Below are 54120 nucleotides of genomic sequence, written 5' to 3' on the forward strand. Positions count from 1 at the left end.
CAGGAAGCGGCCGCCGAAGATGCGCCGCTGCTCGGGCCCGGACTCCTCCTTGAAGGCCGCCCGGCGGTGGGCGGAACGACCCGGCGTCGGGCCTGCCGTCAGAACTGGACGTCCGAGCAGGCGTAGAAGGCGTTCGCCGTGTCGGCGACCGTCCAGACGGCCAGCACCAGGTGCTTGCCGCTCTTGCCGCTCGGGATGGTCCCCTGGTGCGACAGCGTGGCCGGCGGCTGCTGGCTGTTGTACGGAACGGTGAGGAACGGCTGCGGGTCGAGCGCGGCCCTGGTCAGCGGCTTGGTGCGGTCCCAGCCGTTCTTGGTGATGTAGTACTTGAAGTCGGTGGTGCGGTGGCGGGCGGTGAACTGCCAGCGGAAGGTGTAGCTCTGGCCGCCGCTGACCTGAGTGGCCGGCCAGTTGCCGCCGCGCGGGTCGTCCAGCTGGGCGAACGGGCCGTTGCCGCCCGAGCAGATCTTGCCGTCGGCGGGGCCGGCGCCCGGGAAGCCCTTGAGCCCCTCGACCGACTGGGGCTCCCACTGGATGTTGCCGCAGCCGGTCACCGTGCCGTTGGCACAGAGCTTCTGACGGCTGATCGGGGAGTCGGTGTACCCGTGGCTGCTGGCGCTGCCGGTGGCCATCAGGGAGGCCCCGGCCACACCGAGGGCGACCAGGGCGGTGCCTATCTTCTGTCGCATGCTGTCGCTCCAGACGAAACGTGGGGGAGGTTCCGGGAGTTCCGAAGGGCTCGGGAACTCAGGGAGTGCGATGAGCCGTGCTGCACGCGTGCGGAGGTGCGGTCAGACCGGTGGGGATAACGGCGCCGTCGCGCCGTTGCGGTCTAGACCAAGTCCCAATGTATGGATGCCGATTCAACATGTCCATACCAATCACGGGCCTTCCGGCAGACCACCGCGACCCGTGTAGAAGGCCACCGTCAGGTCCTTGACCAGCGACTTGCGGTCGTAGTCGTCCAGCTCGACCAGACCACGCGTGGTCAGCCGGTGGACCATGTCGTCCACGGCGTCCACCACGGAGGTGAGCACGGTGTCCCGGTGCCGGGCGTCGATGGACGCGATCCTGGCCCGCTGCATCGCGGCCGCGATCTCCGGCGCGTACTCGATGCGGGTCGGCTGCGCCGAGAAGACGTCGATGCCGACCGGAGCGCACTCGGCGAGCAGCAGCCGGGTCAGCGCCTCCCCCACCAGTTCCGCGTCCCGGAGCGTCGGCGCGTCCTCGTGGAAGGCGTCGGCCGGGAGTTGGGACAGCACCCGGGCCATGGCCGCCTCCACCTGCTCGCGCAGATAGCGCTCATGGTCGGCGACGCCCAGCGCGGCGCGTACGGTGTCGCGGACCCGCCACACCACCAGCACCACGACCCGTAGCGCGGTGCCGTTGGCGTCCACCGCGGGCAGCGGCTCACTGCACCAGTGCCGCAGCCGGACGTCCACCCGGCGGCGCAGCAGCAGCGGGCTCACCCACATCAGCCCGGTCCGCCGCACCGTGCCGCGGTAGTCGCCGAACAGGGTGAGCACCCAGGCGTAGCCGACCCGGCCGCGGGCCAGCCCGCCGAACGCGAACAGCACCACCAGCACGCCCAGCGCCAGCACGGCCCAGACGCCGAGCGGAATGCCGTGGAAGGGGTACGGGGCGAGGCCCAGCATCCGGGCCAGCTCGTCCGGGATGGCACCGATCCGCCAGAGCACGGCCGCGCAGCCGGTGGCCGCGACCACACCGACCGAGGCGCCCGCCCAGCCGGGGAGCACCGGGCCGGGCCGCTCGGCCAGGCCCCGGTCGGCGGTCGGCACGGGACGGCGCGGCGCGCCCTTGGCCGGGGGCCTCGCGGTCGCCGAGGCCCGGGCGGAGGGGCCGGCCGCGGGGCGCCGGGCGGCGCTCGCCGGGTCGGTGGACCGGTGACCGGCCCGGCTCCCCCGGGTGCTCCGGGCCGCCCGGGCGGTGAGGGCGGCGAAGGGGCCGCCGGCGGGGCGGACCGGTGTCCCCACCCGTACCGCGCCCTCGGTCCGGCGGACCGGACCGGAAGCCTCGGCGGCATCCGCCCCGTCCGGGCCGCCCCCGTCCGGGTCGTCGTCGCGGAACAGCAGGTGTACGGGGATGGGGCCGGTGGTGTCGCCCCCGATCACCGGCACCCGGCGCGGGCCGAGCACGGGGCGGGCCATGGGCCCGGTGGTGAGGGTGGGCACGCCGTTCGTGGTCGGGCTGTGCGCGCCCGCCCCGGTCGTCGTCGGCCTGTTCGTAGCCGAGCCGGTCGCGGTCGAGCCGGTCGCGGTCGGCTTGCTCGTGGCCGAGCCGGTCTCGGTGGGCCCGGTCGCGGTCGGCCTGTTCGTGGCCGGGCCGGTCGCAGTCGCGGTCGGTTCGCCGGTGGTCGAGCCGGTCGCGGTCGGCCTGTTCGTAGCCGACCCGGTTGCGGTCGGCCTGTTCGTGGCCGAGCCCGGCGCGGTCGGGGGTTCCGGCGGAGGGGTCAGCCCGGCCCGTACCGGCTCTTGGGTGGTGGCGGGCGGCCCGCCCAGCCCCGTCCGTGCCGGCCGGCCGGGATCGGGGATCGCCCCGGGCGGCGCCGCGAGCGCGGTCGGCAGCTCAGGGGTGGCCTTCGCCCCGGCGGAGGCGGGGTCACCGGCCGTCGCCTCATCGGACGCCGGGGCCTCGGTTGCGCTCTCGGACGCCGGAGCATGGGCGGGCGCGGCGCCGGGTGCCAGGGCCTCTGCCGTCGTGGCGCTGGGCGCCGGAACTCCGGCCGTCGCGGTGCCGGACGCGGGAGCCGCAACCGTCCCGGCCCCGCGCGCAGGAGCCCCGGTCGTCGTCGTGCCACCGGGTGCCTCGTCGGTCGTTCGGTCGCCTGCCGACGTGGTCCCACCGGTCACCACCGACGGTGTCCCGCCCCGCACCGCAGCCGTGGCCGCACCCGGCGGCGGCATGGACGCGGGCCCGGCCGGCACGGGCACCGACGCACCCGCCCCGCCGTCCGGCCCCCGACCCGCCATCCGAGGCACCGCGCCACCACCCTCCGCGCCCTCCCCGCCTGCCGACACCGTGGCGGGGGGCCCGGCCGGGACGGGCACCGTCACACCCGCCCCGCCATCCGGCCCCCGACCCGCCACCCAGGGCGCCGCGCTTCGGTCCTGGCCGGGCGTTTCTCCGGCGGCCACCGTCCGGTCGGCCGCCCTGTCCCCGGGGGTCGGCTCCGGGGTCGTCGTTCCCCCGGCCCGCGTGGTTTCCTCGACGCCCGACGTCCCCTCGGGTGTCGTCCCTTCGTATGCCGTCGTGCCGTGCACCGGCCGATCGCTCTCCGACATCGCCGTACTCAACCCGGCTCCTCCTCCTCTTCCTGGATGTGCTGCCTGGATGTGCTGCTTCTGGGCTGCTGAATAGGTCTGGGGTGGGTCAGGCGAACAGGCGGCGCCAGGTCTCCGGGCCCGGGTAGCCGTTCGCGGCGGCGCCGCGCCAGCCCTGGGCGCGCTGGAAGGCCTCGACGTTGCGGCGGTCGGCCTCGGTCCAGCGGGGGCCCGGGCCGGACTGGTAATGACGGCCGAAACCCCGCTTGACCAACTGGCGGCCCAACTTCTCCACGTACGCGTTCGACTGGCCGGGGCGGAAGTGGGCGCGGCCCGGGAAGGGGGACGCGGAGGCCCCGGGTGTGCCGGTGGCGGCGATGTCGCGGCCCTTGCCGGTGACCAGCAGCCGCCAGGTGTGCGGGCCGGGCAGTCCGTCGGCCTCCTGGCCCTTCCAGCCCTGGGCGCGCTGGAAGGCCCGGGTGGCCTGGCGGTCCGCGTCGCTCCAGCGGGGGCCGGGCCCGGAGCGGTAGTAGCGCCGGCCGCCGCGCTCGGTCAGCAGCCGCCCCAGCCGGGTGACATGCGCGTTGTTCGCGCCCGGGCCGAAGGCGGCCGCGCCGGGCCAGCGGGCCGAGACGCCCGTGCTGCCGCCGGTGGTGGTGGTCAGGCCCTTGTAGCGGTAGGCGACATAGGCGGCGGAGTTGTTCCAGTACGCCATGGGCGTCGCCTGCTTGCGGGTCTGCGGCCTGGCCTGCTCGTACGCGGTGTACGTGGTGCGCTCCGCGTCCACCCAGCCGCCGAAGACGGTCACATGGGAGCCCGCGTTGGGGTCGGCCGCGTTGTGGAAGAGCAGGATGTCGCCCGGCTGGAGCTCCGAGCGCTCGATGCGGGTGCCGAAGTTCGCCAGGCTTCCGGTCCACTCGTTTCCGGCCAGGTTCCAGGCCATGGAGACGTATCCGGAGCAGTCCTGCCGGTAGCCGTCGCTCCAGTACTTCTCCATGGAGTACGGGACCTTGGCGACCACCCAGCGCTCGGCCCGCTCCATGATCTGGGCCCGGGTGGTGGGGCGCAGCACGGGATCGGCCATGGGGCGGCCGTGCAGAGGGCCGGCGTTGCCCTGGGGGGCGGACCCGTCGGATCCGTCGGGGTCGTCGCCGTCCGAGAGAGCGCGGTGGTCCGGACGGGCGGCGGTGTGTACGGCGGGGGCCGCGGCGAGCGCGGTCGGGGCGCCGCCGGCGCCCAGGGCCACACCGGCGGCGGTGACCAGGACCACCGCGCCGCGGGCGCAGGGCGCGGCCGGGTGGCCGCCCTCCCGCCGACCGGGGGCGAGGGCGCGTTCGCGCCGGCGGCGGGCGCAGCCGGGGCAGGGGCAGTCGGCGGCGGGTTCGTACTCCTCGAAGACCGGTGCGGCCATGTGGTTTCCCTCCAGGGTCTTCCGGTGCTGCGGACGTCAGCGGATGGCGGGCGGCGGGGTCTCAGCCGGTGTGACCGCACACACAACCGATCTGACATAAGGCATTTTGACTGCCTAAATGGGATAAACAGGGAGTCGACAGGCCGGGAGTGCTTCGGGAGTCGGGTAGAGTTACGCAGGTCAGCAGGCGCCGCTAGCTCAGTTGGTTAGAGCAGCTGACTCTTAATCAGCGGGTCCGGGGTTCGAGTCCCTGGCGGCGCACGCATCGCAGCGAGGCCCCTCACCATCGGTGAGGGGCCTCGCTCGTATCGCAGGTGTGCACCTCAGCACATCCGAGCGGCCCGCGGGGCGGTTTCGGCTATGCGGACCGATCAGCTCCGCGGTGGCCCCTATTCTGTTCCCCATGCCTTCGAGGGGCGACCGTCATCGCTGGTGGCGGTGGTCCTCGGGGGCGGCCCGGCGGCGGACGGGATGCGGAGGGGAGACGGACACACGCGGGAGTACCCCGCGCGGCGACCGTGCTCCCACCGTGATCTGTGTCATGCAACCGGGCAGCCGCCTTTCCTGTCTCACAGGACTGGGGGGAAGGTGGCCCCGGCCACCGAAGCACCGGACGCGACCCACGCGGACGCGCGCCTCGGACCGTATGACTCGACCGATCACGCACCACGCGGCAGCACGCGTGCGGGGGGATGACATGACCTCGACGCCGTCCGGCGCCCGGCGGGACCTCGACCCGTCCCAGACCACCCAGCTCCGAATACCCCCGCAGCTGAAGTCGGGGCGGCGCCCGCGCCCGGCCGACAAGCCGCTGCCGCGCTACGACTACGAGCACTACAGCCGGCTCGCCGGCCCGCTCACCCAGCCGCCGCCCGGCAAGCCGTACACCGTGCAGTACCGCTCGCTGATATCCCAGGAGCCGCACCGGATCCGGGCCGCGCTGCTGCTGGGGGCCGCGCCGCTGGTGTCGCTGGGCCTGTTCGCCTGGCTGATGCAGCCTCAGCACTGGACCCAGCGCGACCCGAACCTCGACAACGACCTGCTGCTGGTCCTCGACATCGTGATGCTGGTGTCGATCGGTCTGATCGAGCTGTTCCGCACCATGAACGTGCTCTCCAACGCGCACGCCACCCTGGTCGCCCGCGACCCGGTGCCCGTGGTCCCCGAGTCCGGCACCAAGGTCGCCTTCCTCACCTCCTTCGTCCCGGGCAAGGAGCCCCTGGAGATGGTGACGAAGACGCTGGAGGCGGCCGTGAAGATCCGCCACCGGGGCCTCATGCACGTCTGGCTGCTGGACGAGGGCGACGACCCCGAGGTCAAGAAGGTGTGCGAGCGCCTGGGCGTGCACCACTTCTCCCGCAAGGGCGTGGCCAAGTGGAACCAGCCCAAGGGCGCGCACCGGGCCAAGACCAAGCACGGCAACTACAACGCCTGGCTGGAGGCGCACGGCGGCGACTACGACTTCTTCGCCTCCGTGGACACCGACCACATCCCGCTGCCCAACTACCTGGAGCGGATGCTCGGCTACTTCCGCGACCCGGACGTCGGCTTCGTCATCGGCCCGCAGGTCTACGGCAACTACGACACCTTCGTCACCAAGGCCGCCGAGTCCCAGCAGTTCCTGTTCCACGCGCTGATCCAGCGGGCCGGCAACCGCTACGGGGCGCCGATGTTCGTCGGCACCTCCAACGCGGTGCGGATCTCCGCGCTGAAGCAGATCGGCGGGCTGTACGACTCGATCACCGAGGACATGGCGACCGGGTTCGAGATGCACCGGCACCGCAACCCGGGCACCGGCAACAAGTGGCGCTCGGTCTACACCCCGGACGTGCTGGCCGTCGGCGAGGGCCCGACCGCCTGGACCGACTTCTTCACCCAGCAGCTGCGCTGGTCGCGGGGCACCTACGAGACGATCCTCACGCAGTACTGGAAGGGCTGGGGCTCACTGCCGCCCGGCAAGCTCTTCAACTACACGATGATGATCATCTTCTATCCGATGTCGGCGCTGAACTGGATCCTGGCCGCGCTCAGCTGCGCCCTCTTCCTGGGCATGGGCGCCTCCGGTGTCCAGATCGACCCGCTGATCTGGATGATGCTGTACGGCAACGCCTCCGCCCTCCAGATCGGCCTGTACATCTGGAACCGCCGGCACAACGTCTCCCCGCACGAGCCGGAGGGCTCCGGCGGTCTGGCCGGCATGGTGATGTCGGCGCTCTCCGCGCCGATCTACGCCCGCTCGCTGATGGACGCGGTGCTGCGCCGCAAGAGCAGCTTCGTGGTGACCCCGAAGGGCGACTCGTCCAGCCCGGACACCCTCTTCGGCACCTTCCGCATCCACCTCTTCTTCATCCTGGTCTTCGGCGGCTCGCTGGTCTCCTCGTTCTTCCTCGGCCATGACCACCCGGCGATGATCACCTGGGCCACGCTGGCCCTGCTGATCACCGCGGCGCCGATCTTCGCCTGGCGCTACTCGATGCGGGAGTCGAAGCGCGAGGCGATGCGGGAATCGAAGCAGGAATCGAAGCAGGAGGAGCGGCGCGGTGGCCACCGGGCCAAGGGCCGCCATGGCACGGGGCAGCCGGCCGCGACCGCCCCGCTGCCGACGGCGGCGCCCGCCCCGGCCCGTACCGCGGACGAGGAGCCGGCGGCTGACGCCGCCGCCGAGGCCGCGGCGAACACCGGGCCGAGCTGGGCCGAGCAGAACGACACCATGCAGATCGTCCTTGGGGGACACCAGAAATGAGCGCCCAGCCCGCACGGCCGCGGCCGAACCACCGCCGCAACCGCGCCCGCCGCATCCTGATAGGCACGGCGGTGGTCGCGGTGGTCGCCGGGTTCAACGGGCCTGCCCTGTACCGGTACGGCTCGGCGAAGTACCACGACTACACGATCAACAAGCCCGAGTACAAAGCCGCCAACGGCCACTGGGACTTCCTCGACGTACCGGCCGAGTTCCGGATCAACGCCATCCACGCGGCGCTGCTGCACACCGGCAAGGTGCTGCTGATCGCGGGCTCCGGCAACAACCAGAAGAACTTCGACGCGCAGAAGTTCGAGTCGGTGCTGTGGGACCCCAAGACCAACGCGTTCAAGAAGATCCCCACCCCCAAGGACATGTTCTGCGCCGGGCACACCCAGCTGCCCGACGGCAAGCTGCTGGTGGCCGGCGGCACAAAGCGGTACGAGAAGCTCCAGGGCGATGTCACCAAGGCCGGCGGCCTGATGATCGTGCACAACGAGAACCCGGACAAGCCGATGACGCTGCCGGCCGGCACCCGCTTCACCGGCAAGGCCAACGGCAAGACCTTCGTCTCCAAGGACCCGGTGGTGGTGGAGCGCGCCAAGAAGGTGCATGACAAGGCCACCGGCGCCTTTCTCCGTACCGAGCCGGGTCTCGGCCGGATCTACGTCGAGGCCGAGGAGTCCGGCAAGGAGTTCGAGACCGGCACCGAGGACAACTACAAGGTGGCGGGGCTGAAGGGCGCCGACGCCCGCAACGTCTACGGGATGGCGCAGAAGCTCGCCCTGGACAAGAAGGACTTCCAGGGCATCAGGGACGCCTTCGAGTTCGACCCGGTGGCCGAGAAGTACATCAAGGTCGACCCGATGAACGAGGCCCGCTGGTATCCCACGCTCACCACGCTCAAGGACGGCAAGGTCCTCTCCCTCTCCGGCCTGGACGAGATCGGGCAGATCGTCCCCGGCAAGGACGAGGTCTACGACCCCAAGACCAAGAAGTGGGAGTACACCGGGTTCGAGCGGCGCTTCCCCACCTACCCGGCGATCTTCCTGCTGGACGACGGCAAGCTGTTCTACTCCGGCTCCAACGCCGGTTACGGGCCCGCCGACGTGGGCCGCGACCCGGGTGTGTGGGACCTGGAGACGAACACGTTCGACAAGATCCCGGGGCTGGGCGACGCGGACCGGATGGAGACCTCGGCCACGGTGATGCTGCCGCCCGCCCAGGACCAGAAGTTCATGGTGATCGGCGGCGGCGGGGTCGGCGAGTCCACCGACTCCAGCGAGAAGTCCCGGCTGGTCGACCTCAACGCGCCCAAGCCGCGCTTCAAGGACGGCGCCACCCTGGACAAGGGCACCCGCTACCCCAGCGCCTCACTGCTCCCGGACGACAGTCTGCTGGTCACCGGCGGCTCCGAGGACTACCGGGGGCGCAGCGGCTCCAACGTCCTGGAGGCGCGGACCTACGACCCGAAGACCGGCGCCTACACCCGGGTGGCCGACCCGCAGGTGGGCCGGAACTACCACTCCGGCTCGGTGCTGCTGCCCGACGGCCGGGTGATGATCTTCGGATCCGACTCGCTCTACTCCGACGCGGCCAACACCCGGCCCGGCGTCTTCGAGCAGCGCATCGAGATCTACACCCCGCCCTACCGCTACCGGGACGACCGCCCGCAGGTCACCGGCGGCCCGAAGAAGATCAAGCGCGGCGGCAGCGGGACCTTCACCGTCCCCGGCGCCGCCAAGGTCAAGACGGCCAAGCTGATGCGGCCCAGCGCCGTCACCCATGTCACCGACGTGGACCAGCGTTCCATCGCGCTGGACATGGAGAAGACGGCCGACGGGATCAAGGTCACCGTGCCGAAGAACCGCGCCCTGGTGCCCTCCGGCTGGTACATGCTCTTCGTCACCGACGACAAGGGCACCCCGAGCGAGGCGGTCTGGGTCGAGGTGCCGTGAGGTCGGGTTGACCTGAGGTCGGGGTGCCTGGAGGCCGGGCTCGGCCTTGAAAGGCGCGGGCCCCAGAGCTGGGCCCGGCCTGGAAAGGTGCGGGCCCCGGAGCCGGGCCCGCCGGGGCCTTGGCGGCTAGGCCGAGTTGCGGGCCAGCTCCAGGGCGTAGTCCGGGTACCACTCGCCCGCGCGGGGGCCGCCCTTGCAGTCGCCGTCGGACTCGCCGGGGCGCTTGATCCACAGATACGCGTCGACCTTCGGGTCGCCCGTCTCGGCGGTGGGCGTCTCGCCGAGCGCGCGGCCGGGCGGGTTGCACCAGCTCTGCGCCGGGTCGCCCTCGGTGTAGGGGCCGTTGCCGTTGCGGCTGGTGTCGATGACGAAGGGCTTCCCGCCGACCTTCTCCGACACCTTCTTGCCGTACTCGGTGCTGGCGGCGGTGGTCTGGAAGTTGGAGACGTTCACCGCGAAGCCGTCGGCGTCCCCGACCCCGGCCCACTGGAGCGGTTCGAAGATCTGGTCCGGCTTGCCCCAGCCGGCGTTGCCCGCGTCCAGGTAGACCCGGGTGTTCGGCAGCTGCTTGAGCCGCTTGACGGCGCCCTTCAGCAGGTCGTACCGCTCCTCGTGGTACTGCTCCTGGGTGCAGCCGTCCACCATGTGCATCACCGCGTCCGGCTCCACCACCACGGTGGCCCGGCGGTCGCCGATACCGGCGGCCACCTTGTCCAGCCAGGCGCGGTAGGAGTCGCCGTCGGCGGCACCGCCCGCGGAGTGCTGGCCGCAGTCGCGGTGCGGGATGTTGTAGAGGACCAGCACCGCGTCCCGGTCGGCCTTGGCGGCCGCCTCGGTGTAGCCGCGGGCGTCCTCCTCGGGCGTCTCCACGCCGATCCACTCGCCGACCGGCTGGGCGGCGATCCGGCGCACCAGTTCGGCGTTGTCCTTCTCGCCCTTGCGCTGGTAGTTCTCCAGCGCGGCGGCGGCCTTGCTCTTCGGGTTCACCCAGAACGGGTCGGCGCCCTTGGGCTGCTGCCCCACACCGGGCGCCGCCTCGGGCCCCTCGGGTGCCGGGGCGTCCGGGGACGAGCACCCGGCCAGCAGCAGCAGTGCCGCCGCCCCGGCCGCGGCCACCCCGGCGCGGGCACGCCCGGTGAAACTGCCGTACATCGACTCCCCCTTGGGTGTGCCTTCCGCGGGCCCGCCCCCCAGGCGCCCCGCCCCGGTCAAGGCCGGTCCGGCCAATCCTGACACACCCGTACCAGGGGCGCCGGAGGCGGCCACCGGCGCGGGCAGGCCCCGAGACACCGGCGCGGTCACTCGGGACGGGAGCGGGACTCGCGGCGGCGGCGCGAGGTGCGCAGTGCGACCGCGACCGCGGCGACCCCGGCGAGCACCAGCCCGATCACCGTGTGCGGGGTGCCCGGGCCCTGCTCGTCGGCGGCCACCAGGTCGATCGGCGCCTGGGCGGCGGACAGGCTCAGCGGCTCGTCGGCGGAGACGGGGGCGGCCGTACCGTTCGCGCCGCCGCCCCGGGCGTGGGAGACCGGCGCCTGGTGGGCCACCTGGACCGTACCGGCGTTCCGGTGGGTACGTCCGCCGCAGACCACGTCCATCGGGTGGCCGCCCGCGCGGGCGTGCGAGGCGACGGTGGTCGACCCGTAGAGCGGGCGGCCCGCCCCGTCGCGCCCGGACAGCTCGGCGACCGAGAAGAACGCCGGGGAGCGGACCTCGCCGCGCCCTCCCGGGCAGCCGAGCACCTCCACCTCCAGACCCGCGCCCGGGACGGCGGTGGCGGGGGCGACGAAGGCCCGCACCGGGACCCGGTCGGCGCCGTCCCCGGCGTGGGCGGCCCCGGCCGCCGGGGAGAGCACCAGGGCGCCCGCCGCACCCGCCACGGCGAGCGGCGCACGGAGAGCAAGCAGAGCTGAACGCATCGTGAACCTCCTGGAAGGAAGGTTCACCCCGTTCGGCTCCGTTCGCATCCCGAGGAGCGCCCGGCGGACCGGCCCCGCGCCGGGATCAGACGCGTTCGACCAGGTCGGCGATGGAGTCCACGACCGTGGAGGGCCGGAACGGGTAGCGCTCGACGTCCGCCGGAGTGGTGGAGCCGGTGAGCACCAGGAAGGTCTCCATCCCGGCCTCCAGACCGGCGAGGACATCGGTGTCCATCCGGTCGCCGATCATGGCGCTGGTCTCGGAGTGCGCGCCGATGGCGTTCAGTCCGGTGCGCATCATCAGCGGGTTCGGCTTGCCCGCGAAGTACGGCTCACGGCCGGTGGCCTTGGTGATCAGCGCGGCCACCGAGCCGGTGGCGGGCAGCGGGCCCTCGGTGGAGGGGCCGGTGCTGTCCGGGTTGGTGCAGATGAACCGGGCGCCGGCGTTGATCAGCCGGATCGCCTTGGTCAGCGCCTCGAAACTGTAGGTGCGGGTCTCGCCGAGCACCACGTAGTCCGGGTCGTGGTCGGTGAGGACGTAGCCGATGTCGTGCAGGGCGGTGGTCAGCCCGGCCTCGCCGATGACGTACGCGGTGCCGCCGGGGCGCTGGTCGTCCAGGAACTGCGCGGTGGCCAGCGCCGAGGTCCAGATGTTGCGGACCGGCACGTCCAGGCCCATCCGGGCGAGGCGGGCGTGCAGGTCGCGGGCGGTGTAGATGGAGTTGTTGGTCAGCACCAGGAAGGGCCGCTCCTTCTCCCGCAGCCTCTTCAGGAAGGAGTCGGCGCCGGGGATGGGCACGCCCTCGTGGATGAGGACGCCGTCCATGTCGGTCAGCCAGGACTCGATCGGCTTGCGCTCTGCCATGGTGCGGGACTCCTGCCGTACGGATGCACCCGGGTGAGGGATGCTGCTGCCTGCTGGGGACGCCGCGACAGCGCTGTGGCGACGCCCCCAGCCTAATCAGCCAGGAGTCGGCCGACGACGGGATCAGACGGCGGTGATCACCACGTCGTCGATCACCCAGTACCAGTTGTTGGCGCCGGTGTAGCGGAAGCGGAAGCTCACGGTGGCGGCGCCGGCCGGGACGGGCACGGTGAGCGTCTGGCGCTGGGCGACGGTGTCCGCGGTGTACGCCTTGACCAGGGTCGGGGTGCCGCCGTTGAAGGAGGCCAGCACCTCGGCGCGCTGGGCGCCCTCCTGGCGGTAGTGGGTGGTGAGGGCGAGGCTGACCCGGCTCTTTCCGGTGACCGGGTGGGCGGGGGTGACCAGGGTGGAGTCGTACGGTCCGGAGGACGGCTTGTCGTCCCACTCGTCGGAGTCGGCGACGGCGAACACCCCGCGCGAGCGGACGTTGAGCTCGCGCCACTGCCCGGGCTGGCTGCGGGTCCAGAACTCGTCGGTGGTGAAGGACCAGCCGCGCCACTCGGTGACCCCGCCGGTGCCCATGGCGCTGTCGATGACCGACCAGCCGCTGGGCGGGGTGTGGGTGAAGCCGCGCACGGTGGCCGGGATGCCGGTCTCGTCCACCCGGCCGCCGAGCTGGGGCAGCAGAGTGTCGAACGGGTCGGTGGAGCGCTGCTGGATGGGCTTGCCGTCCAGGCCCCAGGCGGGATCGGGGGCGATGCCGAGCTGGTGGAAGACGGTGGCGGCCACGTCCACCAGCCGGGTGTCGGCGGGCCGGGCACCGGCGGCGATCCCGGGCCCGGTGGCCAGCACGAAAGTGCGCCGCTCCTCGATGGCGGTGCCGCCGTGGCCGCCGGCGTCCAGATGGCCGTGGTCGGTGGCGACGATCACGGTCCAGCGCTCGGAGGCGTACGAGGGCCTGGCCCGGATCGCGGCCAGCAGCCGGCCGAGCTGGGTGTCCTGGACGGCGATGGCGTCCAGGTACTTCTGCCCGGTGCCGCCGGCGTGCGCGACGACATCGGTGTTGCCGAGGTAGACGAAGAGCACGTCCGGGTTCTGCTGCCGCAGGATCGACTCGGTCTGCGCGGTGATGGTGGCGTCATGGGCCGGATAGCCGTCGGCGTCCCCGTCCAGCACCAGCTTGGCGTCGGCGCCGGGGGTGACGGTGCCCTGGGTGTCCAGCGGCTTCCAGTCCACGGCCGCCCAGGTGGAGAGGTTCGGCCGGACCTGGGCGAGCCGGGCGAGGAAGCCGGGGTAGGCCCCGTACTGCTTCCCGGCGAAGCTGTTGTCCTTGACGCCGTGCTTGTCGGGCCAGACGCCGGTGGAGATGGTGGACCAGCCGGGGCCGGAGGAGGTGGCGGCCATCGGCGGGGTGTAGAGCAGCGACAGCCCGTAGGTGCCGTCGCGCATCATGCCCTTGAGGACGGGGGCGTTCGCGGCGTCGATCCGGTCGTGCCGCAGCCCGTCCATGCCGACGACCAGCACCTTGTCCTTGCTGGTGCCGTCGGGGAGGGTCGGCGCGGCGGCGTCCGCCGCCCGGGCGGGGCCGGTGGCGGCGGCGGTGGCCGCGACCGCCGCGGTGGCGGCGCCGGCGGCGAGGACGGTGCGGCGCGGTATGCCGGAAGTCGGCATGGGGACTCCTTCGGGGGAGGGAGAGGGGTCGTGCCGGACGGATGGTTCGCATGGCCGGATGGCCGGATGGTGGCGGGGTGAGGCGTACCCGGGGCGGGCGGGGGGTCAACTGCCGGTGGCAGCCTTCCAGTCGTCCACGTACGCCGTGAGGTTCTTCTCGATGTCGGCCCAGTCGGGGGTGAAGATCTCGACACCGCGCATCAGCTTCGCCAGCGCCTCGGCTTCCGGGCCGGTGGGGACGGTGTCCTCGCGGGCGGGGAAGCCGCCGCCGATCTCGGTGGTCTGGCGCTGGGCCTGCTCGGTGAGCATGAAGTCCAGCAGCTTCTTGCCGTTGGCGGTGTGCGGGGCGTCCTTGACCAGGGCGGCGGCGTAGGGCAGGGCGAAGGTGGTGGGGCGGCCGCCCTCGCGGGCCGGGAACCAGATGTCGAGGTTGGGCATGGAGCGGGCCTGGGCGTGGTTCATCTGGACGTCGCCGTTGGCGACGAGCAGTTCGCCCTTGTCGACCTTGGGGGCGAGCTTGGAGGTGGAGGAGGACGGGCCGACGTTGTTGGCCTGGAGCTTCTTCAGATACGCCATGGCCTGCTCGCGTCCGCCGAAGTCGTGCAGGGCCTTGACGACCACCGCGGTGCCGTCGCCCGCGACCCCGGGGGTGGAGTACTGCAACCGGTCCTTGAACTTCGGGTCGAGCAGGTCCTCCCAGGTGGTGGGCGGCTCCGGCAGCTCCTTGCCGTTCCGGACGAAGCCGAAGTAGTTCTTCACCACCGCCGTCCAGCTGCCGTCCGGTGCCTTGTCGGCCGCGGCGACCTTCTCGGCGCCCTGGGGCTCGTAGGGCTGGAGCAGGCCCTTGGAGCCGGCCTGCTGGATGAAGGGCGGCAGGGTGACCAGCACGTCGGCCTGGGTGTTGCGGCGTTCGCGGACGGCGCGCTGCACCATCTCGCCGGAGCCCCCCTCGACGTACTCGACCTTGATACCGGTCTTCTTCTCGAAGTCGGCGAAGACCCGGTCGTACCAGCCGTCGCCCTTCTCGCCCTTGAGCCCGTCAGCGCTGTAGACGGTGACGGTCCTGGGGTCGTCGGCGGCGGAGGCGGTGCAGCCGGTGAGTCCAGCGGTGAGCAGGGCGAGGGCGGTCAGGGCGGTCAGGGTGGTGGGCAGGGCACGGGGCATGGCGGTTTCACTCTCCCCATCGGAGGGTTTCAGCGGTGGGTGGCGCGGGTGCGCAGCCGGGAGACGGCGAGCAGGACCAGCAGGGTGGCGGTCATCAGCACGACGGCGAGGGCGGAGCCGGTGAACAGCGAGCCCCGGTCGGTGGCGGTGAAGACCAGCACGGGCAGCGGCAGCCAGTCCGGCGGGTAGAGCATCATGGTGGCGCTCAACTCGCCCATGGAAAGGGCGAAGCAGAGCCCGGCGGCCGCGTTGAGGGAGGGCAGCAGCAGGGGCAGCTTCACCCTCCACAGGACGTAGGAGGGCCGGGCGCCGAGCGCGGCGGCGGCCTGCTCGTACGCCGGGTCCAGCCGGCGCAGCGCGGCTCCGACGGACTGGTAGGCGAAGGCGGTGACCAGCACGGTGTGGGCGAGGATCACGATCCAGCGGGTGCCGTTGAGCAGGAACGGCGGCTGGGAGTAGGCGACCAGCACGGCCAGTCCGACGACCACCGAGGGCACCGCGACCGGCAGCACGAACAGGGCGTCCAGCAGCCGCCGTCCGCGCCGGCCCAGCGCGTCGGCGGCGAGCGCCGCCCAGCCGCCGAGGACCAGCGCCAGCAGGCTCGCGGCGACGGCGGTGACCAGGCTGGTGGTGAGCGCCTGGAGCGGTTCGCCGCGCACGGCGGTGGCGTAGTGGGCGGTGGTGGGGCCGGAGGGCAGGGCGCCGGACCAGTGGGTGGCGAAGGAGGCGGCGAGGACCACCAGCAGCGGCAGCGCGAAGAGCGGGAGGAAGAGGAGGGCGAAGAGGACCCAGGCGGCCCGGCGGCCCCTAGCGGTGTGCACCAGCACGGCGGCTCACCCCCCGGTAGAGGGCGTAGAGCGCGGTGGAGAGCAGCACGTTGACGACGGCGACCACACAGGCGGCCGGGTAGTCGGCCTCCAGGATCGCCTTGCCGTAGACCAGGGTCGGCAGGGTGGTGACGCCCTTGGCCCCGGTGAACAGCACGATGCCGAACTCGTTGAGGGAGAGGACGAGGACCAGTCCGCCGCCGGCGGCGAGCGCGGGCAGCGCCTCGGGGAGGATCACCTGCCGCACCACCCGGGCGGGGCGGGCGCCCAGTGAGGAGGCGGCCTCCAGCTGGGCCGGGTCGAGCTGCGAGAAGGCGGCCAGCAGCGGGCGGACGACGAAGGGGGTGAAGTAGGTGATCTCGGCGAGCAGTACGCCCCAGGGGGTGGTGAGGAAGCGGAACGGCCCGTTCGGGTCACCCGTGGCGCCGGTCCACAAACCGTTGGCGATGCCCACGGTGCCGTAGACGAACAGCAGGGCGAGGGTGATCAGAAAGGACGGGAAGGAGAGGAAGACATCGATGAACCGGGCCACCGCGCGGGAGCCGGGGAACGGTACGAAGGCCAGGATCAGCGCCAGCACGAAGCCGAGCACCAGGCAGCCGATGGTCGCCCCGACGGCCAGCCAGACGGTGGTGGTCAGCGCCTCCCGGAAGGCGTACGAGCCCAGGACGTCGGCGTACGCGCCGGGGGCGAGCGACTCGCGGACGACGAGCGCCAGCGGGTAGAGGAAGGCCAGCGCCAGCGCGGCGATGGGCGGGAGCGCCCAGAGCCAACCGGCTGCGGTACGGCTACGGGGATGGGGAGCGCTCTTGGCGAGGTCAGCCGTGGTCGTGGCCATGGCCCGCCTCCAGAACGGTCGCCGGGTCGGCCTCCGGGCCGGTCCCCGGCCCCAGCGCGCTGATCAGCACCGCGTCGTCCGGGGCGAAGTGCAGCTCCACCTCCGCGCCCAGCGCCGGGGGTTCGGGCAGCTCGCGCAGGTCGGCCAGCACTCGGTGGCCGTCGACGTCCACCGTCAGCCGGTGGGTGGCGCCCCGCCACTGGACCTCGGCCAGGGTGCCGCGCAGGGCGTTGGGCCCCGGGCCGAGGCCGACCAGATGCGGCCGGACGCAGAGGGTGGCGGTGGCCCCGGGGGCGGCGGTCCCGGTGGGGACCTTCAACGGCCGCCCCGCCAGGGACACCCCGTCGCCGGTCACGGTCACCGGGAGCAGATTGGCGTTGCCGACGAAGGAGGCGGTGAACTCGGTGCGCGGGCGGCGGTAGAGCTGCTGCGGGGTGCCGCAGTCGCGCAGCCGGGCGCGGTCCATGACGGCGATCCGGTCGGCCAGGGTCAGCGCCTCGACCTGGTCATGGGTCACGTACAGCATCGACATCTCGGGCAGTTCGCGGTGCAGCCGGGCCAGTTCGGCGAGCATCCCGGAGCGCAGCGCCGCGTCCAGCGCGGACAGCGGCTCGTCCAGGAGGAGTACGTCGGGGCGGATGGCGAGCGCGCGGGCGATGGCGACGCGCTGCTGCTGGCCGCCGGAGAGCTCGCGCGGGTAGCGGCGGGCGTAGTCGCCCATCCCGGTCAGCTCCAGCGCCTCGGCGGTACGGGCGGCGGTCTCCGCCTTGGGGGTGCGGCGGGCGCGCAGCCCGAAGGCCACGTTGTCGGCGACCCGCAGATGCGGGAAGAGCGCGTAGCTCTGCACCACCATCCCGATGCCGCGCCGGTGCGGCGGCAGCTCGGTGACGTCCCGCCCGCTGACGTGCACCCGTCCGGCGGCGGGCCGGACGAACCCGGCGACGGCGCGCAGCGCGGTGGTCTTGCCGGAGCCGGAGGGGCCGAGCAGCGCCATCACCTCGCCGGGTTCGACGGTGAGGTCGAGCGCGTCGAGCACGGTGTGCCCGTCGTAGGCGACGGTGATCCCGTCGAAGCGGATCCCGCTGCCGCTCATGTGACCACCCCCGTGGCGGCGACGACGACTTCGGGCAGCTCGGCGACCGAGGGCAGGACATGGGTGGCGCCGTGCGCGGTGAGCCGGTCGCGGTCATGGGCGCCGGTGAGGACGCCGGCGACGATCCCAGCGCCCGCGCGGACGCCGCTGAGCATGTCGTACGAGGTGTCCCCGGCGACCGCGACCTGCCGGACGTGGTCGGCGGCCCCGGTGCGCAGCAGCGCGGTGAGGACCAGGTCGGGGTACGGGCGGCCGCGCCCGCCCGCGTCGGCCGGGCAGAGGGTGAGGTCGGCCAGGTCCTGCCAGCCGAGGGCGTCCAGGATGGCGTCCTGGGTGGTGCGGGCGAAGCCGGTGGCCAGGACGACGGTGCGGCCCCGCTCGCGCAGGGTGCGGACGGCCTCGGCGGCCCCGGGCAGCGGGGCGATGCGGCCGGCGGCGACCAGCTCCCCGTACGCCTCCTCGAAGGCCGCGTTGGCGCGGCGGGCGCGCTGCTCGTCGCCGAGGAGGTGGCGGAAGACGGAGATCTTGGACTCGCCCATGGTGGCCCGGACATGGCCGAGCATCGGGGCGGGGTCCTCGCCCAGGGCGCGGGCCGCGGCGGCGAAGGCCTCCTCGACCAGACCGCCGTCGGCGACGGTGGTGCCGGCCATGTCGAGCACGACGAGTCGGATGTCGGACGGCTTGGTGATGTCGTTCATGGCGCTCCTACCAGCCCAGTCGGTCGGCGGTGGTCTCGGCGATGGCGGGTGAGCAGGTCATACCGCGCCCGCCGGGCCCGGTGACCAGCCAGGCGGCCTCGGCGACCTGCTGGCGGTGGACCACCCGGCGGGTGTCGGTGCACTGCGCGTACACCCCGGCCCAGCGGCGGCGGATCGGCGGCAGCGGCCGGCCGAGCAGCGACTCCACGACCCCCGCCAGGTGCTCATAGGGGTCTTCGAGGGTGTCGAAGGCGAAGGGGTGCTCGTACTCATGGGTGTCGCCGATGGTCAGCCCGCCGTCGAGCCGCTGCACCATGAGCAGTTGCATCCGGTGGGCGGCGGCGACCGGCGCCTGCGGCTGTGCGGCGTCCAGGGCGGTGGCGTCGTACGCGGGGTAGTAGCGGAAGGAGTCGGCGTCGGCGATGGAGGTGGTGAGCGGTTCACCGAGCGGGGCGGTCTGCATCATCTGGAGGCGCACCCGGCGGACCGGCAGCTCTCCGGCGAGCTCGCGGACCAGCCCGCCGAGCCAGGCGCCGGTGCACAGCACCACGGCGTCCGCCCGGTGGAGCTCGCCGTGGTCGTCCCGTACCGCCGAGCCGCCCACCAGCTCCCGTACCTCACGACCGGGCAGGAAGGTGTGGCGGCCGGAGGCGGCCAGCGCCTCGCGCAGGGCCCGCTGGGCGGTGCGGGGTTCGACGGCGGCGTCCCGTTCGCACCGGAGCGCGGCCAGGAACTCCCCGCGCAGCGCCGGGTTGAGGGCGCGCGCCTCGGCGGCGGTCAGCAGCGTGAAGCCGCGCGCCTCGGCGTCCGGCCCGGCGGCTGCCGCCTCGGCCACGGCCAGCTCCGCCTCGGTACGGACCGGGGTGAGCGAGCCGTTGGCCCGGAAGCCCAGGGCGGGGACGCGGGCGCCGATGGCCTCCCACAGCTCGCGGGCGCGCAGCGCGGTCTCCAGCTCCGCGCCGGCGGCTCGGCCGCTCACCCAGATCTGCCCGAAGTTGCGGAGCGAGGCGCCCCGGGCGTCGGCCTCCCGCTCGATCTGTACGACCTCATGGCCGCGTTCCACTGCCTGCCAGGCGTGCATGGTGCCCACCACGCCGGCTCCTACGACGATGACTCTCACGCCGGAAACGGTGGGCGCGGCGGGTGGCCTGGCGGGGTCCGGTCGGCGACGGACCGGTGAACGAGCCATCAATCTTGGCCTAGACCCGTTATCTTCTCGTGACTTTACGAGGGGGGGGTGGGGCGGGGCGTGCGTCACCCCAACCGGGTGGTGAAGCTGAACCGGTCGCCGCGGTAGAGGGTGCGCACCCGCTCCAGCGGCCGCCCGCCGTCGTCCCGCGAGACCCGGTGCAGCAGCAGCATCGGCAGGGCGGGCGGGGTGCCGATGAGCAGCGCCTCGCGGGGGGTGGCGAGCACGGTCTCGATCCGCTCGTCGGCGTCCCCGAAGACCGCGCCGACCCGGTCGCGGAGGTACGCGTAGAAGGACGAGTCCGGGTCGAAGTCGGCGTCCAGCCGGGGCGCCCGGGCCACCGCCACATAGGTGCTCTCCAGCCCGACCCGCTCGTCGTCGGCGAGCAGCACCCGCTCCAGGTGCCAGACCGGGTCGCCGGGCGCGGCGCCCACGTCCGGGGCGAGCGCCTCCGGGCAGGCGAAGCGCTCCAGCCCGACCAGGGTCCGCCCGGGGCGGCGCCCCTGCCGGCGTACCCCCTCGGTGTAGCTGGCCAGCGACAGCGGCTGCTCCAGCTTGGGCCCGGCCACCACGGTGCCCCGGCCCTGGCGGCGCAACCGCCCCTCCAGCAGCAGGTCCCGCAGGGCCTGGCGCACGGTCTCCCGGGCGACCCCGTACCGCTCGGCCAGGTCCCGCTCGGTGGGCAGCACCCCGCCCTCGCCCAACTCCTCGACCAGGGCGGCGACTTCCGTCTTCACCGCGTAGTACTTCGGCACCCGGCCGTGCTCGGGGATCCCCGAGCGCACGGGTGCGCCGGGTACCTGGGGTGGGGATGAGTGGTCCACCCGGCGATGCTCTCAGACGGGTGGGGGGCGGCCGGGGGTGGGCCCGGGAGTGGGGCGGTCGACTGCGGGGCGGGGCTCCCGGCTTCCTACCCCGGCCCGGGCATCCGACCCCGGGCGCTCGGCTCCGGGGCGCTCGGCTCCGGGCCGGGCGGCTCCGGGCCGGGCGGCTCCGGGCCGGGCGGCGGAGGGCTCAGCTACGGCCCTGGGGCCCCGAGTGGGGGGCTCAGCTACGGCGGCCGGTCCCCGGCCGGGAGGGCTCGACTACAGCGGCCGGGCTCCCCGGCGGGGAGGACTCGACTACAGCGGCCGGGCTCCCCGGCGGGGAGGACTCGACTCTCCGGCCCTTGGGCTCCGGGCGGGGAGGGCTCGACTACAGCGGCGGGGCTCCCCCGGCGGAGAGGGCTCAACTCCGGCGGCGGGGCTCCCCGGCCGGGAGGTCTCAGCTCTCCGGCCCTGGGGCTCCGGGCGGGGAGGGCTCAGCTCCGGCGGTGGCGGAGGCGGGCGGCGAGGGCGACTATCCCGGCGCCGAGGGTGAAGGCGCCGGCGGCGGCGCCCGCCAGGATCAGCACGTTCCGGCCGGTACGGGGCAGCTCCTCGGCCCGCTCACCGGTCCGGCCGCCGTCGCGGAGCGTGAACCGGTAGTCGGGCGACTCGCCGACCCAGTCCCCGTCGTCACCTCGGCGCTGCACGATCGCCGCGTTGACCGTGATGGTGTCGGGCCCGGTGTCGGAGGTGAAGGCGAGCCGGACGGGCACGCTGACCGTCCGGCCGGGCGGGACCGTGTAGCCGGGGAAGCCGTCGGCGCTGTCGTCCAGGACGCCGACCAGCTCATGCCGGTCGGTGGTCTCCACGGTCGCCGGATAGTGCCGTCCGCCGCCGTCCTCCTCGGCGAACTCCAGCTGGACCTGGGCCGGGCGCAGGGTGCGGGAGCGGTCGGTGAAGACGATGACCGGGTGGATGTTGCCGCAGGCCTGGGCGGTGGTGTTGGTCAGCTCCACGCTCCAGCGGTGGAAGCCGCCGCCGGGCTGGTACGCGGCCGGGCCGCCGAGGACGCGGGTGCGGATCGGGAACTCCCGGGCGGCCGGGTCACCGCAGGTCGGCTGCCGGCTCGGCAGTTCCGCCTCGAACGCGCCGCGGTCCGGCCCGGGCCCCCGGTCGGGCTCCATCCGCGCCGGGTGCGCCCCGGCCCCGGTCCGGCCGATCCCCGTATGGCCGATCCCCGTACGGCCGGTTTCGCCGTGGCCGACGGCCTGCCCCGGTGCGGCGGCGGCACCGGCCGCGCCCAGGGCGAGCACGGCGGCGGTGACTCCGACGGCGGGAGCGGTACGCAGTCGCATGGCGGGCCTCCGCGGGGACCTGGCCCCCGCCGGGACAGCGCCGTCCCGAGGGACCGGGGCCTGGCCGTCAGGGCGGGGCGGGCGTGGGCAGTCGTGCCCCGAGAACCTCCCACGCCGCGCCTCCCGCGTACCGCGCGGACCGGGCCATTCCGCCGTACGGCCGTACGCATGGGCCCCACTGGGAGGCTGTCCGGCGTCAGCGCCCCAAGAGGGGTGCGAGCACCAGTTGGGCGGCGCCCTCGGCGATCAGATGCCCGGAGGCGGCGCGGTCGGAGGCGGCGTCGGTGCCGGGGTTCTTGTCGTCATCGGGGTAGGGGCTCTTGCCGTCATCGGCGTCGGCCGGGTCCTCGGCGAGGGCGACCGGGACGGCGGGTTCGCCGCTGCGCCGGGCGCGCTCCGCCAGCACCGCGGCCACGCCTGCGAGGAAGGCCGCGGGGGCGGCGGTGACCACCCGGCCGCCGAGCAGCACCCGGTCGATGTCCAGCAGCCCCACCAGGTTGGCCGCGCCCGCGCCGAGCACCCGGGCCGCCCCCGCCGTGTCGCCCCGGGCCACGGCGGCCAGGCAGAGCGCCTCCAGGCAGCCGCGCCCGCCGCAGCCGCAGGGCGGCCCGTCCAACTGGACCGTCTGGTGGCCGAACTCCCCCGCGGCGGTGCGCGGGCCCCGGTAGACGGCCCCGTCGAGGACGAGCCCGGCGCCCAGCCCCGTACCCACATGGAGGTATGCGAAGGAGCCCGGGTGCGGTGCCGGCCCCTCCTCGTCCCGGCCGCGCAGGGCGAGAGCCAGCGCGGCGGTGTTGGTGTCCTTGTCCAGCACGACGGGCAGGCCCAGCCGGTCGGCGAGGGCGTCGCGGAGCGGGAAGCCGTTCCACTCGGGAAAGCCGGTCACCCGGTGCGGGACGCCGGCCAGGTGGTCCAGCGGCCCGGGCATCGCCACCCCGACCCCGAGCACCGGCCGCCGCCCGGAGGACTCCCCCGTACGCTGCCGCCCCCCGCGGGCACCCCGGACGCCCCGGCCTCCGCCGTGACCGTCCCCTCCGCCCTTCCCGTCCGTGCCGCCCCGGGTGCCGTCTTCCCGGGTGCCGTCTCTCCGCGCGCCGCTTCCCCGGGCGCCGGTCAGGGCCGCGACCTCGCCCTCGGCGACCTCCATCACCACCTCCGCGCCCGCGCCCAGGTCCAGCGCCACGGTGTTCGCCTCCACCACGGTGCCCGCGAGGTCGACCAGGACCGCGGTCAGCTCGTCCCGGTCCAGATGCAGGCCCACCGCGTGCGCGGCGCCGGGGACCAGCCGCAGCACGGTGCGCGGTTTGCCGCCGGTGGAGGCGCGGCGGCCCCCGTCCTCGGCGAGGCCGTCCGACCGCAGCCGCGCGGTGATCTTGCTGACCGCCTGCGGGGTGAGGGCGGTCAGCTCGGCCAGCTCCAGCCGGCTGACCCCCTCCTCGCCGGCTGCCCGCAGCAGCCCCAGCACCAGTGCGGTGTTGTGGTTGCGCAGTGCCGGCAGATTCGCACCCAGACCCATGTTCACGGCTCCATTGTGGGGGTTGCTTGCAGTTTGGCAACAGCGTTGCTTAAGTGGGGGGCATGACTGCCACCACTCCGCATACCCCACCCCCGGACACCCCCTCCCCGGCGCCGCTGCGGGTCGGGCTGATCGGCTACGGCCTGGCCGGCTCGGTGTTCCACGCCCCGCTGATCGCCGCCACCGAGGGCCTGGTCCTGGACACGGTCGTCACCGCGAACCCCGAGCGGCGCGAGCAGGCCCGGGCCGAGTTCCCGGAGGTCTCCTTCGCCGACTCGGCGGAGGAGCTGTGGGCGCGGGCCGGTGGCGGACCGGACGGGCTGGACCTGGCCGTCATCGCCTCCCCCAACAAGACCCATGTCTCCCTCGCCACCGCCGCCCTGCGGGCCGGGCTGCCGGTCGTGGTGGACAAGCCGGTGGCCGGCACCGCGGCCGAGGCGCGGGCGCTGGCCTCGCTCGCCGAGGAGCGCGGGCTGCTGCTCTCGGTCTTCCAGAACCGCCGCTGGGACAACGACTTCCTCACTCTGCGCGCCCTGCTGGACGGCGGCGAGCTGGGGGACGTCCAGCGCTTTGAATCCCGCTTCGAACGCTGGCGGCCCAAGCCCAAGGGCGGCTGGCGGGAGTCCGGGGCGCCGGAGGAGATCGGCGGGCTGCTGTACGACCTGGGCAGCCATGTGGTCGACCAGGCGCTGACGCTGTTCGGCCCGGCGGTACGGGTGTACGCGGAGTCGGACGTCCGCCGCCCCGGCGCGGAGGCCGACGACGACACCTTCATCGCCGTCACCCACGCCGGCGGCGTCCGCTCCCATCTCTGGGTGAGCGCGACCGCGGCCCGGCTGGGCCCGCGCTTCCGGGTGCTGGGCTCGCGCGCCGGCTATGTGACGTACGGGCTGGACCCGCAGGAGGCGGCACTCCGGGCGGGCACCCGTCCCGGGGCGCCCGGGCCGGAGGGCTGGGGTGTGGAGCCCGAGTCGCAGTGGGGCACGGTCGGCGCGGGGGACGAGGTGCGCCCGGCGCCCTCGCTGCCCGGCGACTACCCGGCGTACTACGCGGGCATCGCCGCCGCGCTGCGCGACGGTACGCCCCCGCCGGTCACCGCCGCCGAGGCGGCGCACGCCCTGGACGTACTGGAGGCGGCCCGCCGGTCCGCCCGCGAGGGCGTGGCGGTGACCCTGTGAGCGCCCTTCCCGCCGACCCGGCCGCCGTCGAGGAACTGACCGCCCAGCAGGAGGCGCTGGCCCTGGACCGCCTCACCCATGAGGACGCCTGGGCGCTGGGCACCCTGCTGGTGGAGCTGGCGCGTGAGCGCGCCCTGCCGGTGGCGATCGACATCCGGCGCGGCCCGCAGCAGCTCTTCCACGCCGCGCTGCCCGGCTCCAGCGCCGACAACGACGACTGGATCGACCGCAAGCGCCGGGTGGTGGAGCGGTACGGCGACAGCTCGCTGCTGGTCGGCACCCGCTTCCGCGCCCGGGGCAAGTCCTTCGACACCGACTCCCGGCTGGACCCGGACCGCTACGCCGCGCACGGCGGCTCGTTCCCCCTGACCGTGCGGGGCGCGGGCGCGGTCGGCACGGTGACGGTGTCGGGCCTGCCGCAACTGGACGACCACGCCCTGGTGGTGGAGGCCCTGACCCGGTTCACGGAGCGGGGCTAGGGCCCGTCGTTCGGATCATCTGGTAATTGGCCAAGGCTGCTGCCTGGAGAGTCGATCGTGGTGCCGATGTGGCGTGCTCGTGGCGTCTCGGTGTACTTGGGTGCCAGGCTTGCTTACGGGACCAGCTCGATAGGGGGGTGGGACGGGTCTACCGGGCAGGCGTGGAGCTGGACGTTGTAGCCGCCGACGATGTCGATCGAGGTGAAGTTGCCGCCCCGGGGAGGTGGGGCCGGGTTCGCCGGTTCCTCCTCGGCGATCCAGGTCCCGCTGCCGCTGTCCCATTCCAAGGAGGCGATGGTGAGGAGCGGGACCTCCTCGGTGCCGCACTCGGGGCAGGGGCGGGGCTTGGGGTCGGTGCGGCTCCAGCGGGTCCAGCCGCCGGTCTTCCAGCCGGGGGCGGTGGAGAGGTTGTTCAGGTAGAGCTCGCCCGGGTCGTCCGCATACGTGTGGTAGCGCGCGGGGTCGATCGACTCCCAGCGGCTCATGTCGTCCAGCTGGTCCTGAAGTTCCTCGTCCAGCTCCGAGGGGTGGGGGTACTCGGTGACCTGCTCCGGTGAGAACAGGCACGGCTCTGGGAGGTAGCAGTCGCGCTGGACGATGGGCGGCTCGGGTGGTACCTCGAGGACATCGGTGACGGTTGCCGAGAGGCGCCAGAACAGTGCGGTCTTGGGGCTGGCGTGTTCCGCGTGGTCGAAGGGGCACCACAGGACCTGGAGGAGGTCCGCGTCGGGCGGGCACGGGAAGGGGACGTCACGGGCGTAGAGCTGGGCGACGGGCAGGAGGGGGATCGGGCCGTCGAACCACGGGCGGTCCGCGAGCCGCTCCCAGGTCGCCCGTTCCTCGGGAGTCCACTGGGGTGCCTCGGGGTCGAGGCGCCGCCGCTCGGCCGCTGCGGCACGGTCCTGGCGGAGGATCCGGACGTCGTCCGGTGAATGGACCACCGGCGACGCGCCGCTGTCGTGCGGCTCGTCGCAGTACGGCCACGGCTCGTCGGCGGGCCACAGCAGCGGCCCGCCGACGGAGCTGTCGTGCACGGTCGGCACCCCCGGCCGCGGGTGCAGCCGGGTCGCCGTGCGCGCCAGCGGGGCCAGCTGAGGGAAGAGCGCGGTGATGCCGAACGGCCGCAGCGGGGTGGCGAATATGGCGTTCATGGCGGTGATGCTGCCAGCAGCGTCTGACAATGGGTGTACCGATCGATCCCACGCCTTGTCGGCCAGGACTACGTCCCGCCTGGTTCGGGGCCGTCCGCGGCGACGCGGTACACACAGGCCGGGCCATCGGCTCCGTGAACACCCGCTCCCCGATGCCATCGACGGCCCACATCCGCAGCCGGTTGTGGATGCCTCGCCCATTGCCGTACTTCTCCGGCAGGTGGATCCACTGCGTTCCGGACTGGAACGTGAAGGCGATCGCGTCGATCACCTCACGACGGTCCCGCCACCGGCCACCCCGCTTCGGAGTCCGGTCCGGGCCTCCGGGGCGGGCGTCCCCGGACCCGGGCCGCCCGCCCCCTCCCCGTACCCCTACGCGTCCTTCAGCTCCTGCCGCTGGCGGCCGAGTCCGTCGACCTCCAGCTCCACCACGTCCCCGGCCCGGAGGTACGGCTTGGGCTCGGGCTGGCCCATCGCGACCCCCGCCGGGGTGCCGGTGTTGACGATGTCCCCGGGGTACAGGGTCATGAAGTGGCTGAGGTAGCGCACCACTTCGCCGACCGGGAAGATCTGGTCCGCGGTGGAGCCGTTCTGCCGCAGTTCGCCGTTGACCCGCAGCCGCAGGCCGAGCGCCTGCGGGTCGGGCACCTCGTCGGCGGTGACCAGCCAGGGGCCCAGCGGATTGAACGTCTCGCAGTTCTTGCCCTTGTCCCAGGTGCCGCCGCGCTCGATCTGGAACTCCCGCTCGGAGACATCGTGCGAGACCGCGTACCCGGCGACATGGGCCAAGCCCTCCTCGGCCGACTCCAGATAGCGGGCGGTGCGGCCGATGACGACCGCGAGCTCCACCTCCCAGTCCGTCTTGGCGCTGCCGCGCGGCACCAGGACGGTGTCGTCCGGGCCGACGACGGTGTCCGGCGCCTTCAGGAAGACCACCGGTTCCGCCGGGGTCGCGGCGCCGGTCTCGGCCGCGTGGTCGTGGTAGTTCAGCCCGATGCAGACCACCTTGCCGATCCGGGCGACCGGGGGGCCGATCCGCAGCCCCGTACCGTCCAGCGGGGGCAGCACACCGGCCCCGGCGGCGGCCCTGATCCGGTCGAGCAGGGCGGCATCGGAGAGCAGGTTGCCGTCGATGTCCGCGACGATCGCCGACAGGTCCCGCAGAGTGCCGTCCCGGTCCAGCAACGCCGGCCGCTCGGCGCCGGCCGTCCCGACGCGCAGCAGCTTCATGGTCTTCTCCCTGTGGTCGAGGTGAGCCCCGGCCGATGGGGTGCGGCCATCGTCAGGATTGGTCGATCCTCCAAGAGCCCGATCCGTCCCGCAAGACCCTGTTCATTCCCTGGACCCTGTTCACACCAGGGGCCAGGGCCCTCCCCCCGTCAGGCCGTGACGGGTGCGGCGGCCCCGCCCCGGTACAGGTAGGCGCGCTCGGCGGCGGTCCAGGCGGTGGAGGTGACCACGTACAGCGCGGCGGCGAGCGGCACCACGGCGACGGTGATCAGGGTGGCGTAGCCGAGCAGCGGCATGACCTTGGTCAGCCCGCCGACCGCGGCACCGCCGGGGCCCTCCACCGCCGTCGCCGGCATCGCGGCCAGGTCCCGCCGACCGCGCCGGTAGGTGTACGTGCCGACGGCGGCGACGATCGCGAACAGCGCCAGGTACACCAGCCCGGCCGGGCCGAAGAGCCCGCCGTGGGCCAGCGCGTCGGTCCACCGGCCGCCCAGCGGGGCGGCGAGCAGGGTGTGGTCGCCCAGCCGCCCGCCGGAGAACAGGTGGAACATCAGCAGGAACGCCGGTGCCTGGGCCAGGCTCGGCAGGCAGCCGGCCAGCGGCGACACCTTCTCCTCGGTGTGCAGCTCCAGCACGGCGCGCTGCATCCGCTCGGGGTCCCTGGCGTGCCGCTTGCGTAGCTCGGCGATGCGCGGGGCGAGCCGCACCCGGGCCTGCTGCCCCCGGGCCGCCGCCCGGGCCAGCGGATGGACGGCGAGCCGCACCAGCATGGTGAGCAGCACGATCGCGGCGGCCGTCGCCGAACCGTGGAAGACGGGCTGGAGCAAGCCGGCCAGCTCCTCGACGAGCGAGGCGGCGGCGGACATGGGGGAAGCGAGGGCGGACAGGGGGGAGGCAAGGGCGGACATGGGAAGCGAACCCTCCGGGGGTCTCGTCATACCGAGGAAAGGGCATGACAGCGCCGGCCGCGAGACCGGCGGTGTCGGTGTCGGGATTCTCGGAAGGACGGACCACGGGGACGCATGGCCCGGCGGCGGTGCACCCAGCCATGCGTGCACCGGCGGTGCGGGCGCACCGAAGGCGCCGGCGCACCGAAGTGCGGAGGGGCCCGGGTACGGGTGGGTGCTGCCGAGGCGATGGTGTCCGGTCGCTCGCGCGCCGGGCGCCCCTACGCGGCCGTCGTGACCGGACGACCGGGCGCCCTCGGGCGTATTCGCCCCGAGGCGTCGGGATCGCGCTGCGGCAGGAAGGAGGTGCGCCGCTCACGGTCCCGCAGAGCGGTCCGCACCCTGCCCGGCGGCACTACGGGGACCAGGCGGGGAGCGAGGGCGGCGCAGGCCGAGAAGGCGGCGCCGACGGCGGTCAGGGCCACGGCGGCGGAGAACGCCCCACCGTCCGCGTACAGCACGGACAGCAGGCCCAGGGAGACCAGGAGGACGAACAGCGGCCCGGCCCGCCACGGCAGCGGCCGAGCGCCCACGCGCCCGCCGGCCTCGGCCCCGGTCCTGATCCCGGCCTTCATGCCGGTCCCTGCCGTCATCCCGATGCGGTCCATCCCTGTCACCCCCTCCCGCGACACTGTAACGCCCCGCCCCGAACAGGAGTTCCCGGATCCCGCCACCCTCCCCCACCGTCCGTGAGAACCCTCCGCGAGAGCCCTCCACGAGACGTCCTCCCGCACCCTTCGGCCCCTCTTCCCGACCTCCCCGCTGCTCCCCCGCGCACAGCAGTACGGTGTCACCCATGCGCCCCGACACGCCTGCCGACCACATCACCGAAGCCGAGCGCCTGCTCCGCACCGCGGCGCAGTACCCCGAGGACCGCGAGCCGTTGCTGCTGCGCGCCGCCGCCCATCTGGAGGTGGCCGGCGACCCGGCCAGGGCCACCCCGCTCTACGACGAGCTGCTGGCCGCCGACGCCCCGGAGAACCCCCAGCTCATCAGGGCCCTGAAGGCGGCGAACCTGTGGGAGTACGGCCATGAGGCCGAGGCCCGCGCCATTATCGCCGGGGTCCGGGCGACGCCCCCGGCCGACGCCGCCGCCTGGGAGGTGCTGGCGGAGACGCTGGAGGCCCACGATGAACTGGAGGAGTCGGAGGCGACGTTCACCACCGCGGCCGAGGCGCTGGTGGCCGACGGCGACGAGGAGGTGCCGTATCCGGCGCAGTCGCTGCTGACCGGACGGCACCGGGTGCGCCGGCTGCTGGCGCTGGACCACGACGGCTGGGACCGGCTGGCCGACCGGCTGCACACCGCCCCGGTATCCCTGGACGAGCTCCACGACCCCAAGCGGCTGTGGGCGCTCGGCTCCTCCGACCCGGCCGAGCTCCAGGCGGAGATCGCACGGCTCCGCTCCGAGCTGGGCTCCTACCGCGTGGCGCTCTCCCGCCCGTTCCCGGTGGCGGTGCTGCTGTGGTCCAAGGACGAGCTGGACGAACTCCTCGCCGCCTACCCGGAGCTGGAGTCCGAGTACCCGACGCACCGGGCGCACCTCACCGATCTGGAGGCCTCGCTGCGCGAACTGGCCGCCGCGGGCACCCCGAACCTGGGCGTCGTACGCGGCACGGTCCCGTCCTACGAGGCGTTCGCCGCCTCCGAGGCGACCGCGCCGTCCAACGCCGCGCTGCTCCCCCAGTACGCCACCACCCTGGCCGCCCGCGGCCACGCCACCCCCTGGCCGCCGCTGCGCACGGCGCCCTGCTGGTGCGGCTCGGAGCTCCCGTACGCGGACTGCCACGGCACCCAGCGCTTCTGACCGCCCACCGCCAACCGGCACCGGCACCGGCACCGGCACGGACGACCGCCCGGCACCGAACATACATTCGGGCGGTCGTCCATCTTTCCTTCACACTTCAACCACTGTACGTTCATCCCTCATCACGGGGAACGACTGGTGCACCAGGCCCCACGTCAGCCCAGGTCAGAGGGAGACGCCGCCATGACGAACCCGTACCAGCCGCACCCCCAGGGCCCGTTCGTCCCGCCGCCGCCCGCCCCGCTCCCGCCCGCCGCCCGTCCACCGCACCGGATGAAGCGGGTCTGGGCCGGCGGTCTGGTCCTCCTGCTGGTCGGCGCCGGCTGCGGTGCCGCGACCTCCTCCGACGGGGCCTCGGGCACCTCCGCAAAGGCGGCCGCGCCCGCCTCCACCGTCACGGCGACGGCCACCGTCACGGCCACCCCGGCCGCGACCCCGGCCGCCGCCAAGCCCGCCCCCACCGTCACCGCCACCAGGACGGTCACCGCCACCGCGACCACCAAGGTCACCGTCACCGCGACCGCCACGGTGACCCGCGAGACCCCCGCCCCGGCCGCCGCGGACGACAGCGGCAGCAACGAGGACACCTCCGGCACCGAGGACGTCTACTACGCCAACTGCGCCGCCGCCCGGGCCGCCGGCGCCGCCCCCGTCCACCGGGGCGAACCCGGCTACGCCCGCCATCTGGACCGCGACAACGACGGCGTCGGCTGCGACAACGGCTGAGCCACCCGCCCCGGCGTACCGCCGTATCGGTGCCGTACTAGCCTCGGTCGCGGAGCGCGACCCCCGGTCGCGACGGGCGTGGCAAGGGAGTCGCGCGATGGGCGTGGCAACGGACAGGAGGACGGACATGGCCAGGATTCCGGCGACGGTGGTGGCGGCGAGCGGGCTGGTCGGCGGGTACGCCGTGGCACGGTGGACCAAGAAGCGGCCGCTGGGCGGGGTGGCTCTGGCGGCGGCCGGCACCGTGGCGGCGCGGGAGTGGACGCGCGACAGCGGCGGCAAGGCCGCGGCCGCGCTGACCGCCGCGTATGTGGCCGCGTTCGCCGGATCGCACCCGCTGGCCAAGAAGGTCGGCGCCTGGCCCGCGGTGTTCTCGGTCGCCGGGGCGATGGCCGCCGCCTCCTGGGCCGTCGGCCGCAACGTACGCGCCTGAGGCCGACCGGTTCCCACGGGTACTGAACGCCGGCGCCTCCCCCTCCGTACTACCGGGTGCCTCCCCAGGGTGGCTGGACGGGTGACCGGTCGGGCAGGGGCCGGTCACCCGCCCGGCACCACCCTCGAGGATGTCCGGAGGCGGCTCAGCCGCCGAACGCGTGCGAGAGGGTGTAGATCAGCAGACCGGCCAGCGCGCCGACGACCGTGCCGTTGATCCGGATGAACTGCAGGTCGCGGCCGATATGGGCCTCGATCTTCCGGGAGGTCTGGTCCGCGTCCCAGCTCGCCACGGTGTCGCTGATCAGCGAGGTGATCTCGGTGCGGTAGGTGGTCACCACATAGACCGCCGCGTCCTCGATCCAGCCCTCCGCCTTGGTCTGGAGCCGGCTGTCGCCGGCCAGCCGGTTGCCCAGAGAGATCAGCGAGGCCCGGGCCCGCAGCCGCAGCTCGCTGCGCTCGTCCTCGGCCGCCGAGAGGATCATGGCCCGTACCGAGGACCAGGCGGAGGCGATGATGTCCTGCACCTCCGGGCGGGCCACCAGGTCGGACTTGAGCCGCTCCACCCGGGCCCGGGTGTCGGTGTCCCCCTGAAGATCGGCCGCGAAGTCGGCGAGGAACCGGTCGAGTGCGCCGCGCGCCGGGTGGCCGGGCATGTCCCGCATCTCGGTGACGAACCGCAGCAGCTCCTTGTAGACACGGTCGCCGACCTTGCGGTCCACGAACCGGGGCGTCCAGCCCGGCGCGCCGCCCTGCACCGCGTCCATCACCGAGTCGGCGTGCAGCACCAGCCAGTCATGGGCGCGGGCGCACACCAGGTCCACGGCGCGGCGGTGGGCGCCGTCAGCGACGATCTTCTCCAGGGTCTTCCCGGCGCCCGGGGCGATCTCCACCGCCTCCGCCCGCCGGGTGATGGCCTCGCCCACCACGGCCTGCACATCGGCGTCCCGCAGCACGGTCAGCGCACCGCGCAGCGCGGTGGCCAGCTCGGCGGTGACCCGGTCGGCGTGCGCGGGCTCGGCGAGCCAGCCGCCGACCCGGCCCACGATGCCGAGCGCCCGCAGCCGCCCGCGTACCACGTCGCCGGACAGGAAGTTCTCGCCCACGAAGGAGCCCAGCGAGGCGCCGAGCTGGTCCTTCTTGGTCGGGATGATCGCGGTGTGCGGGATCGGCAGCCCCAGCGGGCGCTTGAACAGGGCGGTGACCGCGAACCAGTCCGCCAGCGCGCCGACCATGCCCGCCTCGGCGGCGGCCGCCACATAGCCGGGCCAGCCGGTGACACCGGACCGCCCGGCCCAGGTGGCCAGCACGTACACCACCGCCACGAGCAGCAGCAGCCCGGTGGCGGTGAGCTTCATCCGGCGCACCCCGCGGCGCTTCTCCTCGTCCGCGGCCGTGTACGCGAAGCCCGCCGCCGAGAAACCCGCCGCCGGGCCCTTCGTCTGGTTCATCCACTCCACCCGTCGTACGCCTGCGTGTCGGGGACCGGTCGGGCTGACTCCCCCGGCCCCGGCCCGTACGTCCTCGTCCCTACCTGAGGTACTCCCGAGCCGCACGTCGAGTTCCCGCCCACCGGCACGGTGATGCCCGGCGCGGGCCGACTACCCCTCCAGCTCCCCGGCCCGCCGTTCCTTCTCCAGCCGCTTCTTCTCGCCCTTGCGCCGCTTGCGCTCCACGCCGACGCCGCCCATCAGGGCGAAGCCGGTGATCCGGACGCGGGGCGAGCCGGGGGTGCCCTCACCCGCGCCCCGGTCGTCGAAGCCGCCCATGAAACCGAAGCCGGTGACCTCCACATGCAGCTCCGGCGGCACGGTCACCGCGATCCCGCCCATCAGGGTGAAGCAGCGGATGACGATCTCGCGGTCCTCGAAGTCCGCTTCCCGCAGATCGATCTCGCCGCCGGCCTGGATGGCGACGCCGGTGAACGCCCGGCCGACCGTCCACTTGCCGCGCCGCGCGAAGCCGCCCCAGAACGCGAACCCTCCCCGGGAGGTGGCGGGCTTGCCCACCCGGCCCACCCAGCTGTGACCCGGGCCCTCCAGCCCTTCGGGCAGGGCCCCAGACCCGGCCACCGGCAGGTCCCGGACCAGCGGAACCAGCTCACCCCGGGTACGAGCGGTGTACGCGGCGTCCAGCCGCTCCTGGAACTCCGCCATGTCCAGCCGCCCCTCGGCCATCGCCTCCCGCAGGCGTTCCGCGGTCTGCTCTCGCTCGGCGTCCGAGGCCCGCATCGCGGGCAGTTCGTCGGTCATACGATCAGCCTAAGGCGCACCAAGCCCACCCGGCAGGCCTGACCGAGCAAGCGGCCCGTGCCCGGGTCCGGGCGGCTATACGCGCTGCCCGTCCGGCTCCACCCCGGCCCCCTCCCCTTCTTCCTCCGTTGGCCTCCCCGACCGCTCGGCGTACATCTTGGCGATCACCGCCTCGATGTCCGGCTCCCGCACCGACAGGTCCATCAGCGGGTACCGGTCCGCGATCCGGGCCACCAGCGGCGCGGCCGAGCGGGCGGCGGGGAACGCGAGCCACTGGCGCGGACCCTCCACCCGTACCACCCGGGCGCCCTCCTCCTCGATCGGCGGAAGCTCCCGCTCCAGGTCCACCACCAGGGTCCGCTCGCTCTCCCCCACCTCGTGCAGCCCGGCCAGCGCCCCGTCGTACATCAGCCGGCCGTGGTCGATCACCATCACCCGGGAGCAGAGCTGCTCGATATCGGTGAGATCATGGGTGGTGAGCAGCACCGTGGTGCCCCGCTCGGCGTTGAGGTCCCGGAGGAAGGCCCGCACCTTCGCCTTGGAGACCACGTCCAGCCCGATGGTCGGCTCGTCCAGATACAGCACCTCCGGGTCGTGCAGCAGCGCCGCCGCGATATCGCCGCGCATCCGCTGGCCCAGCGACAGCTGGCGGACCGGCACATCCATCAGCTCACCCAGGTCCAGCTGCTCCACACACCGCTCCAGATTGGCGTGGTAGCGGTCGTCCGGCACCCGGTACATCCGGTGCACCAGACGGTACGAGTCCCGCAGCGGCAGGTCCCACCACAGCGTCGTCCGCTGACCGAACACCACGCCGATCCGCCGCGCCAGCCGGGTCCGCTCCCGGCTGCCCGCCCCCGTACCCCACCCGCCCCGCGAGCCCGGCGACGGGTCGATCCCGGCCACCCGCAACCGCCCGCCGCTCGGCGTCAGAATGCCCGTCAGCATCTTGATGGTGGTCGACTTGCCCGCGCCGTTCGGCCCGATATACCCGACCATCTCCCCCCGGCCCACCCGGAAGCTGATCCCGTCCACCGCCCGCACCTGCCGCCGCTCCCGCCGCAGCAGCCCGGTCTTCCGCCGTACGTCGAAGACCTTGCTCACCTCGTCGAGCACGATCACATCGTCACTCGCCACCACCGCCATACACGCTCCCCGGTCAGCCCTGTTCCCACCCGAACCGGACAGTCTTCCAGGGCAGACGCCCCCTCGGCACGCCATTTCCCGGCCGGGAGACGGCCCCCTCACCGGTGCCACTCGTTATCGGGGGTATCCACCCACAGCCGCTGCCCTCCCCCATCCACGGTGAGCCCGGCCCGGTCCCGCGAGGGGGCCCCGAGGTCCTGCCACTCCCCGTAAGCGCCCTCGGCCTCGGTCCACAGCCGCCGCGCCCCGAACTGCTCCACCTCGTACTCTTCACCCCGCCTGGGTACGTACCCGACGGTCGCCCAGGAGCGGCGGTCGTCCGCCAGCAGCCACAAGGTGGCCTCCCCGCTGCCGTCCGCCGCCTCGGCGAGCAGATACCAGGCGTCGGGGAGCGCCAGCCCGACGAAGAACAGCCCGTCGGCGTCCCCCGCGAACGCACGCGGATCGATCCCCGTACGCCCGCGCTCCCCCTGCTCACCCCGCCGGTAGAAGTCGCCCAGAAACCCCCGGTGCGGGCGGGCCACCCGACTCCCCATGAACGCGGGCCACCCGGCAAACCGGCCCACCGCCCGCCCCTCCTCCACCTCCAGCACGGCATAAGAATGAGCGAAGAAACTGCCACCCCAAGGAGCGACGATCCGTCCACCCGGCGTCTGCTCGACCCAGGCGTACGGGATCTCCGGCACGGTGTAGGTCGCGATCAGCCGGTCATACGGCGCCCCCTCCGCCCACCCGGCGGCCGCGTCCCCCACCCCCAGCCGAGGCGCGAACCCGCTGGCCGCCAGCGCCTCCCCGGCCGCCTCCACCAAACCCCCGTCGATGTCCACCGACGTGGCGTTCCGTTCCCCCAACCGGTGGCACAGCCAGGCCGCGTGATAACCGGTACCGGTGCCCGCCTCCAGCACCCGCTGCCCGGGCCGTACGTCGAGCAGCCCCAGCATCTCCAGCATGACCGAGGGCATCGAGCTGGACGAGGTCGGCAACCGGTACGCGCCCTCGGGTGTGGGGCGGCCGTCATTGACCTGCGTGGTCACCGGCACGTCGTCATACACGGCCGCCAACCACCGCCCCGGCTCCACCCGCCGGTCGATGCGCTGCTCCCCGACCTCGATCTCGTCGGGCAGAAACGCGGCCCGGGCCACCGCCCGGACCGCCGTTGCCCACTCGTCTGGCAACGCCCCCTTGGCAGCGAGGGCGTCGGCCAGGACATCGGGTGTGGTCACTTCTTCGGTTTCTTCGGCGGATTCGTCACCGGCTTCGTCCACTGACTGTCCGACTCCCGCGGGGACTGCTGCTGGTCCCCTTCCGCGCCGCCCTTGCCGTCGCCGTGCTTTCCTCGCATACCGCTCCTTCCAGCGAAGGGTGTAACTACCCGCATTCTGACGCCTCCACAGAGTGACCAACAGCCCCTATCCGGACACTTCAGGTAGCCGTCGCCTGCAGTTCGGCCCAGACGACCTTGCCGCCCGGCCCCACGTCGGACCCCCAGCGCGCGGCCAGGGCACCGACGAGCGCCAACCCGCGCCCACCCTCGTCCTCCTCGGCCGCGTCGGTGAGGACGGGCCGCTCCGGCGACACGTCCCACACCTCGACGGTCAGACCACCGTCGGCGTCGAGCAGCCGCACGGTGACGACATTGGCCCGGCCTCCGGGCCGCCCTCCCCAACGGCCATGTCGCCACCCGCGACACCAAAGCCCACGGCCACGGCCCCGCCCTGGTCTTCACCGTCCACCAGGGGCGGGCCTTCCAGGCCGGTGTGCGGGACGGCGCGCTCGACCAGCCGTAACCCGTAAAGCAGCCACGCCCCCGGGCGCCCGACCGGCACACGCACCACACGTCGGGCGCCCCACCTGCTGACGCCGAGCCTGCGAGGCCCCTCAGCTCCCCGTGCTCCGGTACGACCGCAGCCCCACCCGCCAGGCCAGGCCCGCCGGGATCCAGCAGAGCGCGGCGACCAGGGGCGGGCAGAAGGCGGCCCAGGAGGGGAGGTCGGCGGGGAGGTCGCGGTCCAGGACGTACAGGGCGGGCACCCAGTTGACGAAGGCCAGCGGCACCCCGTAGACCACACCCCGCACCAGGTCCTGGGCGAAGACCGAGGGCGGGTACTGGAGCAGGGTGTTGCCGCCGTAGGTGAACGCGTTCACCACCTCGGCGCCGTCCTGCGCCCAGAACTGGAAGGCCGCGCCGGCCACCATCACCGCGCCGAAGATCAGCGCCCCGGTCAGCACCATCAGGGGGAGGAGAAGGAGCTTGGCCGGGGTCCAGGCGATGTCCAGGAGCGTCAGGGACCAGATGAGGACGATCAGGCCCTGGGTGGTGCGGCCGATGCGGCGCAGCGCGAACTTGTCGGCGGCGACCTGGGCCAGCACCGGCGCGGGGCGCAGCAGGAGCAGGTCGACGGTGCCGTCCCGTACGCGGCGGCCCAGCCGGCTGACCTGGCCCAGCGCCAGGTCGGCCAGGCCGAAGGCGGCGCAGGAGGTCCCGTAGAGGAAGGCGACCTCGGCGAAGGAGAAGCCGCCGAGCCCCCGGACATGGCTGAACATCAGCAGGATGACGACGAAGTCGAACGCGGTGGTGGCGAAGTTGGCGAACAGGGACATCGCGAAGGAGAAGCGGTACGCCATCGTGGAGCGGATCCACATCGCGACGATGAGGCCGTAGGCGCGTAGGCCCTCGCGCAGCGGGCCCGGTTCCTTCCCGGCCGTCTCGATCGTCTCAGCCACCCTGCACCACCACCCGGCGCGCGGCCATGGACTGGAGCAGCCGGCCGGCGGCCAGCAGGACGACCGCCCAGCCGGCCTGGAAGGCGTACGCCTCCAGCAGCCCCCAGCCGGTCCGCTTCTCCAGGAAGACGTCGGCCGGCACCTGGAGCAGCGCCGACCAGGGCAGCGCGCGGGCCAGATCGCCGAGCGCGCCCGGGAAGAGGTTCAGCGGCAGCAGCATCCCGGAGAAGAACAGCCCGGAGAGCCAGGCCACCTGGCCCACCCCGGCCCCGTCCATCAGCCAGAAGGCGCTCAGCGCGACCAGGAACCAGATGGCGAAGCTCACCACCGCGCCCAGCAGCACGGAGAGGACGAAGGCCGGCCAGGTGAGGGGGTGTTGGGGCAGTGCCAGGTCGAAGGCGAGCGCCCCGACGGCCATCGGGGCCACCCCGCGCCCCAGCAGCTGGAAGGCGGCCCGGCCCAGTGACACCGAGAGCCACCACAGCTGGAGGTCGGCCGGGCGGTGCAGGTCCAGGGCGATGTCCCCGGTCCGGATCCGCTCGATGATCTCCTCCTCGACACCGCCGGCCATCAGCCCGCAGGCCGCCAGCAGCGCCTGGCCGATCCAGACGTACGCCAGCGCCTCCGGCAGGTCGTAGCCGCCGAGGCCCGGGCGCTCCTCCCAGAGGGCCACATAGGTGTAGGCCAGCACAAAGCCGAAGACGGTGTTGGTGAAGACCCCGGCGGCGGTGGCCACCCGGTAGGTCGCGAACCGCCGGAAGCCGCCGGCCGCCACGACCGCGTACAGCCGCATGCCTCCCCGCCCTCCTCGCTTCGCTGCCGAAGGATCCTCGCCGAAGCGGTGGAGCCTAACGGCCCGCCAGGTGGGCCCGCGAATGTTTTTCCGGCCGCCGTTGCCGGGGATGGGCGGTTCGGCCGTGCACTATGAGGAGGCCGTACTCGTACAGATCACCTGATGAGTCGGATAGGGACTGTAAGGCGCATAGGGCGGATATCGCAGACAAGCGGCATACGGCGGACGGAGCGGGCGGAGACATGAGCGACATGCCACTGAGCGACGTGCCATCGATGCCGGGGTGGCAGCCCCGCGATCCGAGCCTCGGCGGACCGGGCGGGGGCGGGCGGGCATTCCGTACCGGTCCGCGCGGCCAGGGGCGGCGGGCCGCACGCGCCGAGCGCCGGCGGCGCCGCAGACGCAGTGGCTGGCGGCGGCTGCTGCCCACCTGGCGGATGCTGCTGGGCGCCCTGCTCCTCGGCGCCGCGCTCCTGGTCGGCGGCTTCTTCCTCGGCTACCACCTGGTCGCCATCCCGCCCGCCAACGCCGCCGCCACCGCCCAGTCGAACGTCTACCTCTACAGCGACGGCACCCAGATCACCCAGGCGGGTGACGTCAACCGGGAGAGCGTGCCGCTGGCCCGCGTCCCGCGCTCCGTCCAGCACGCCGTGCTCGCCGCCGAGGACCGCGACTTCTACACCAAGCCCGCCGTGGACCCCGAGGCGATGGCCCGCGCGGCCTGGAACACCGTCACCGGCAAGGGCACCCAGGGCGGTTCCACCATCACCCAGCAGTACGTCAAGAACTACTACCTGGGCCAGGAACGCACCCTGCTGCGGAAGGTGAAGGAGTTCTTCATCTCCATCAAGCTGGACCGCGAGAAGTCCAAGGACGAGATCTTCGAGGGCTACCTCAACACCAGCTTCTACGGGCGCAACGCCTACGGCATCCAGGCCGCCGCCCGCGCCTACTACGGCAAGGACGTCCAGCAACTCGACCCCGCCGAGGGCGGCTACCTCGCCACCCTGCTCAACGCCCCCAGCGCCTACGACGTGACCGCGCACCCCGCCAACCTGGACAAGGCGATGCGGCGCTGGTCCTACGTCATGGACGCCATGGTCGGCGAACGCTGGCTCAGCCGCGCCGACCGGGCCGACGCCACCTTCCCCACCCCCTACGAGTCCGAGGCCACCACCGGGGTGTCCGGACAGCGCGGCTACCTCGTCCAGGCCGTCGGCCAGTACCTCACCGAACGCGGCATCGTGGACCGGGAGACCCTGCGGCAGGGCGGCTTCCGCATCACCACCACCATCCAGCGGGCCAAGCAGGAGGCGCTGGTCCAGGCCGTCGACAACCAGGTGATGTCCCGGCTCGACGGCTCCAACGAGACCGACCGCTACCTACGGGTCGGCGGCGCCTCGGTCGACCCCGCCACCGGCCGGGTCCTCGCCATGTACGGGGGCTTCGACTACACCCGGCAGTACGTCAACAACGCCACCCGCCGCGACTACCAGGTGGGCTCCACCTTCAAGCCGTTCGTCTTCGCCGCCGCCGTGCACAGCGGCGCCCGCACCCAGGACGGCGAGCGCATCACCCCCGAGACCATGTACGACGGCGCCAACAAGCGCCCGGTGCAGGGCTGGCGGGGCAAGGCCTACGCCCCGGGCAACGAGGACGACGTCGACCACGGCCCGATCAGTGTGCGCACCGCCACCGACCGGTCCGTCAACGCCGTCTACGCCCAGCTCGCCGTGGACGTCGGCCCGGCCAAGGTCGAGCAGACCGCCATCGGGCTCGGGCTGCCCGCCGACACCCCCGACCTCAACCCCTCCCCCTCCATCGCGCTCGGCCCCGCCACCGCCAGCGTCCTCGACATGGCCGAGGCCTACGCCACCCTCGCCAACCACGGCCGGCACGGCGAGTACACCCTGGTGCGGAAGGTCGAGCGGCTCGGTGGCGGGCGGGGCGGCCACCCGGCCGGCGAGGAGGTGAAGCTGCCCAGGTCGCGCACCCGGCAGGCGGTCAGCCGGGAGGCCGCCGACACCACCACCGCGATGCTGCGCAGCGTCGTCCAGGACGGCACCGGCTCCGCCGCCCAGGCGGCCGGCCGCCCCGCCGCCGGCAAGACCGGCACCGCCGAGCACGATCGGGCGGCCTGGTTCGCCGGCTACACCCCGGACCTGGCGACCGTGGTCACGGTCATGGGCCAGGACCCGGAGACCGGGGCGCAGAAGTCGCTGTACGGGGCGCTGGGCGAGGACCGGATGAACGGCGGCGGGACCCCCGCGCAGATCTGGGGCGACTACACCCGGATGGCGCTCAGCGGCACCCCGCCCCGGGGGTTCGACCTCCAGGTGGCGGAGGGCATGGAGGTACGCGGCGAGGACCCGCGCGAGGACCGGGACCCCCGCGCCACCGGCGAGGAAGCGGAAGCGGAAGCCGGTGAGCCGCGCGGCGCCTACCGCCCCGACGGCCCGTCCGCGAACCCGAGCGCGGGTACCGGGCGGGACCCGGGCGGGCGCACCGGAGGAGGCGCGCCCTCGGGCCCGCCCGGCGGCGCCTCACCGGACACCGGCGACGGCCGCCCGCGCGGCGGTACGGGGGCCGGTGGCGGTACGGGGACCTGGGGCGGTACCGGTGGGGGCGGGCCGCACCAAAACGCCGGGCCCGGCCCGGACCCTGTCACGGGCCATGGGCCGGACGGCGGGCCCGAGGCGGGCGGCGGCGGCCCGCTGACCGGGATCCCCGCCTCGGCCGCGTACCGCCCGCCGGCGCCCGTCCCGGACGGCGGCGCCGAAAGCCCGGGCGGACCGCCCCCGGCCCCGTAGGCGGTAGGCGGTAAGCGCGGGCGGAACCGCCCAGTGCACCGGTGACCGTCGGCGCGGGGCCGCTCAGTGCCCCGAGGTCGCCTTCAGGCCCACCACGGCGACCAGCAGCAGGCAGACGAAGAAGATCCGCGCGGCGGTCACCGGCTCGTTCAGCACCAGCATCCCGACCACGGCGGCGCCCGCCGCGCCGATGCCGACCCACACCCCGTACGCCGTGCCGATGGGCAGCGTCTTCGCCGCCTGCGCCAGCAGCACCATGCTGGCGACGATCCCCAGCCCGGTCAGCACACTCGGCCACAGCCGGGTGAACCCATCGGTGAACTTCATCCCGATCGACCAGGCGACTTCCAGCACACCGGCGACGATCAGCAGGACCCAGGCCATGACGGCACCTCCGAGAGACGACAGAGACGACAGAGACGACACACACGAACGGCGGTTGTGCGTCGTCTTGTCCTGACCCGGTACGGCGCGTCTCGTCGGGGTCCCTCCACCGTAGCAACAGCCGGCAGCGGAGGAGGGCGGCGGGACCGGTGGCCTCCGCCACCCTCCCTGCCGCCCTCCTGGGACCCGGGTCCTACAGATACAGCCCGGTCGAGTCCTCCGTGCCCTCGAAGCGGTCCGCCGCCACCGCGTGCAGATCGCGCTCCCGCATCAGTACGTACGCCGTGCCGCGCACCTCGACCTCGGCGCGGTCCTCGGGGTCGTACAGCACCCGGTCGCCCGGCTCCACGGTGCGGACGTTCTGCCCGACCGCGACCACGTCCGCCCAGGCCAGCCGGCGGCCGACGGCGGCGGTCGCCGGGATCAGGATGCCGCCGCCCGAACGCCTCTCGCCCTCGGGGGTGTCGTTCCGGACCAGCACGCGGTCGTGCAGCATCCGGATGGGCAGCTTGTCGTGGGTGTTCTCGCTCACCGTACGAACCTACCTGCTGCCTCGCGGCGCCGTGCTCAGTCCTTGCGGCGGCGGGAGGAGAGGGCCAGCAGGCCGACCAGGCCGACGGCGAGCAGCGCCACCGGCACCACCCGCTCCAGCCGCGGGGCGCCGTCCTCCGTGGTGAACCGGGCCTTCACATCGGTCACCACCCGGTTGACGGCGACGAAGGCGCGGCCCGCGGTCTCGTCCACCGCCGAGGCGACCTTGGCCTTGGCGTCGCCCATGATGGTGCTGGGGTGCATCCGCACCCCGATCTCGTCGAGCGTGACGGCGAGCTGCTCGCGCCGGCGGACGATGTCCGCCTCGATCTGCGCAGGGGTCCTGGCGTCCGACACCGCGCTGCCTCCGTGTGGTCGTGAGTCCCGGGGACTGACTAGTTGGACTGGTGAAGTGCTGCACAGTCTGGCAGCTCGGCCGCCCGGTGACGGTCGGCGACCCCCGTTAGGCTCTCCAGCGCGTACCCGAGAAGCGATGGAGAAGCCCCATGAGCGAGCGACTGCAGCCCGGCGACACCGCCCCCGCCTTCACCCTGCCCGACGCCGACGGCAACGAGGTCTCGCTCGCGGACCACCGCGGCCGCAAGGTGATCGTCTACTTCTACCCGGCCGCGCTCACCCCCGGCTGCACCAAGCAGGCCTGCGACTTCACCGACAACCTGGAGCTGCTGGCCGGGGCTGGGTACGACGTCATCGGGGTGTCCCCGGACAAGCCGGAGAAGCTGGCGAAGTTCCGGGAGCAGGAGGACCTGAAGGTCACCCTGGTCGCCGACCCGTCGAAGGAGACGCTGGAGGCGTACGGGGCCTTCGGCGAGAAGAAGCTGTACGGCAAGACGGTGACCGGGGTCATCCGCTCCACGGTGGTCGTGGACGAGGAGGGCAAGGTCGAGCGGGCGCTGTACAACGTGAAGGCCACCGGCCATGTCGCGAAGATCATCAAGGACCTCGGCGTCTGAGCCGCCGCGTCCTTCGCTCGCTGTGACCGAAGTCCCACTCCCGGGGGACTTCGGTTTGCGGATGCCACGACCGAGCAGATGTTCCCTTCGGACTGATCGGCGGACTGCGCGCGACAGTCCGCGCGCCGGGCTGACTCCCAGCCCGGGCGAGTCCAGGGAAAGGAACCCGCTCCATGGCGGCCACCGGCCCGGAGCAGCAGCAGACGGCCGACCCCGCGGCGATCAGACGGCATCGGGTCCTCTTCCGCACCATCCACCAGCGGAAGAACCCCAAGCTGCGGCGGTCGGACATCACCATCACCGACCAGTCGGCGGTCAAGCGAGCCGTGAAGGCGGCCTCTCTGGGCAACGCCATGGAGTGGTTCGACTTCGGTATCTACAGCTACCTGGCGGTGACCATCGGGCGGGTCTTCTTCCCGTCCGGGAACGACACCGCGCAGCTGCTGTCCTCGTTCGCCACGTTCGCCGTCGCCTTCCTGGTGCGGCCGCTCGGCGGAATGGTCTTCGGCCCGATGGGCGACCGGATCGGCCGCAAGAAGGTCCTCGCCCTGACGATGATCATGATGGCGATCGGCACCTTCGCGATCGGGCTGATCCCGTCGTACGCCTCCATCGGCTGGTTCGCCCCGGCGCTGCTGATCCTCTTCCGGCTGGTCCAGGGCTTCTCCACCGGCGGTGAGTACGGCGGGGCGTCCACCTTCATCGCCGAGTACGCGCCGGACAAGCGGCGCGGGTTCTTCGGCAGCTTCCTGGAGTTCGGCACCCTGGCCGGGTATGTGGGCGCGGCCGGGCTGGTCACCGCGCTGACGGCGGTCCTCGGGGACGCCGCCATGGAGGATTGGGGCTGGCGGGTGCCGTTCCTGGTGGCCGGTCCGCTCGGACTGGTCGGTCTGTACCTGCGGCTGAGGCTGGACGAGACGCCGGCGTTCCAGAAGCTGGAAGACGCCTCCGCGGGCGCCTCCTCCGAGGCGGCGGACACCGTGGAGACCACCGCCAAGGGCGACCTGGGCCGGATCTTCCGCGACTACTGGCCGACGCTGATCCTCTGCATCGCCCTGGTCGGGGCGTACAACGTCACCGACTACATGCTGCTGTCCTATATGCCGACGTACCTCTCGGACGAGCTCGGCTACAGCGCCACCCACGGACTGCTGATCCTGCTGGGCGTGATGGTCTTCCTGATGCTGATCATCAACCAGGTCGGCAAGCTCAGCGACCGCTTCGGGCGCAAGCCGCTGCTGATGGCGGGCATGCTCGGCTTCCTGGTCCTCTCCGCCCCGGCGTTCCTGCTCATCGGCGACGGCAGCATCCTCGCCATCACCGCGGGCATGCTGATGCTCGGCCTCTCCCTGGTCTGCCTGCTGGGCACCATGTCGGCCGCGCTCCCCGCGCTCTTCCCGACCCGGGTGCGGTACGGCTCCCTGTCGGTCGGCTACAACCTCTCCGCCTCCCTCTTCGGCGGCACCACCCCGCTGGTGATCACCGCCCTGATCGGCGCCACCGGCAGCAACCTGATGCCGGCGTACTACTCGATGGCCGCCGCGCTGGTCGGCGTGATCGCCGTCGCCTGTATGAAGGAGACGGCCCAGCAGCCACTGGACGGCTCCCCGCCCTCCGTCTGCACCAAGGAGGAGGCCGCCGAACTGGTCCAGGCCCAGGCCGGCCCCGAGCCCAAGTACTGACGCCTGGCACTCTCCCCGCCCGTACGACGAATCCGCCCGCCGAGTGACCTTCGGCGGGCGGATTCGTTTGCCCGTACGAGACCGCGAACGGGCGGTCGAGGAACGGGGACAAGGGGGCGCGTCGTGGGCGTGCGCAGGTACACGGACGAGCGGCTGGCGGAGGCCGTGGCGGCGGCCCGGGGGTGGGCGGACCTGATGCGCCGCCTCGGGCTGAACCCCAGCGGCGGGCAGCGCCGGGTGCTCCAGGAGCGGGTGGCCGCCCAGGGCCTCGATACGGGCCACTTCGCCAAGGTCAGCCCCTGGCGGAAGTACCCGGACACCGCGATCGCGGCCGCCGTGGCGTCCTCCACCACCCTCCGGGAGGTGGTCCTCAAGCTGGGTGCGACCCCGGCGACCGGCACGCTCTCCCATATCCGGCGCCGTATCGCCGCCCTCGGCCTGGACACCAGCCACTTCCCGGGGCTGAACAGCACCCCGGTCGAGCTGCCGTTCACCGCCGAGGAGCTGCGGGCGGCCGCCGCCTCGGCGGACTCCATGCGCGGCGCGGCCCGGCGGCTCGGCATCCCGGACGACAGCCGCTCCCGTGCCGCGCTCGGCCGGATGCTGCGCCAACACGGCATCGACACCGGCCACTTCCGCAATGCCCGGCTTACGCTCCCCGAGGCGGAGCTGCGGACGGCGGTCGCCGAGGGGAGCAGCTACGCGGATGTGCTGCGGGCCCTGGGGCTCGCCGTCACCCAGGTCAACCATCGGCGGGTACGGAACAAGGTGGCCGACCTGGGGCTCGGCACCGGTCACTTCACGCGCCGCCCCTGGGGTGCGACCCGGGTACCCCGACCTCGTACGGCGGCGACCGCCGTCCTGCGGGTCCACCCCACCGGTTCGGCGCGGGTCAACCGCGAGCGGCTGCACCGGGCCCTCCAGGAGATCGGCGTCCCGTACGCCTGCGCCGCCTGCGGCAACACCGGTGAGTGGCGAGGGCAGCCCTTGACCCTCCAGATCGACCACGTCAACGGTGACTGGCTCGACAACCGCCCCGCCAACCTGCGCTACCTGTGCCCGAATTGCCATGCGACCACCGACACCTGGTGCCGGAAGCGCTCATCGGGCAGTGGAGGCATTACTCCCGGGCCCCGCCTCCGTTAGCATGGCTGTCACCACGCGGCCGTGGCGTAACTGGCAGCCGCACCTGTTTTAGGGGCAGGCGGGGTAACACCCATGTGGGTTCGAGTCCCACCGGCCGCACCAGCGCAAGGCGCGGCACCACTTCGGTGCCGCGCCTTCGGCGTACCCAGGCCTTCGGCCTTCGTGCCCCAGGCCGGCTCAGCCCAGCAGCTCACGCACCACCGGCACCAGCCCGCGGAACGCCTTGCCGCGGTGGCTAATGGCGTTCTTCTCGGCGGGGGTGAGTTCGGCGCAGGTGCGGGGGGAGCCGTCGGGCTGGAGGATCGGGTCGTAGCCGAAGCCGCCGGTGCCGGCGGGGGTGGTGCGCAGGGTGCCGGTGAGGCGGCCTTCGACGACGCGTTCGGTGCCGTCGGGGAGGGCGAGCGCGGCGGCGCAGGCGAAGTGGGCGGCGCGGTGGGGCGGGGTGATGTCGCCGAGCTGGGCGAGCAGCAGGTCGAGGTTGGCCTGATCGTCGCCGTGGGTGCCGGACCAGCGGGCGGAGAAGATGCCGGGGGCGCCGCCGAGGATGTCGACGCAGAGGCCGGAGTCGTCGGCGACGGCGGGCAGTCCGGTGGCCTGGGCCAGGGCGTGCGCCTTGAGCAGGGCGTTCTCCGCGAAGGTGGTGCCGGTCTCCTTGACGTCGGGGATCTCGGGGTAGGCGTCGGCGCCGACGAGTTCGTGGTCGAGGCCGGCCTCGGCGAGGATGGCGCGGAGTTCGGTGATCTTCCCGGCGTTGCGGGTGGCGAGGATCAGGCGGGTCATGGAGTCAGTATGACCAGCGACAACGGCTGCGGGGCTACGGGGTGCAGACCTTGGTGATCTCGCCGGCGGCGTCGGTGACGGGGGCGAGGTCGGGGGTGGTGTCGCCGGCGTCGACGGCGGTGCGGACGTTATCGACGGCGCGGCCGAGGTCGTCGATGGCCTGGGAGAGGTCGGCGTTGCCGGTGCTGTCCTTGATGTTGCCGAGTTCGCGGTCGATGGTGTCGAGGTTCTCGGCGAGCTGGGTGGGGTCGTCGGCGTTGCCGGCGGCCTGGCCGAGGTTGGTGACGCTGGTGGCGATGGCGTCGGCGGTGCGGGCGCAGCCGAGGGCGGTGTCGACGGCGGAGCAGCCGATGGCGGCGGTGAGGGCGAGCGCGGCGGTGGCGGTGAGCAGGGCCGCGGTGGTGCGGCGGTGCGGGCGGGTGCTGCGGCGCATGGTCGGGTCCTCCCCCGGTGCCCGGTCGCGGACGGTCCGCGGCGGTGGACGGGCGTACGGTGTCGAAGCCGTACGCCCGTGTCCGTGAAGACGCCAGCGGGGGGCTGGGCGGTTGCCGGGTGGCGGCCGGCCTCAGAGGGTGGTGGCGAGGGCTTCGCGCTGGAGGGCGGCGAGGTCGGCGCAGCCGGCGGTGGCGAGGTCGAGGAGCGCGCCCAGTTCCTTGCGGTCGAAGGGCTCGGCCTCGGCGGTGCCCTGGACCTCCACGAAGCGGCCGTCGCCGGTGCAGACGACGTTCATGTCGGTGTCGGCGCGGACGTCCTCCTCGTAGCGGAGGTCGAGCAGCGGGGTGCCGTCCACGATGCCGACGGAGACGGCGGAGACGGTGTCGATGAGGGGCTTGCGGCCGGCCTTGACGAGCTTCTTGCCCTGGGCCCAGGTGATGGCGTCGGCGAGGGCGACATAGGCGCCGGTGATGGCGGCGGTGCGGGTGCCGCCGTCGGCCTGGAGGACGTCGCAGTCAAGGACGATGGTGGTCTCGCCGAGGGCCTTGTAGTCGATGACGGCGCGGAGGGAGCGGCCGATGAGGCGGCTGATCTCGTGGGTGCGGCCGCCGATCTTGCCGCGGACGGATTCGCGGTCGCCGCGGGTGTTGGTGGCGCGGGGCAGCATGGCGTACTCGGCGGTGACCCAGCCTTCGCCGCTGCCCTTGCGCCAGCGGGGGACGCCCTCGTTGACGGAGGCGGTGCAGAGGACCTTGGTGTCGCCGAAGGAGACGAGGACGGAGCCTTCTGCGTGCTTGCTCCAGCCGCGTTCGATGGTGACGGGGCGGAGCTGTTCGGGGGTGCGGCCGTCGATGCGAGACATGGGCGAGAGCCTAGCCCGTGATGGCGAAGGGCCCGTTCCGGATGTCCGGAACGGGCCCTTGGCCGCTGGTCAGTGCGCGACCGCGCTGCTCACATCATGTCTTCGATGTCGGCGGCGATGGGGTCGGCGTCGGTGCCGATGACGACCTGGATGGCGGTGCCCATCTTGACGACGCCGTGGGCGCCGGCGGCCTTGAGGGCGGCCTCGTCGACCTTGGAGGGGTCCAGGACCTCGGTGCGGAGGCGGGTGATGCAGCCTTCGACCTCTTCGATGTTCTCGATGCCGCCGAGCCCGGCGACGATCTTCTCAGCCTTGGTGGCCATGGTCTCTCCCTGTGGATCGCGGCTCGTCAGGAGCACGTGGACGGGGTCGGCGCGGTGGTCGCGGCCCGGTCCGGGTTGTCACGGTAACTCACGGTTGGCCCATCTACGCGCGCGAGGTGGGGCCTCGTGGCGAAGGATGGCGGTCACCGGTTCCCGGCCGCGTACGGTGTCGTGCCGGCCGCGCGGCGCGGTGGTGTGAGCCCCGCCGGGAGCCTACCGCAACTGGTCTACACCAGTAGGGGCCCTCCGGGGTCACGGGAGGTCGAGGTCGCCGATGAGCACCGACAGCGCCGCCGCGCCGAGGCGTACCTGGCGCAACGGATTGTTCCAGGGCCTGCAGAAGGTGGGGCGCAGTCTGCAGCTGCCGGTGGCGGTGCTGCCGGCGGCGGGTCTGCTGGTGAGTCTGGGCAACCTGTTCTCGGCGTATCTGCACGGGGCGTTCTGGGACAAGACGGCGCTGGTGCTGACCAACGGCGGCACGGCGATCCTGGACGGGCAGATGGGGCTGCCGCTGCTGTTCTGCATCGGGGTGGCGATCGGCTTCGCCAAGAAGGCGGACGGTTCGACGGCGCTGGCGGCGGTGGTCGGCTTCCTGGTCTACTTCAACGTCCTGAAGGCGTTTCCGCAGGCGGGGACGGTGACCGACGAGGTCCCGGCGGGCGTTCCGCAGAACCCGGGGGTGCTGGGCGGGATCCTGATCGGGCTGCTGACGGCGGTGGTGTGGCAGCGCTTCCACCGCACCAAGCTGGTGGACTGGCTGGGGTTCTTCAACGGCCGGCGGCTGGTGCCGATCATCATGGCGTTCCTCTGTGTGGTGCTGGGGGTGCTGTTCGGGCTGCTGTGGGAGCCGGTCGGGGACGCGCTGACCTGGTTCGCCCGGCAGTTGATCGGGCTGGGTGCCTGGGGCGCGGGGATCTTCGGGGTGGCCAACCGCTTGCTGATCCCGATCGGGATGCACCAGTTCCTGAACACCTTCTTCTGGTTCCAGGCCGGTGAGTTCACCAAGCCGGACGGTTCGGTAGTGCAGGGCGATCTGACCCGGTTCTTCGCGGAGGACCCCTCGGCGGGGCAGTTCATGTCGGGCTTCTTCCCGATCATGATGTTCGGCCTGCCGGCGGCGGCGCTGGCGATCGCACACTCGGCCCGCCCGGAGCGCCGCAAGGAGGTGGCGGGGCTGATGCTGTCGGTGGCGCTGACCTCGTTCGTCACCGGGGTGACGGAGCCGCTGGAGTTCTCCTTCATGTTCGCGGCGCCGCTGCTGTACGGGCTGCACGCGCTGCTGACGGGTGCCTCGATGGCGATCACCTGGGCGCTGGGGGTGCACGCGGGGTTCAGCTTCTCGGCGGGGCTGATCGACTACGTGGTGAACTGGCACCTGGACACCAAACCGTGGCTGATCATCCCGATCGGGCTCTGCTTCGCGGTCGTCTACTACGTACTGTTCCGCTTCCTCATCGCAAAGTTCGACATCCCGGTGCCGGGGCGCGAGCCGGAGGAGCTGGGCGAGCAGCTGGACCGGGACGCGACCAAGCCGTAGCGGGAGCCGGACCCGTACCCGGCCGGGGCGCGCCCCGCACCCGGCGAGCGGAGCCGGTGAGCGGAGCCGGTGCCTCCGCCGGTGGGCGGAGCAGTGCGCGGCAGCCGCTAGGCTCGGGGGCGAACGGCCTCCATGGCCCCTGGACCTGCGGGTTCGGGGGCTTCTTGGTGTGCGCCGGAAGGGGGCCCGGAGATGTGTCCGTGTCGCGTACGAAGGGTGCGCACGCCGTCACGATTTCGCAGGTTCCTTATCTATCCCCGACCGTGCTACAACTGGTCTACACCACCCAATGGTGTAGACCACGCGGCCGGTTGACCGCCGCGTTCCCCGTTCTGAGACGCCGCCTTCCCCCTTCTTCCCGATGCCCGGGCGGCGCCTTGCCCACTGGAGGAAGTTGATGTCCACGGCCACCGCCCCCAAGGCGGAGCAGAAGAAGAAGGGTGCCGGCGCGATGGCTGTCATGCAGCGCATCGGCCGCAGCCTGATGCTGCCGGTCGCCGTGCTGCCCGCCGCCGCCCTCCTGGTGCGGTTCGGCCAGCCCGACATGCTCGGCAAGGAGTCGTTCCCCACCTTCATCACCAAGATCGCCGGTTATATGGCGGCCGGTGGCGGGGCGCTGCTGGACAACATGGCCCTGCTGTTCGCCGTCGGCATCGCCATCGGCTTCGCCAAGAAGTCGGACGGCTCGACCGCGCTGGCGGCCGTCGTCGGCTACCTGGTCTTCAAGAACGTGCTGGCCACCTTCACCGACCCCAACCTGGCGAAGATAGCCAAGGTCGTGGACGGCAAGATCGTCATGGTCGAGGCCCCGGTGGACGCCAAGGTCCTCGGCGGCGTGGTCATGGGCATCGTGGTCGCCCTGCTGTACCAGAAGTTCTACCGCACCAAGCTTCCCGACTGGGCCGGCTTCTTCGGCGGCCGCCGACTGGTCCCGATCCTCTCCGCCTTCGCCGGCCTGGTCATCGGCATCGTCTTCGGCCTGATCTGGCCGTGGCTCGGCACCGGTCTGCACAACCTGGGTGAGCGGCTGGTCGGCTCGGGCGCCGTCGGCGCCGGCATCTTCGGTGTCGCCAACCGCGCGCTGATCCCGGTCGGCATGCACCACCTGCTGAACAGCTTCCCCTGGTTCCAGGCCGGCACCTACGAGGGCAAGAGCGGCGACATCGCCCGCTTCCTGGCCGGTGACCCGAGCGCCGGGCAGTTCATGACCGGCTTCTTCCCGATCATGATGTTCGCCCTGCCGGCCGCCTGCCTCGCCATCGTGCACTGCGCCCGCCCCGAGCGCCGCAAGGTCGTCGGCGGCATGATGTTCTCGCTCGCGCTGACCTCCTTCGTCACCGGCGTGACCGAGCCGATCGAGTTCACCTTCATGTTCATCGCCCCGGTGCTGTACGCCGTCCACGCGGTGCTCACCGGTGTCTCGATGGCGCTGACCTGGGCGCTCGGCATGAGGGACGGCTTCGGCTTCTCGGCCGGCGCGGTGGACTTCCTGCTCAACCTGGGCATCGCCTCCAAGCCGTGGATGCTCGCCCTGGTCGGCCTGGCCTTCGCGGCGGTCTACTACGCGGTCTTCCGCTTCGCGATCATCAAGTTCAACCTGCCCACCCCGGGCCGTGAGCCCGAGGGCGAGGCCGAGGCGGTCGTGGACGCCACCCAGGCGGAGAAGCCGGCCAAGGGCGCGAAGAGCGAGGCCGCTGCCGCTGAGTCGGAGAAGGTCCGGGCCGAGAAGGCCGAGGACGCCAAGGGCGCCGAGGGCGCTACGGACTCCAAGGACGCGAAGGCCGACGGCACGGCCGACGCCAAGGCGTAACCGGCGGCGCACCGCGCCCCCACCGCCCCGTATCGCAGCCGAAGGCCCCCGGCGCCGCACACCGCGGCACCGGGGGCCTTCGGCCGTCACCGGCCTCGTATCGCTCGGATACCGCTCGGAAACCGCTCAGATCTCGTAGACCGCGCCCGGCCGGGCCAGCTCGGCCGGGCCGTCGTAGACCGCGCGGGCGTCGGCGAGGTTGCGCTCGGCGTCGGTCCACGGCGGAATGTGCGTCAGCACCAGCCGCCCCGCCTTGGCCCGGGCCGCGTGCTGCCCGGCCTCCCGGCCGTTGAGGTGCAGGTCGGGGATGTCCTCCTTGCCGTGCGTGAAGGACGCCTCGCAGAGGAAGAGGTCGGTGCCGGCGGCCAGCGCGTCCAGCTCCGGGCAGACCCCGGTGTCCCCGGAGTACGTCAGCGATCGGCCGCCGTGCTCGACGCGGATGCCGTACGCCTCGACCGGATGGCACACCTTCTCCGTACGCACCCGGAACGGGCCGATGTCGAACGAGCCCGAGCCCAGGGTGCGGAAGTCGAAGACCTCGCTCATCGACTTCTCGGAGGGCGTGTCCGCGTACGCCGTGGTCAGCCGCTCCTCGGCGCCGTCCGGCGCGTACACCGGGATGGCCGGACAGCGGCCGCCCTCGTGGCGGTAGTAGCGGGCCACGAAGTAGCCGCACATGTCGATGCAGTGGTCGGCGTGCAGATGGCTGAGGAAGATCGCGTCGAGGTCGTACAGACCGATGTGGCGCTGCAACTCGCCCAGGGCGCCGTTGCCCATGTCGAGGAGCAGCCGGAAGCCGTCGGCCTCTACGAGGTAGCTCGAACAGGCCGATTCCGCGGACGGGAACGACCCCGAGCAGCCGACGACGGTGAGCTTCATGGAGCGTGAACCTCCGTGGACGTAAGCCGGGCAGGCGCTGAGAGGGGAGGTCGTGCGGTTTACCGAGCGTAAGGCGCGCCCTACTCCGCCGCTCCTCCGGGCGCCCCCGTTGTGGGGGAACTCACCTGCGCTGTCACCGGTTCGGGGGGCGCCGGCCCCTTGTACCGTGACCTCCGTGGACACGTCGTGGTGGCCGGCGCTGGGCGCCGTGGTGGTACTGGCGGCCGTGGCCGCCGTGGTGGACGGACTGGGGCGCGGAGGCAAGCGTTCCGCCCGCCGGCCGGGCGGTCGGACCCGTCCGCCGGGGCGGCCCCCCGGCCGGTCGCCGCGGACCCGGGAGCCGCAGCGGAAGAAGGCGAAGCAGGCCCCGGGGCGGTCGCCGTCGGCCGGTGAGGTCTGGTGGGCCCAGGTGCCCTACGAGGACGGGCCCGGGTCCAAGGACCGGCCCTGCCTGGTGCTCACGGTGCGGGACGGCGAGGCGCTGGTCGCCAAGATCACCACCCGCTACCGGGACGGCCGGCCGGGGGTCATCGCGCTGCGCCCCGGTTCGGTGGGCGACACCCGGGGCCGGCCGAGCTTTCTGGAGACGGAGGAGCTGCGGGAGGTGCCGCTCGGCTCCTTCCGGCGCCGGGTGGGCCCGGTGGACCCGCTGGTCTGGGACCGGGTGCGGCACCTGTCGGCGTAGCTGCCGGCTGCGGCGACTGTCGGCCTGGATACCAGCGACGGGCTCTGTCGGCGTCGCTGCCGGCTGCGGCGGGGGCTACGGGGCTAAGCCCAGAGCTGGCCGTGCAGGGTCTCGATGGCCTCTTCGGTGGTGGCCGCGGTGTAGACGCCGGTCGACAGGTACTTCCAGCCGCCGTCGGCGACCACGAACACGATGTCGGCGCTCTCCCCGGCCTTGACCGCCTTCTTCCCCACCCCGATCGCGGCGTGCAGCGCGGCACCGGTGGACACCCCGGCGAAGATGCCCTCCTGCTGGAGCAGTTCCCGGGTACGGGTGACCGCGTCCGCGGAGCCCACCGAGAAGCGGGTGGTCAGCACCGAGGCGTCGTACAGCTCGGGCACGAACCCCTCGTCGAGGTTGCGCAGCCCGTAGACCAGGTCGTCGTAGCGGGGCTCGGCGGCCACGATCTTCACGTCCGGCTTGTGCTCGCGCAGATAGCGGCCGACACCCATCAGGGTGCCGGTGGTGCCGAGCCCGGCCACGAAGTGGGTGACCGAGGGCAGGTCGGCCAGGATCTCCGGGCCGGTGGTGGCGTAGTGGGCGCCGGCGTTGTCGGGGTTGCCGTACTGGTAGAGCATCACCCAGTCGGGGTGCTGCCCGGACAGCTCCTTCGCCACCCGCACCGCCGTGTTGGAGCCGCCGGCCGCCGGGGAGGAGATGATCTCCGCGCCCCACATGGCGAGCAGGTCGCGCCGCTCCTGGGAGGTGTTCTCCGGCATCACGCAGACGATGCGGTAGCCCTTGAGCCTGGCCGCCATCGCCAGCGAGATACCGGTGTTGCCGCTGGTGGGTTCGAGGATGGTGCAGCCGGGGGTGAGCCGGCCGTCCTTCTCCGCCTGCTCGATCATGTGCAGGGCCGGACGGTCCTTGACCGAGCCGGTCGGGTTGCGGTCCTCTAGCTTGGCCCAGACGCGCACGTCCGCCGAGGGCGACAGACGGGGCAGCCGGACCAGCGGGGTGTTCCCGACGGCGGCGAGGGGGCTGTCGTAGCGCATTCCCGGTCAGCGCATTCCGCCGGCGACCGCCGGGAGGATGGTGACGTTGTCG

Annotated in this window: 51 protein-coding genes, 2 tRNA genes, 3 pseudogenes and 1 riboswitch (1 of these 57 only partly in view); of the genes and pseudogenes, 17 read left to right on the top strand and 39 right to left on the bottom strand. The window is 73.1% G+C overall.

The annotated features are described in order from the left end of the window. Window positions 1–98: 98 nt before the first annotated feature. From ABZ945_RS28675 to ABZ945_RS28685, 3 genes are all read right to left on the bottom strand, one after another. Window positions 99–689 (bottom strand): lytic polysaccharide monooxygenase auxiliary activity family 9 protein, encoded by a 591-nt coding sequence (locus ABZ945_RS28675; RefSeq protein WP_248631790.1) that lies wholly within the window; start codon window positions 687–689, stop codon window positions 99–101. 192 nt (window positions 690–881) lie between these two features. Further along, complete coding sequence (locus ABZ945_RS28680) at window positions 882–2192, bottom strand: SPFH domain-containing protein (RefSeq protein WP_361275277.1); 1311 nt, start codon at window positions 2190–2192, stop codon at window positions 882–884. 1198 nt (window positions 2193–3390) lie between these two features. Then, window positions 3391–4692, bottom strand: a complete 1302-nt coding sequence (locus ABZ945_RS28685; RefSeq protein ID WP_361275279.1) for a peptidoglycan-binding protein — start codon at window positions 4690–4692, stop codon at window positions 3391–3393. A gap of 187 nt (window positions 4693–4879) precedes the next feature. On the opposite strand from ABZ945_RS28685, the gene ABZ945_RS28690 reads away from it, so the two are divergent. The 3 genes from ABZ945_RS28690 (at window position 4880) to ABZ945_RS28700 (ending at window position 9390) form a co-directional block, all read left to right on the top strand. Then, a tRNA-Lys gene (locus tag ABZ945_RS28690) sits at window positions 4880–4953 on the top strand. A gap of 436 nt (window positions 4954–5389) precedes the next feature. Next, a complete protein-coding gene (locus ABZ945_RS28695; RefSeq protein ID WP_361275281.1) occupies window positions 5390–7435 on the top strand; it encodes a glycosyltransferase family 2 protein in 2046 nt (681 codons plus the stop codon). Continuing rightward, entirely contained in the window at window positions 7432–9390 is a 1959-nt protein-coding gene (locus ABZ945_RS28700; protein ID WP_361275283.1) for a galactose oxidase-like domain-containing protein, read from the top strand. Before ABZ945_RS28695 ends, ABZ945_RS28700 begins: the two co-directional genes overlap by 4 nt. Before the next feature lie 126 nt (window positions 9391–9516). Here ABZ945_RS28700 and ABZ945_RS28705 read toward each other — a convergent pair whose 3' ends face one another. From ABZ945_RS28705 to ABZ945_RS28765, 13 genes are all read right to left on the bottom strand, one after another. Beyond that, window positions 9517–10542 carry a glycoside hydrolase family 6 protein gene (locus ABZ945_RS28705; RefSeq protein WP_361275285.1) on the bottom strand — a complete coding sequence of 342 codons (1026 nt, stop codon included), beginning with the start codon at window positions 10540–10542 and terminating at the stop codon, window positions 9517–9519. Between the two features lie 146 nt (window positions 10543–10688). Continuing rightward, window positions 10689–11309, bottom strand: a complete 621-nt coding sequence (locus ABZ945_RS28710; protein WP_361275288.1) for a hypothetical protein — start codon at window positions 11307–11309, stop codon at window positions 10689–10691. 85 nt (window positions 11310–11394) lie between these two features. Further along, window positions 11395–12174: an HAD-IIA family hydrolase gene (locus ABZ945_RS28715; RefSeq protein ID WP_361275290.1), complete on the bottom strand. Its 780-nt coding sequence runs from the start codon at window positions 12172–12174 to the stop codon at window positions 11395–11397. 123 nt (window positions 12175–12297) lie between these two features. Further along, window positions 12298–13845, bottom strand: a complete 1548-nt coding sequence (locus ABZ945_RS28720) for an alkaline phosphatase family protein (protein WP_361275292.1) — start codon at window positions 13843–13845, stop codon at window positions 12298–12300. Window positions 13846–13950: 105 nt separating this feature from the next. Continuing rightward, window positions 13951–15009, bottom strand: a complete 1059-nt coding sequence (locus ABZ945_RS28725; RefSeq protein WP_361275295.1) for a 2-aminoethylphosphonate ABC transporter substrate-binding protein — start codon at window positions 15007–15009, stop codon at window positions 13951–13953. A 29-nt stretch (window positions 15010–15038) separates the two neighbouring features. Then, window positions 15039–15836 carry an ABC transporter permease subunit gene (locus tag ABZ945_RS28730; protein ID WP_361275298.1) on the bottom strand — a complete coding sequence of 266 codons (798 nt, stop codon included), beginning with the start codon at window positions 15834–15836 and terminating at the stop codon, window positions 15039–15041. After that, window positions 15817–16674, bottom strand: a complete 858-nt coding sequence (locus ABZ945_RS28735) for a 2-aminoethylphosphonate ABC transporter permease subunit (RefSeq protein ID WP_361275301.1) — start codon at window positions 16672–16674, stop codon at window positions 15817–15819. The genes ABZ945_RS28730 and ABZ945_RS28735 overlap by 20 nt, the downstream gene beginning before the upstream one ends. Then, on the bottom strand, window positions 16655–17767 hold the full coding sequence (locus ABZ945_RS28740; RefSeq protein ID WP_361275303.1) for an ABC transporter ATP-binding protein: 1113 nt from the start codon (window positions 17765–17767) through the stop codon (window positions 16655–16657). The genes ABZ945_RS28735 and ABZ945_RS28740 overlap by 20 nt, the downstream gene beginning before the upstream one ends. Further along, a complete protein-coding gene (locus ABZ945_RS28745) occupies window positions 17764–18465 on the bottom strand; it encodes a phosphonatase-like hydrolase (protein WP_361275305.1) in 702 nt (233 codons plus the stop codon). Before ABZ945_RS28745 ends, ABZ945_RS28740 begins: the two co-directional genes overlap by 4 nt. 7 nt (window positions 18466–18472) lie before the next feature. Continuing rightward, window positions 18473–19585 (bottom strand): TIGR03364 family FAD-dependent oxidoreductase, encoded by a 1113-nt coding sequence (locus tag ABZ945_RS28750; RefSeq protein WP_361275308.1) that lies wholly within the window; start codon window positions 19583–19585, stop codon window positions 18473–18475. Between the two features lie 134 nt (window positions 19586–19719). Then, window positions 19720–20478, bottom strand: a complete 759-nt coding sequence (locus ABZ945_RS28755; protein WP_361275311.1) for a GntR family transcriptional regulator — start codon at window positions 20476–20478, stop codon at window positions 19720–19722. Between the two features lie 476 nt (window positions 20479–20954). Continuing rightward, window positions 20955–21815 carry a cell wall protein gene (locus ABZ945_RS28760; RefSeq protein ID WP_361275314.1) on the bottom strand — a complete coding sequence of 287 codons (861 nt, stop codon included), beginning with the start codon at window positions 21813–21815 and terminating at the stop codon, window positions 20955–20957. A gap of 196 nt (window positions 21816–22011) precedes the next feature. Next, window positions 22012–23331, bottom strand: a complete 1320-nt coding sequence (locus ABZ945_RS28765; protein WP_361275410.1) for an ROK family transcriptional regulator — start codon at window positions 23329–23331, stop codon at window positions 22012–22014. A 62-nt stretch (window positions 23332–23393) separates the two neighbouring features. Here ABZ945_RS28765 and ABZ945_RS28770 point away from each other — a divergent pair, with 62 nt between their 5' ends. After that, window positions 23394–24509, top strand: coding sequence for a Gfo/Idh/MocA family oxidoreductase (locus tag ABZ945_RS28770; protein WP_361275317.1), 1116 nt, complete (start codon window positions 23394–23396; stop codon window positions 24507–24509). Between the two features lie 35 nt (window positions 24510–24544). Continuing rightward, a complete protein-coding gene (locus tag ABZ945_RS28775; RefSeq protein WP_361275413.1) occupies window positions 24545–24988 on the top strand; it encodes a heme-degrading domain-containing protein in 444 nt (147 codons plus the stop codon). A gap of 113 nt (window positions 24989–25101) precedes the next feature. Here ABZ945_RS28775 and ABZ945_RS28780 read toward each other — a convergent pair whose 3' ends face one another. The 5 genes and pseudogenes from ABZ945_RS28780 to ABZ945_RS28800 form a co-directional block, all read right to left on the bottom strand. Then, window positions 25102–26139, bottom strand: coding sequence for a hypothetical protein (locus ABZ945_RS28780; protein ID WP_361275320.1), 1038 nt, complete (start codon window positions 26137–26139; stop codon window positions 25102–25104). Between the two features lie 148 nt (window positions 26140–26287). After that, window positions 26288–26437, bottom strand: a pseudogene (locus ABZ945_RS28785) (transposase); the annotation flags it as partial. 74 nt (window positions 26438–26511) lie between these two features. Beyond that, window positions 26512–27369 carry a fumarylacetoacetate hydrolase family protein gene (locus tag ABZ945_RS28790; protein ID WP_361275322.1) on the bottom strand — a complete coding sequence of 286 codons (858 nt, stop codon included), beginning with the start codon at window positions 27367–27369 and terminating at the stop codon, window positions 26512–26514. A 149-nt stretch (window positions 27370–27518) separates the two neighbouring features. Further along, the gene (gene yidC / locus ABZ945_RS28795) at window positions 27519–28277 is read right to left on the bottom strand and encodes a membrane protein insertase YidC (RefSeq protein ID WP_361275325.1); all 759 of its coding nucleotides are present in this window, start codon (window positions 28275–28277) and stop codon (window positions 27519–27521) included. 260 nt (window positions 28278–28537) lie between these two features. Then, a complete protein-coding gene (locus ABZ945_RS28800; protein ID WP_361275328.1) occupies window positions 28538–28909 on the bottom strand; it encodes a DUF6412 domain-containing protein in 372 nt (123 codons plus the stop codon). 203 nt (window positions 28910–29112) lie between these two features. Here ABZ945_RS28800 and ABZ945_RS28805 point away from each other — a divergent pair, with 203 nt between their 5' ends. From ABZ945_RS28805 to ABZ945_RS28815, 3 genes are all read left to right on the top strand, one after another. Further along, window positions 29113–30123 (top strand): SEC-C metal-binding domain-containing protein, encoded by a 1011-nt coding sequence (locus ABZ945_RS28805; RefSeq protein WP_361275332.1) that lies wholly within the window; start codon window positions 29113–29115, stop codon window positions 30121–30123. 183 nt (window positions 30124–30306) lie between these two features. Then, on the top strand, window positions 30307–30849 hold the full coding sequence (locus ABZ945_RS28810; protein WP_361275335.1) for an excalibur calcium-binding domain-containing protein: 543 nt from the start codon (window positions 30307–30309) through the stop codon (window positions 30847–30849). A gap of 127 nt (window positions 30850–30976) precedes the next feature. Further along, on the top strand, window positions 30977–31282 hold the full coding sequence (locus ABZ945_RS28815) for a hypothetical protein (RefSeq protein WP_361275337.1): 306 nt from the start codon (window positions 30977–30979) through the stop codon (window positions 31280–31282). Between the two features lie 145 nt (window positions 31283–31427). Here the strand turns inward: ABZ945_RS28815 and ABZ945_RS28820 are convergent, their stop codons facing one another. The 6 genes and pseudogenes from ABZ945_RS28820 to ABZ945_RS28845 form a co-directional block, all read right to left on the bottom strand. Further along, complete coding sequence (locus ABZ945_RS28820) at window positions 31428–32732, bottom strand: DUF445 domain-containing protein (protein WP_361275340.1); 1305 nt, start codon at window positions 32730–32732, stop codon at window positions 31428–31430. A gap of 150 nt (window positions 32733–32882) precedes the next feature. Beyond that, window positions 32883–33533 carry a DUF1707 domain-containing protein gene (locus ABZ945_RS28825; RefSeq protein ID WP_361275342.1) on the bottom strand — a complete coding sequence of 217 codons (651 nt, stop codon included), beginning with the start codon at window positions 33531–33533 and terminating at the stop codon, window positions 32883–32885. Between the two features lie 75 nt (window positions 33534–33608). Then, window positions 33609–34679 (bottom strand): ATP-binding cassette domain-containing protein, encoded by a 1071-nt coding sequence (locus tag ABZ945_RS28830; protein WP_361275345.1) that lies wholly within the window; start codon window positions 34677–34679, stop codon window positions 33609–33611. 98 nt (window positions 34680–34777) lie between these two features. Further along, a complete protein-coding gene (locus ABZ945_RS28835; protein ID WP_361275347.1) occupies window positions 34778–35902 on the bottom strand; it encodes a methyltransferase domain-containing protein in 1125 nt (374 codons plus the stop codon). After that, a complete protein-coding gene (locus ABZ945_RS28840) occupies window positions 35899–36021 on the bottom strand; it encodes a hypothetical protein (protein WP_361275350.1) in 123 nt (40 codons plus the stop codon). The genes ABZ945_RS28835 and ABZ945_RS28840 overlap by 4 nt, the downstream gene beginning before the upstream one ends. Window positions 36022–36101: 80 nt before the next feature. Beyond that, window positions 36102–36326 (bottom strand): annotated as a pseudogene (locus tag ABZ945_RS28845) (ATP-binding protein); the annotation flags it as partial. Between the two features lie 20 nt (window positions 36327–36346). Here ABZ945_RS28845 and ABZ945_RS28850 point away from each other — a divergent pair. Continuing rightward, window positions 36347–36466, top strand: a pseudogene (locus ABZ945_RS28850) (DUF397 domain-containing protein); the annotation flags it as partial. A 91-nt stretch (window positions 36467–36557) separates the two neighbouring features. Here the strand turns inward: ABZ945_RS28850 and ABZ945_RS28855 are convergent. Then, window positions 36558–37322 carry an ABC transporter permease gene (locus ABZ945_RS28855; protein ID WP_361275415.1) on the bottom strand — a complete coding sequence of 255 codons (765 nt, stop codon included), beginning with the start codon at window positions 37320–37322 and terminating at the stop codon, window positions 36558–36560. Between the two features lie 73 nt (window positions 37323–37395). Next, window positions 37396–38196 carry an ABC-2 family transporter protein gene (locus tag ABZ945_RS28860; RefSeq protein ID WP_361275353.1) on the bottom strand — a complete coding sequence of 267 codons (801 nt, stop codon included), beginning with the start codon at window positions 38194–38196 and terminating at the stop codon, window positions 37396–37398. A 242-nt stretch (window positions 38197–38438) separates the two neighbouring features. Here ABZ945_RS28860 and ABZ945_RS28865 point away from each other — a divergent pair, with 242 nt between their 5' ends. Beyond that, a complete protein-coding gene (locus ABZ945_RS28865; RefSeq protein ID WP_361275355.1) occupies window positions 38439–41006 on the top strand; it encodes a transglycosylase domain-containing protein in 2568 nt (855 codons plus the stop codon). A 63-nt stretch (window positions 41007–41069) separates the two neighbouring features. Here ABZ945_RS28865 and ABZ945_RS28870 read toward each other — a convergent pair whose 3' ends face one another. From ABZ945_RS28870 to ABZ945_RS28880, 3 genes are all read right to left on the bottom strand, one after another. Continuing rightward, window positions 41070–41390: a multidrug efflux SMR transporter gene (locus ABZ945_RS28870; RefSeq protein ID WP_361275357.1), complete on the bottom strand. Its 321-nt coding sequence runs from the start codon at window positions 41388–41390 to the stop codon at window positions 41070–41072. A gap of 56 nt (window positions 41391–41446) precedes the next feature. After that, window positions 41447–41512: riboswitch (guanidine-III (ykkC-III) riboswitch) on the bottom strand. Window positions 41513–41583: 71 nt separating this feature from the next. Further along, on the bottom strand, window positions 41584–41922 hold the full coding sequence (locus ABZ945_RS28875) for a co-chaperone GroES (protein ID WP_361275360.1): 339 nt from the start codon (window positions 41920–41922) through the stop codon (window positions 41584–41586). Between the two features lie 35 nt (window positions 41923–41957). Next, window positions 41958–42278 (bottom strand): DUF3618 domain-containing protein, encoded by a 321-nt coding sequence (locus ABZ945_RS28880; RefSeq protein WP_248631819.1) that lies wholly within the window; start codon window positions 42276–42278, stop codon window positions 41958–41960. Between the two features lie 149 nt (window positions 42279–42427). On the opposite strand from ABZ945_RS28880, the gene bcp reads away from it, so the two are divergent. The 4 genes from bcp (at window position 42428) to ABZ945_RS28900 (ending at window position 45825) form a co-directional block, all read left to right on the top strand. Further along, window positions 42428–42895 (top strand): thioredoxin-dependent thiol peroxidase, encoded by a 468-nt coding sequence (bcp, locus tag ABZ945_RS28885; RefSeq protein WP_361275363.1) that lies wholly within the window; start codon window positions 42428–42430, stop codon window positions 42893–42895. Window positions 42896–43068: 173 nt separating this feature from the next. Beyond that, complete coding sequence (gene proP, locus ABZ945_RS28890; RefSeq protein ID WP_361275366.1) at window positions 43069–44577, top strand: glycine betaine/L-proline transporter ProP; 1509 nt, start codon at window positions 43069–43071, stop codon at window positions 44575–44577. 123 nt (window positions 44578–44700) lie between these two features. Beyond that, window positions 44701–45723 carry an HNH endonuclease gene (locus ABZ945_RS28895; protein ID WP_361275369.1) on the top strand — a complete coding sequence of 341 codons (1023 nt, stop codon included), beginning with the start codon at window positions 44701–44703 and terminating at the stop codon, window positions 45721–45723. 15 nt (window positions 45724–45738) lie between these two features. After that, window positions 45739–45825: transfer RNA gene (locus tag ABZ945_RS28900), tRNA-Leu, on the top strand. A gap of 75 nt (window positions 45826–45900) precedes the next feature. Here the strand turns inward: ABZ945_RS28900 and rdgB are convergent. The 4 genes from rdgB to ABZ945_RS28920 all read right to left on the bottom strand — a co-directional run bounded on the left by rdgB (window position 45901) and on the right by ABZ945_RS28920 (window position 48123). After that, a complete protein-coding gene (rdgB, locus tag ABZ945_RS28905; RefSeq protein ID WP_361275371.1) occupies window positions 45901–46503 on the bottom strand; it encodes an RdgB/HAM1 family non-canonical purine NTP pyrophosphatase in 603 nt (200 codons plus the stop codon). A 34-nt stretch (window positions 46504–46537) separates the two neighbouring features. After that, window positions 46538–46936, bottom strand: coding sequence for a hypothetical protein (locus ABZ945_RS28910; RefSeq protein WP_361275374.1), 399 nt, complete (start codon window positions 46934–46936; stop codon window positions 46538–46540). Between the two features lie 132 nt (window positions 46937–47068). Then, the gene (gene rph / locus ABZ945_RS28915) at window positions 47069–47800 is read right to left on the bottom strand and encodes a ribonuclease PH (protein WP_361275377.1); all 732 of its coding nucleotides are present in this window, start codon (window positions 47798–47800) and stop codon (window positions 47069–47071) included. 89 nt (window positions 47801–47889) lie between these two features. Then, window positions 47890–48123 carry a PTS glucose/sucrose transporter subunit IIB gene (locus ABZ945_RS28920; protein WP_105869475.1) on the bottom strand — a complete coding sequence of 78 codons (234 nt, stop codon included), beginning with the start codon at window positions 48121–48123 and terminating at the stop codon, window positions 47890–47892. A gap of 274 nt (window positions 48124–48397) precedes the next feature. Between ABZ945_RS28920 and ABZ945_RS28925 the strand changes: the two genes are divergently transcribed. Then, window positions 48398–49660, top strand: a complete 1263-nt coding sequence (locus ABZ945_RS28925) for a PTS transporter subunit EIIC (RefSeq protein WP_361275380.1) — start codon at window positions 48398–48400, stop codon at window positions 49658–49660. A gap of 397 nt (window positions 49661–50057) precedes the next feature. After that, entirely contained in the window at window positions 50058–51470 is a 1413-nt protein-coding gene (locus tag ABZ945_RS28930) for a PTS transporter subunit EIIC (RefSeq protein ID WP_361275383.1), read from the top strand. A 126-nt stretch (window positions 51471–51596) separates the two neighbouring features. Here ABZ945_RS28930 and ABZ945_RS28935 read toward each other — a convergent pair whose 3' ends face one another. Beyond that, window positions 51597–52349, bottom strand: a complete 753-nt coding sequence (locus ABZ945_RS28935; protein WP_361275386.1) for an MBL fold metallo-hydrolase — start codon at window positions 52347–52349, stop codon at window positions 51597–51599. Window positions 52350–52524: 175 nt separating this feature from the next. Between ABZ945_RS28935 and ABZ945_RS28940 the strand changes: the two genes are divergently transcribed. Beyond that, window positions 52525–53034, top strand: a complete 510-nt coding sequence (locus ABZ945_RS28940; protein ID WP_361275388.1) for a type II toxin-antitoxin system PemK/MazF family toxin — start codon at window positions 52525–52527, stop codon at window positions 53032–53034. A gap of 83 nt (window positions 53035–53117) precedes the next feature. Here the strand turns inward: ABZ945_RS28940 and ABZ945_RS28945 are convergent, their stop codons facing one another. Beyond that, on the bottom strand, window positions 53118–54068 hold the full coding sequence (locus ABZ945_RS28945) for a cysteine synthase (RefSeq protein WP_361275391.1): 951 nt from the start codon (window positions 54066–54068) through the stop codon (window positions 53118–53120). Between the two features lie 6 nt (window positions 54069–54074). Further along, window positions 54075–54120, bottom strand: partial view of a MoaD/ThiS family protein gene (locus ABZ945_RS28950; RefSeq protein ID WP_248631831.1) — the 3' portion only. It continues 233 nt past the right edge of the window; only the last 46 of its 279 coding nucleotides appear in the window; its start codon lies off the right edge, out of view — the gene reads right to left on this strand; its stop codon occupies window positions 54075–54077.

Source organism: Streptomyces sp. NPDC046887 (assembly GCF_040644755.1).
Lineage (GTDB): Bacteria > Actinomycetota > Actinomycetes > Streptomycetales > Streptomycetaceae > Streptomyces > Streptomyces lichenis.

What these genes read in the sequence shown, in the direction of transcription:
- ABZ945_RS28930 (WP_361275383.1), top strand. Translation starts at nt 50,058, where the DNA reads ATGTCCACGGCCACCGCCCCCAAGGCGGAGCAGAAGAAGAAGGGTGCC.
- ABZ945_RS28720 (WP_361275292.1), bottom strand. Translation starts at nt 13,845, where the DNA reads ATGCCGACTTCCGGCATACCGCGCCGCACCGTCCTCGCCGCCGGCGCC.
- ABZ945_RS28740 (WP_361275303.1), bottom strand. Translation starts at nt 17,767, where the DNA reads ATGAGCGGCAGCGGGATCCGCTTCGACGGGATCACCGTCGCCTACGAC.
- ABZ945_RS28815 (WP_361275337.1), top strand. Translation starts at nt 30,977, where the DNA reads ATGGCCAGGATTCCGGCGACGGTGGTGGCGGCGAGCGGGCTGGTCGGC.
- ABZ945_RS28765 (WP_361275410.1), bottom strand. Translation starts at nt 23,331, where the DNA reads ATGGGTCTGGGTGCGAATCTGCCGGCACTGCGCAACCACAACACCGCA.
- ABZ945_RS28760 (WP_361275314.1), bottom strand. Translation starts at nt 21,815, where the DNA reads ATGCGACTGCGTACCGCTCCCGCCGTCGGAGTCACCGCCGCCGTGCTC.
- ABZ945_RS28935 (WP_361275386.1), bottom strand. Translation starts at nt 52,349, where the DNA reads ATGAAGCTCACCGTCGTCGGCTGCTCGGGGTCGTTCCCGTCCGCGGAA.
- proP (WP_361275366.1), top strand. Translation starts at nt 43,069, where the DNA reads ATGGCGGCCACCGGCCCGGAGCAGCAGCAGACGGCCGACCCCGCGGCG.
- ABZ945_RS28710 (WP_361275288.1), bottom strand. Translation starts at nt 11,309, where the DNA reads ATGCGTTCAGCTCTGCTTGCTCTCCGTGCGCCGCTCGCCGTGGCGGGT.
- rdgB (WP_361275371.1), bottom strand. Translation starts at nt 46,503, where the DNA reads ATGACCCGCCTGATCCTCGCCACCCGCAACGCCGGGAAGATCACCGAA.
- ABZ945_RS28685 (WP_361275279.1), bottom strand. Translation starts at nt 4,692, where the DNA reads ATGGCCGCACCGGTCTTCGAGGAGTACGAACCCGCCGCCGACTGCCCC.
- bcp (WP_361275363.1), top strand. Translation starts at nt 42,428, where the DNA reads ATGAGCGAGCGACTGCAGCCCGGCGACACCGCCCCCGCCTTCACCCTG.
- ABZ945_RS28800 (WP_361275328.1), bottom strand. Translation starts at nt 28,909, where the DNA reads ATGACGGCAGGGACCGGCATGAAGGCCGGGATCAGGACCGGGGCCGAG.
- ABZ945_RS28820 (WP_361275340.1), bottom strand. Translation starts at nt 32,732, where the DNA reads ATGAACCAGACGAAGGGCCCGGCGGCGGGTTTCTCGGCGGCGGGCTTC.
- ABZ945_RS28810 (WP_361275335.1), top strand. Translation starts at nt 30,307, where the DNA reads ATGACGAACCCGTACCAGCCGCACCCCCAGGGCCCGTTCGTCCCGCCG.
- ABZ945_RS28725 (WP_361275295.1), bottom strand. Translation starts at nt 15,009, where the DNA reads ATGCCCCGTGCCCTGCCCACCACCCTGACCGCCCTGACCGCCCTCGCC.
- ABZ945_RS28825 (WP_361275342.1), bottom strand. Translation starts at nt 33,533, where the DNA reads ATGACCGACGAACTGCCCGCGATGCGGGCCTCGGACGCCGAGCGAGAG.
- ABZ945_RS28870 (WP_361275357.1), bottom strand. Translation starts at nt 41,390, where the DNA reads ATGGCCTGGGTCCTGCTGATCGTCGCCGGTGTGCTGGAAGTCGCCTGG.
- ABZ945_RS28840 (WP_361275350.1), bottom strand. Translation starts at nt 36,021, where the DNA reads ATGCGAGGAAAGCACGGCGACGGCAAGGGCGGCGCGGAAGGGGACCAG.
- ABZ945_RS28770 (WP_361275317.1), top strand. Translation starts at nt 23,394, where the DNA reads ATGACTGCCACCACTCCGCATACCCCACCCCCGGACACCCCCTCCCCG.
- rph (WP_361275377.1), bottom strand. Translation starts at nt 47,800, where the DNA reads ATGTCTCGCATCGACGGCCGCACCCCCGAACAGCTCCGCCCCGTCACC.
- ABZ945_RS28910 (WP_361275374.1), bottom strand. Translation starts at nt 46,936, where the DNA reads ATGCGCCGCAGCACCCGCCCGCACCGCCGCACCACCGCGGCCCTGCTC.
- ABZ945_RS28780 (WP_361275320.1), bottom strand. Translation starts at nt 26,139, where the DNA reads ATGAACGCCATATTCGCCACCCCGCTGCGGCCGTTCGGCATCACCGCG.
- ABZ945_RS28830 (WP_361275345.1), bottom strand. Translation starts at nt 34,679, where the DNA reads ATGGCGGTGGTGGCGAGTGACGATGTGATCGTGCTCGACGAGGTGAGC.
- ABZ945_RS28945 (WP_361275391.1), bottom strand. Translation starts at nt 54,068, where the DNA reads ATGCGCTACGACAGCCCCCTCGCCGCCGTCGGGAACACCCCGCTGGTC.
- ABZ945_RS28855 (WP_361275415.1), bottom strand. Translation starts at nt 37,322, where the DNA reads ATGTGGATCCGCTCCACGATGGCGTACCGCTTCTCCTTCGCGATGTCC.
- ABZ945_RS28705 (WP_361275285.1), bottom strand. Translation starts at nt 10,542, where the DNA reads ATGTACGGCAGTTTCACCGGGCGTGCCCGCGCCGGGGTGGCCGCGGCC.
- ABZ945_RS28920 (WP_105869475.1), bottom strand. Translation starts at nt 48,123, where the DNA reads ATGGCCACCAAGGCTGAGAAGATCGTCGCCGGGCTCGGCGGCATCGAG.
- ABZ945_RS28745 (WP_361275305.1), bottom strand. Translation starts at nt 18,465, where the DNA reads ATGAACGACATCACCAAGCCGTCCGACATCCGACTCGTCGTGCTCGAC.
- ABZ945_RS28790 (WP_361275322.1), bottom strand. Translation starts at nt 27,369, where the DNA reads ATGAAGCTGCTGCGCGTCGGGACGGCCGGCGCCGAGCGGCCGGCGTTG.
- ABZ945_RS28805 (WP_361275332.1), top strand. Translation starts at nt 29,113, where the DNA reads ATGCGCCCCGACACGCCTGCCGACCACATCACCGAAGCCGAGCGCCTG.
- ABZ945_RS28695 (WP_361275281.1), top strand. Translation starts at nt 5,390, where the DNA reads ATGACCTCGACGCCGTCCGGCGCCCGGCGGGACCTCGACCCGTCCCAG.
- ABZ945_RS28700 (WP_361275283.1), top strand. Translation starts at nt 7,432, where the DNA reads ATGAGCGCCCAGCCCGCACGGCCGCGGCCGAACCACCGCCGCAACCGC.
- ABZ945_RS28735 (WP_361275301.1), bottom strand. Translation starts at nt 16,674, where the DNA reads ATGGCCACGACCACGGCTGACCTCGCCAAGAGCGCTCCCCATCCCCGT.
- ABZ945_RS28865 (WP_361275355.1), top strand. Translation starts at nt 38,439, where the DNA reads ATGAGCGACATGCCACTGAGCGACGTGCCATCGATGCCGGGGTGGCAG.
- ABZ945_RS28925 (WP_361275380.1), top strand. Translation starts at nt 48,398, where the DNA reads ATGAGCACCGACAGCGCCGCCGCGCCGAGGCGTACCTGGCGCAACGGA.
- ABZ945_RS28860 (WP_361275353.1), bottom strand. Translation starts at nt 38,196, where the DNA reads ATGCGGCTGTACGCGGTCGTGGCGGCCGGCGGCTTCCGGCGGTTCGCG.
- yidC (WP_361275325.1), bottom strand. Translation starts at nt 28,277, where the DNA reads ATGTCCGCCCTTGCCTCCCCCCTGTCCGCCCTCGCTTCCCCCATGTCC.
- ABZ945_RS28715 (WP_361275290.1), bottom strand. Translation starts at nt 12,174, where the DNA reads ATGGCAGAGCGCAAGCCGATCGAGTCCTGGCTGACCGACATGGACGGC.
- ABZ945_RS28675 (WP_248631790.1), bottom strand. Translation starts at nt 689, where the DNA reads ATGCGACAGAAGATAGGCACCGCCCTGGTCGCCCTCGGTGTGGCCGGG.